The following is a 56,758-nucleotide window of genomic DNA, read 5'->3' on the forward strand; positions in this document are numbered from 1 at the left end:
ACGCCGACGCCCTCCACGACGATCACGGGGGCGGGCGGCAGCGGGCGGGGCGGTCCGAAGCGGCGGGTCCGCCAGTCGTAGGGGGAGTAGCGCGCGGTCTCGCCGCGGCCGAGCGGCTCGATCACCTGGCTCAGCAGCCGTCCGGTCCAGTCGAACAGTTCGGTGTGGCTGGCGATGTCGTCGAGCCGCAGCACCGGAGCGCCGTCCAGCGCCTCGGCCAGCCGCATGGCGAACGTCGACTTCCCCGAGCCGGCGTGCCCGTCGACACCGACGAGCCGGACCGGGCCGCACGAGGGGGCGAGCCGGCGGATGCGGGAGGCGAGATCGTGAATGGCTGGTTCCTGGGGGCGGGGAAGGGGAGAGGGGAGGGCTTACCGGAGCACTCTAGGCCCTCGGGCGGACGAGCCCCGGGCGGACGAGCCCCGGACGGACCGGTCCTCGGCCGGGCGGGCCCACCGCGGGTGCCGCCATTGGTCGAGTCCCATGTTGGTCGGGCGCGGTACGGCCGGGGTGCTGGCAGGATCCGCCCGGCTGCGTCCATAGTTGGCGCACACCCGCTCCACCCGGCGGACGTACGCCGTCCGGCCGGCCGTGCTTTGGTCCTGTCCCGACTCCGACACCTGGGGGTCCTCCACCCATGAGCAGAGCCGAACTGCCGTCCCGCAGATCCCTTCTGGCCGCGGCCGTCGTCACCGCCGTCGCCGGGAGCGCGGGCCCGGCGTCCGCCGGCACCCCGACGGCCGGCACCCCGGCCGGACGCACCACCGCCACCGACACCGCCGCCCGCCCCGTCGACAACCGGTCCTGGACCTCGTACACCGACTGGCGCGGCGGCACCGCCGTCGGGACCCGTGCCGTCGCCGGTGTCCGCGCCGGCCTTCTGATCGCGAGGCCCGCCGGCACCACGGACTACACCGATCCGCACACCGGCCGCACGGCCGCCTGGGAGTACGCGACCTGGACCTCGCCCGTGCACCGTCTCAGGGTTCCGGCGACGGAGGTCATCGCCTCCTGGAACGCGCACACCCCCGCGGGCACCTGGCTCCAGACCGAGCTGAAGGGCACGTACTCCGACGGCACGGACACCCCCTGGTACGTCATGGGCCGCTGGGCCGCCGGTGACCAGGACATCCGGCGCACCTCGGTGGACGACCAGAGCGACGGGAAGAGCACCGTCTGGACGGACACGCTCTCCGTGGACGACGCGGCCTCGGGCCTGCGCGTCGTCTCGTACCGGCTGCGACTGACCCTCCACCGCCGCCCCGGCACCCGGCTCACCCCGACCGTGTGGCGGCTCGGCGCGATGGGCTCCGACATCCCCGACCGGTTCACCGTCCCCGCCTCCGAGCCCGGCCTCGCCGAGGAGCTGACCGTCCCGCGCTACTCGCAGGAGATCCACAAGGGCCAGTACCCGGAGTACGACAACGGCGGCGAGGCCTGGTGCAGCCCCACCTCCTCGCAGATGATCATCGAGTACTGGGGCGGCAGGCTCACCGAGGAGCAGCTCTCCTGGGTCGACCCGTCCTACGCCGACCCGCAGATCTGCCACGCGGCCCGCCACACGTTCGATCACCAGTACGAGGGCTGCGGCAACTGGCCCTTCAACGCCGCCTACGCGGCCACCTTCGACGGCCTGGCGGGCGTGGTCACCCGCCTCGGCTCCCTCACCGACCTGGAGACGCTGATCGCCGCGGGCATCCCGGCCATCACGTCGCAGTCGTTCCTGGCGGAGGAGCTGACCGGGGCGGGGTACGGCACCTCCGGGCACCTGATGACGGTGATCGGCTTCACCGCCGACGGCGATGTGATCGCCAACGACCCCGCCTCGGACGACAACGCGTCCGTACGCCGGGTCTACCGGCGGCGCGAGTGGGAGAACATCTGGCTGCGGACCAAGCGGTACAACGCCTCCGGGAAGGTGGTGTCCGGCACCGGAGGTGTCTGCTACCTCTACTTCCCGGCCCGGCCGACCCCGCGGCAGCGCAAGGCGCTCGCGGCGGTGGGCGTGCGCTGAGCCGGCCCCGCCGACGGCCCCGGGCGACCGGGGCCGTCGGCCGTCTGTGACCGACGTCTCGGCCGCGAAAGCCGCTCACGGTGGCAAGGTGGACGTCAGTCGCAGGGGGAGTCCACCGCACCACGGAGATCAGCGAGAAGCCATGACCGCGAACGCAGCCACCGTCACCCGCGCCCGTACCGGCGGCCCCCGGGAGGACGGCCCGAAGATCCTCGAACACGCCATGGGATGGACCCTCGTCGTGGTCCTCGCGATGTTCGTGACCCAGCTGGGACTGCTGTAAGCCGAGGTCACGGGGCTACCGGCCCAAGTCCTCCGGATGACCTGACATACTGCGGCGGGATGTCCCACCGCCCGCAGGAAGACCTGGGTCGAAATTGAACATCAGCCGGCAGTCCGCCGTACGCCCCGCGGCACGCGGTACCGAGCGTTCGTCCGCACGTCGCGCCGAACTCATCGCCATCGGGCGGAGGCTGTTCGCGGACACGTCGTACGACGCGCTCTCGATGGACGACATCGCGCGCCAGGCGCAGGTCGCCAAGGGGCTGATCTACTACTACTTCCACTCCAAGCGCGGCTACTACCTGGCGATCATCGAGGACTCGGTGGCCGGCCTGGTCACCTTCGCCGCGGGCGGGGCCGGACTGCCGCCCGCGGAGCGGGTGCACCGCACCATCGACAGCTATCTGCGGTACGCCGAGCACAACCAGGCCGCCTACCGCGCGATCGTCAGCGGCGGCGTCGGCTTCGACACCGAGGTGCACGCCATCCGGGACGGGGTGCGCGAGGCCATCGTCGCGACCATCGCCGAGGGCGCCTACGGCCGTACGGACATCGCGCCGGTGGCGCGGATGGGGCTGCTGGCCTGGGTGTGCAGCGTGGAGGGCGCCGCGCTCACCTGGATCGACCGCGGTGAACTGTCCCGCGAGACCATGAGCGAGCTGCTGGTGAAGACGCTCGGCGGAACCATGCGCGCCATCGAGGAGCTGGACCCCGCCCACCCGGCCCCGGCGCCCGCCCGCCGCGACGCCTGAGACGGGCTCCGGCCCTTGATCGGTTCCCCGTTCTCGGTGTCACCTTTCGGGTGAATATTCCGTTCGGCAAGGGCGCGGAAACTTTTTGAAGTGAGCGGTCGTTAACTGGTGACTTGCTGCGGCCGATCGGGCATACTCGCAGCGCACAGCCGCTGGTCAGCAGCTTCCGAGACCCGGGAGTGCGAGCATCGGCCAGGCACCGATACGACCCCGGCGGAGCCGCCCCCACCCAAGGCGCACGCCGATGTGCCCGAACAGGGAGGAGAGCGTCGCCATGCCCGACCGCGCCCCGCAGCCGGTGGACCGGCAACTGCCCACGGACGAGGCCCGGGACCTCATCTCGCTCGTCCGCGGCATCGCGCAGCGCGAGGTCGCCCCGCAGGCGGCCGAGGAGGAGGACGCGGGCCGCTTCCCCCGCGAACTGTTCACCCTGCTCTCCGGATCCGGCCTGCTCGGCCTGCCCTACGACTCCGAGCACGGCGGCGGAGACCAGCCGTACGAGGTCTACCTCCAGGTCCTCGAAGAGCTCGCCGCGGCCCGGCTCACCGTCGGCCTCGGCGTCAGCGTGCACACCCTGGCCTCCTACGCGCTCGCCGCCTTCGGCGCCAAGGAGCAGCGGGCCGAGCATCTGCCCGCGATGCTCGGCGGCGGCCTGCTCGGCGCCTACTGCCTCTCCGAGCCCGCCTCGGGCTCGGACGCGGCCTCGCTGCGCACCAGGGCGGTGCGCGACGGGGACGACTGGGTGATCACCGGCACCAAGGCATGGATCACCCACGGCGGCATCGCCGACTTCTACACCGTCATGGCCCGTACCGGCGAGGAGGGACCGCGCGGCATCACCGCGTTCCTGGTGCCCGGTGACGCCGAGGGGCTGAGCGCCGCCGCGCCGGAGAAGAAGATGGGGATGAAGGGCTCGCCCACCGCCCAGGTCCATCTCGACGGCGTCCGGGTCCCCGACGCGCGGCGCGTCGGCGAGGAGGGGCAGGGCTTCGCGATCGCCCTGTCGGCGCTGGACGGCGGCCGGCTCGGCATCGCCGCCTGCGCGATCGGCCTGGCCCAGGCGGCGCTGGACGAGGCGCTCGGCTACGCGGCCGAGCGGCGGCAGTTCGGCAAGCCGATCACCGACTTCCAGGGACTGCGCTTCATGCTCGCCGACATGGCCACGCAGATCGAGGCGGGGCGCGCGCTGTATCTGGCGGCGGCCCGGCTGCGCGACGCGGGGCGGCCGTTCGCCAAGCAGGCCGCCATGGCCAAACTGCACTGCACCGACACGGCGATGCGGGTCACCACCGACGCCGTGCAGATCCTCGGCGGCTACGGCTACACCGCGGACTTCCCCGCCGAGCGCTACATGCGCGAGGCCAAGGTCCTGCAGATCGTCGAGGGCACCAATCAGATCCAGCGCATGGTCATCGCCCGCCACCTCGCGGGTCCGGAGACCCGCTGAGCGGGTCGAACCCCCGCCAGGGCGCGGCGAGCCGGGTCCACTCCGGGTCCTGCCGCCCGGGCAGCGTGCGGCCCCGGTCCGCCCAGGTCCGCATCAGATCGCGGTAGATCGGCGGATCCGGGAGCCGGGGCGGCGCGGGTGCGACCGCCTCCGCGGGCGGCGGCACGAAGACGCGGCGCCGACGCCCGGTCGTCGAGTGCGTGGGGGTCGTCATACCCGGGCAACGCGGGAGCGACCGGACGGGTCACCGACCCCCGGAACAGGACGTGCGTTCGCGGCCGTCCCGCGCGGACGGGGGCGGCGGACCGCGCCGCCCCCGCACCGGTGCGTGCTCAGGCGGCGTGCCGCCGCATCGCCGGGACCCGGATCGGACGCGAGCCCGGACCGCCGACGTGCGAGAAGGGCTGGGTGCGCCAGTCGAGTCCCTGGGGGAGCGTCAGCAGCAGGGCCGTGTCCTGCTCCTGGGGAGTGACGGACTCGTCGGCCGGCCGCGCCTCGGCGGCCCGGCGGCCGGTGCCCGCGCAGACCGTGAGCCCGAACGGGTTCCACGGCGAGGCGCACAGCGCGTGCTCCGGCAGGGTGTCCTCGTCCGCGAGCAGGGCGATGGGCTGCGTGCAGTCCGGGCAGACGACCCGGTACATCTCGAAGGTGTCGTAGGCGTCGAGTTCCTCGTCCGCGACGTCGGGTTCGACGTACTCCGGATCGAGCTCGACGACCGGCTGCTGCCGCTTGGACGTGGTACGACCAAGGCGCTTAAGACTCTGCATGGGTTCTCCCCCTCGGGCTGGGCCGTGAAGGCACTGCGGCCTCGACCACAGCAAGCACTTCCCGTCCCCCCTCCGGGGTAATCACGGGGACATCACGGAGACCGCCCGAAAGGTGTGGTGTTCGTCACATGCCAGGTGTGGATGCCCCGTGCGGGGGCTTTGTCCCCCCGGACCGCGCGCGGCGGCCTCCGGCACATCACGAACCGGGCATGACCTGGGCGGCTCAGGTATCCGAGGAGATCAAGCGCACTGTAGGTTCTTGCGCCATGGAGGAGCTGGACCGACAGATCGTGCAGCTGCTCGTCAAGGACGGGCGGATGAGCTACACAGACCTGGGCAAGGCCACGGGCCTGTCCACGTCGGCCGTGCACCAGCGGGTGCGCCGGCTGGAACAGCGTGGCGTCATCCGCGGCTATGCCGCGGTCGTCGACCCGGAGGCCGTCGGCCTGCCCATGACCGCCTTCATCTCGGTCAAACCCTTCGACCCCAGCGCCCCCGACGACATCGCGGACCGCCTCGCCGGAGTCCCCGAGATCGAGGCATGCCACAGCGTCGCGGGCGACGAGAACTACATCCTCAAGGTGCGCGTGTCCACCCCGCACGAACTGGAGGAACTGCTCGCCCGCGTACGCTCACTGGCAGGCGTCTCCACCCGCACGACGGTGGTCCTCTCCACCCCGTACGAAGCCCGCCCGCCACGCATCTGAACCCCGCACCCGTTCCAGCCCGCTGGGCAGAAGTCAGCCCCTCCGGCGTTTGAGGAGCGGGGGCCGGGGGGGGGCAGGGCCCCCGGGGACGCGAACGGGAAGGGGCGGCGGGGGCGACCACAACGGCCGGACGGGAACGCGTCGGCTCCCGGAGACGGACCTGCGTACCGGGCGGACCGCACGACACGCGAAACTGTGGAACATGAGTGAACGCACCGCCCCACCCCACACCCTCCTGCTCCGCCGCGGCGAGGTCCACAGCCCCGCCGACCCCTTCGCGACCGCGATGGTCGTCGAGCGCGGCCAGGTCGCCTGGGTCGGCTCCGAAGGCGCCGCCGACGCCTTCGCGGACGGTGTCGACGAGGTGATCGACCTCGACGGCGCGCTGGTCACCCCCGCGTTCACCGACGCGCACGTCCACACCACGGCCACCGGCCTCGCCCTCACCGGCCTCGACCTGTCCGCCGCCCCCTCGCTGGAGGCCGCGCTGGCCCGCGTACGGGAGTTCGCCGCCGCCCGCCCGGACGACCGGGTCCTCCTCGGCCACGGCTGGGACGCCGCCCGCTGGCCCGGCGGCCGTCCCCCGACCCGCGCCGAGCTGGACGAGGCCACCGGCGGCCGTCCCCTCTACCTGAGCCGGATCGACGTCCACTCCGCGGTCGTCACCACGGCGCTCCTCGACCTCGTCCCGGTCGTGGTCACCCGCGAGGACCGCCCCCTCACCGGGGACGCCCACCACGCGGTGCGCGCCGCCGCCCTGGCCGCCGTCACGCCGGCCCAGCGCACCGAGGCCCAGCGGGCCGCCCTCGCCCACGCCGCCTCCCTCGGCATCGGCACGGTCCACGAGTGCGGGGGCCCGGAGATCTCCTCCGAGGACGACTTCACCGGACTGCTGCGGCTCGCCGCCGAGGAGAACGGTCCGCGCGTCGTCGGCTACTGGGCCGAACAGGACGTCGCCAAGGCGAAGGAGCTGGGCGCGATCGGCGCCGCGGGCGACCTGTTCGCCGACGGTGCCCTCGGCTCGCACACCGCGTGCCTGCACGAGCCGTACGCCGACGCCGGCCACACCGGCACCGCCCACCTGGACGCGGCGGCCGTCGCCGCCCACGTCGTCGCCTGCACCGAGGCGGGCCTCCAGGCCGGCTTCCACGCCATCGGCGACGCCGCCGTGAGCACCGTCGTCGACGGCATGCGGGCCGCCGCCGGCACACTCGGCCTCGCCCGCGTCCGCGCGGCCCGGCACCGCGTCGAGCACGCCGAGATGCTCACCCCCGAGACCGTCGCCGCCTTCGCCGAACTCGGCCTGACCGCCTCCGTCCAGCCGGCCTTCGACGCCCTGTGGGGCGGCGAGGACGGCATGTACGCACGGCGCCTGGGAGCGGAGCGGGCCCGCACCCTCAACCCCTTCGCGGCGCTGCTGCGCGCCGGCGTCCCGCTCGCCTTCGGCTCCGACAGCCCGGTCACCCCCCTCGACCCCTGGGGCACGGTCCGGGCCGCCGCCTTCCACCGCACACCGGAGCACCGCGTCTCCGTGCGCGCCGCGTTCACCGCGCACACGCGCGGCGGCTGGCGGGCGGTCGGACGCGACGACGCGGGCGTCCTGGTGCCCGGCGCGCCCGCCGACTACGCCCTCTGGCACACCGGTGAACTCGTCGTCCAGGCCCCCGACGACCGGGTGGCGCGCTGGTCCACCGACCCCCGCTCCGGCACCCCCGGCCTGCCCGACCTCGCCCCCGGCCGTGACCTGCCGGTCTGTCTGCGGACCGTGGTCGGCGGGCGCACGGTGTTCGTACGGCCGGGCGAGTGATCTACGAGGGCGGCGCGGTGACGATCATGCGCCGCGCCCTTCTCCCGCGACCTGCGCATCCTCCTCGCTGACCAGGCATGTGAACCACATTGCGCAGGTCGAACGACTGTTGACAGGCGGCCGCGGGGGGCCGGTAGGTTCGGCCGGGTCCACCACCGGACGCCCGACCGGAGAACGTCCGGCCACTCGTGTCGGAACCGCTGGGTCAGGGACGGTGTGCCGCACCGGGGCACCGTCACTGGGAGCCAGGCTCAGCGGCGGCGCGGTGCCGAGGGACGTTCCGGCCGGCCGAGGAGGTGCGACCTCGGGTGGGGCCCGGGCGCTCAGTAGACAACGGCTTCAGGCCGATCCGCAGCCGGCGGGTCCCGGGCCGGCCCGAAGGGCGCCGGGCCCCCATCCGCTGTCCCCCGCCCCCTCTTCAGTGCGCCCAAAAAGTATGTTCCTACCCGATCTTCGGTAAACAACACCACCATATGAACGTCCCGTCACGTCGGCGCGGGTCGTGCCCACTATGGTGGGACCCTGCGCACAGGACATGAAGGGGCAGCAGTGAACGACGGCGACGGGACCCTCGCGGCAGGATCCCAGGGGCGGAACTTCGGCCCGCTCGGCACGGCTCTGGTGATCATCCCGACCTACAACGAGGCGGAGAACATCAAGGCGATCGTCGGCCGGGTGCGCGAGGCCGTTCCCGAGGCGCACGTTCTCGTGGCCGACGACAACAGCCCCGACGGCACGGGCAAGCTCGCCGACGAACTGGCCGCCGGGGACGACCACGTCCAGGTGCTGCACCGCAAGGGCAAGGAGGGCCTGGGCGCGGCCTATCTCGCGGGTTTCCGCTGGGGCATGGAGCACGGCTACGGCGTACTGATCGAGATGGACGCCGACGGCTCCCACCAGCCCGAGGAACTGCCCCGTCTGCTGACCGCCCTCAAGGGTGCCGACCTGGTGCTCGGTTCGCGCTGGGTGCCCGGCGGCCGGGTGGTGAACTGGCCGAAGTCCCGTGAGGTCATCTCGCGCGGGGGCAGCCTCTACTCGCGCGTGGCGCTCGACCTGCCGCTGCGCGACATCACCGGCGGCTTCCGCGCCTTCCGCCGCGAGACGCTGGAGGGCCTCGGCCTCGAGGACGTGGCCTCCCAGGGGTACTGCTTCCAGGTCGACCTGGCCCGCCGCGCGGTGAAGGCCGGCTATCACGTCGTCGAGGTTCCCATCACGTTCGTCGAGCGCGAACTCGGCGACTCCAAGATGAGCCGCGACATCCTCGTCGAGGCGCTGTGGCGGGTCACGGCGTGGGGTGTGGGGGAGAGGGTCGGCAAGGTCCTCGGACGCGGCGACGACAAGCAGCGGGCCGAGCCGGACGTCAAGCAGCCCGAGCCGGACGACAAGCAGCAGCCCGAGCCGGACGTCAAGCGGTCCGAACCGTAGGCGTACGACTGCCTGTTCGTCCCGGTGATCCCGCTTATCCCGTGCTGAGCCGGGTCCAGGCACACTGGGAGCATGACGACTGGCGCTCAGACCCCGTCCCCCGCCCGGCCCCGGCGCTCCCGGCTGCGCACCTTCCTGCCGCTGGGTGTCGCCGCATGGCTCGTGCTGGAGATCTGGCTGCTCACCATGGTCGCCGGGGCGTCGAACGGACTGGTGGTCTTCCTGATCCTGGTGGCCGGCCTCGTCCTCGGCTCGGTCGTCATCAAGCGGGCCGGCCGACGGGCCTTCAAGAACCTGACCGAGACGCTGCAACAGCAGCAGGGCGGGATGCTGTCCGAGGCCCGGCCGAACAGCGAGGGCAACGGCCTGACGATGCTGGGCGGTCTGCTCCTGATCATCCCCGGCGTGATCTCGGACGCGGTGGGGCTGCTCCTGCTGGTGCCGCCGGTGCAGAAGGCCGTGAGCCGTTACGCCGAGCGCACCTTCGAGCGCAAGCTCCGCGAGGCCGCGCAGGGCTCTCTCGGGGACGCCTTCCAGCAGGCCCGTATGCGCCGGCCCGACGGCAAGGTCGTCCAGGGAGAGGTGGTCCGGGACGAACCCGGAAGCGCCCCGGAGGACACCTCGCGGGGACCGCGCCCGCCGCTCACCCGCTGAGGGCGGCCGGGCCGCCCTGCGCACACAGGACCGCGGGCGCCGTACGAGATGTACGGCGCCCGCGGTCCTGTGCCGCTGTGCGTTTGTGGCCTCGCGCAGGTCCCCGGCGGGATCAAGCCGACTTTCGGCTGTCCCTGGGGTGAACCGCGATGTTCATCGCACCGGAGCGCAGAACGGCGAGACGCTCCTCGAGGACCTCTTCGAGTTCCTCTCGGGTGCGCCGCTCCATCAGCATGTCCCAATGCGTACGCGCGGGCTTGGCCTTCTTCTCCTCGGGGCCGTCGCCGTCCACCAGGAGTGCCTGGGCACCGCAGACCTTGCACTCCCACTCCGGCGGGATCTCCGCCTCGACCGAGAAGGGCATCTCGAAGCGGTGCCCCTTCTCGCATGCGTACTCCACGGCCTGGCGCGGGGCCAGGTCGATGCCGCGGTCCGTCTCGTAGCTGGTCACCACGAGGCGCGTGCCGCGAAGAGCTCGCTCACTCATGAATCGTGCCTCCCGGGCTTGTCGCCCACAGGACAGGTGTCGCTGTCGTCGTCATCCGGTCAACGTCCGGGCGGCGGTAAAGATTCCCGTCCGGAGGTCCGATCCGGGTCATGCGTCGCCGTCGTAGCCGCAGCCTTGTCAACCAGTGCAGTACCCCCCGACGTCCGGTTTGTCACACCTATAAGGAGATGCGACTCAGCGTTCGGCATCTTTGACGCGCAGTAACGGTACGCCTGGCAGGCCAAACGCGTACACTACAGCCCTTTCGCGCCCAGTGCTAAATCCGTTCGGGAACCGGGTTGCCCGCTTCGGTGATCGCCCGCCGCACCGGCACCCGCGCGAGCAGCACGAATCCCAGGACGAAGAAGCCCACCAGGGAGATGATCGCGTCCCGGTAGCTGCCCGTCAGCTGGTAGGTGAGACCGAACAACAGCGGCCCGAGCCAGCTCGTCCCGCGGTCGCTCACCTCGTACGCGGAGAAGTACTCGGCCTCCTTGCCGGGCGGTACGAGATGGGAGAAGAGCGAGCGGGACAGCGCCTGGCTGCCGCCGAGGACCAGGCCGATTCCGGCCGCCAGCACGAAGAACCACACGGGGGCCCCGGCGGGCAGGAAGTACCCGGCGGCCAGGGTCAGGGTCCAGGCGACCAGGGAGCCGAGGATCGCGCGCTTCGCGCCGTACCGCCGGGCCAGCCGGCCCAGCGCCAGCGCACCCGCCACCGCCAGCACCTGGACCAGCAGCACGGCCGTGATGAGCGTCGACTGTCCGAGCCCCAGTTCCTTCGAGCCGTACACCGAGGCCTGGGTGATCACCGTCTGGATGCCGTCGTTGTAGACCAGGTACGCCAGCAGGAACGCCAGCGTCAGCGGGTGCCGGCGCATGTCGCGGACGGTCGCCGCGAGCTGCCGGAAGCCCGGCAGGGCAGCCTCCCGCGCGGGAGCACGGCGGTCGCGCAGCCGGCGCAGCGGCACCAGCGCGAAGGCGCCCCACCACAGACCGGCCGACGCCAGACAGATGCGCACCGCCATGCCCTCGGAGACGCCGAAGCTCTCGTGACCGGTGTAGAGGACGAGGTTCAGAACGAGGACCAGGGACCCGGCCGCGTAGCCGAAGGCCCACCCGCGCGAGGAGACCGCGTCGCGCTCCTCGGGCGGGGCGATCTGCGGGAGGTAGGAGTTGTAGAGCATCATCGCGACCGACTGCGCCGCGTTCGCCACCACCAGCAGCAGACCGCCGAGCAGATAGCGCTCGCCGCCCAGGAAGAACATGCCCGTCGTCGCCGCGGCCCCGGTGTAAGCGGCGGCCGCGAGCAGCGGCTTCCTGCGGCCGGTGCGGTCGGCGGCGGCACCCACCAGCGGCATCACCAGCACGGCCACGATCACCGACAGGGAGACCGCGTAGGCGAAGAAGGAGCCCGCGCGCACCGGTATGCCCAGCGGGTGGACGAACCCGTCCGCGTCCGCCGCGGCCTCGGCGACCGACGTCAGATAGGGGCCGAGGAACACGGTGAGCACGCTCGTGGAGTACACGGAGCACGCCCAGTCGTAGAAGTACCAGCCGCGCTGCTCGCGCCGCCGGCCGGCGGCCCCGTCCCCCGCCGCTGACCGCACGGTGTCGGTGTCCACCCGTGCCCTCGCTTCCCCGTGAGCGCGCGGAGGCGGTCGGCCGCGGGGTCTCAGACCCAGACGCCGCGGTCCTCCATGACCTTGCGCAGTGTGTCGATGTGATCGGTCATGATGCCATCCACCCCGAGGTCCAGGAGCCGGTGCATCCGCTCCGCCTCGTTGACCGTCCACACGTGCACCTGAAGCCCGTACGCGTGGGCGGCCCGTACGAACCGGTGGTCGACCACCTGGATGCCCGACTGCTGTTCGGGAACCTGGGCGGCGACGGCCGACCGGCGCACCGCGGCCGGCAGTCCCCAGGACCGCAGCCGCAGGTTCAGCACGCCCCGGGTGCCGTAGGAGGTGGCCAGCCGCGGGCCGGCCAGCCGCTGGGCGCGCACCGCGCGGGCCTCGGAGAACGAGCCGAGGCAGATCCGGTCCCAGGAGTCTGTGCGCCCGATGAGGCCCAGGAACGGCAGGAGGGCGGCTTCGGCCTTCACGTCGACGTTCCAGCGCACCTCGGGGAAGGTATCCAGGAGCTCCTCGAACAGGGGAACCGGTTCCGCGCCCGCCACGCGCGCGTGCGCCACGTCCCGCCACGGCAGATCGGCGATCCGGCCCGCGCCGTCCGTCACCCGGTCGAGGGTCGCGTCGTGGAAGGCGACGAGCCGGCCGTCGCGCGTGGCGTGGACGTCGGTCTCGATGTACCGGTAGCCCGCCTCGACGGCGCACCGGAACTGCCGGACGGTGTTCTCCAGGCCGTCCGCCGCCCCGCCCCGGTGGGCGAAGGCGATCGGGCCGGGACGGTCGAGGTAGGGGTGGCGTATCCGCGGGGTCACGGACGCAGTATCGCCCGCCGTGGTCGACCGGCGGCAACGACCGTGCTGCCGTCGGATGTCGAGGGGACGGCGAAGGCGCGCAGGAACAGCTGGGCGAGCGGGCCGATCGTCACCGCGTACAGCAGGGTGCCGACGCCCACCGTGCCGCCGAGGAGGAAGCCCGTGACGACCACGGTGATCTCGATGGCGGTGCGGACCAGGCGGACCGACACCCCGGTGCGCCGGTTCAGTCCCGTCATCAGTCCGTCGCGCGGGCCCGGGCCGAAGCGCGCCGCGATGTACAGTCCGGTCGCCGCGCCGTTGAGCACGATGCCCGCCGCCATCAGCGGCACGCGTACGGCCATGGCGTGCGCGTCGGGGACCACGGCCAGGGTCGCGTCCATCGCCGCGCCGATCACCAGCACGTTGGAGACGGTGCCCAGTCCCGGCCGCTGACGCAGCGGGATCCACAGCAGCAGCACCGCCGCGCCCACGAGGGTCAGCACCACGCCCATCGACAGCCCCGTCCGCTCGGACAGGCCCTGGTGCAGCACGTTCCACGGTTCGAGGCCGAGCCCCGACCGCACCAGCAGTGCCGAGCTCGCGCCGTACAGCGCCAGCCCCGCGTACAGCTGGAACAGCCGCCGTGCGAGATGCCCGTGCCGGGAGGAGTACCTGGCCAAAACGTGCCCCCTGTGGTGGAAGTGGACCGACGCATGACACCCTGTGGCTTGGTCGATGATGTCATCCATGGCCAATCCGGGAAAGGTGGACTGATTCTCATGGTGCAGTGGACCTCCGCAGTGGGTGCGGCGCAGCTCGCCCGGCTGCTCAACTCCCAGCAGGACCGCCCGGCCGGCCCCGGGACCCGCCGCCCGCCCGCCTACCGCGCGCTCGCCGACGGCATCCGCCTGCTGGTGCTGGAAGGACGCGTCCCGGTGGCCGCGCGGCTGCCCGCCGAACGGGAACTGGCCCTCGCCCTCTCCGTCAGCCGCACCACCGTCGCCGCCGCCTACGAGGCGCTGCGCACCGAGGGGTTCCTGGAGTCACGGCGCGGCGCGGGCAGCTGGACCGCGGTCCCGGCCGGCAACCCGGTGCCCGCGCGTGGACTCGAACCGCTGCCGCCCGAGGCCCTCGGCTCGATGATCGACCTCGGCTGTGCCGCGCTGCCCGCGCCCGAGCCCTGGCTCACCCGGGCCGTCCAGGGCGCGCTGGAGGAGCTTCCGCCGTACGCGCACACCCATGGCGACTATCCCGCCGGGCTGCCCGCGCTGCGCTCGATGATCGCGGACCGCTACACCGCGCGCGGCATCCCGACCATGCCCGAGCAGATCATGGTGACGACCGGCGCCATGGGCGCCATCGACGCCATCTGCCACCTCTTCGGGGGCCGCGGCGAGCGCATCGCCGTCGAGTCGCCGTCCTACGCCAACATCCTCCAGCTGATGCGGGAGGCCGGCGCCCGGCTCGTCCCCGTCGCCATGGCCGAGGGCCTGACCGGCTGGGACCTGGACCGCTGGCGCCAGGTGCTGCGCGAGGCGGCACCCCGGATCGCGTACGTCGTCGCCGACTTCCACAACCCGACCGGCGCGCTCGCCGACGAGGACCAGCGACGCCGCCTGGTGGACGCGGCGCGTTCCGCGGGCACGGTGCTGGTCGCCGACGAGACGATGAGCGAGCTGTGGCTCGACCCGGACGTGGAGATGCCGCGCCCGGTGTGCGCCTTCGACCCGGCCGGGTCCACGGTGATCACGGTCGGCTCGGCGAGCAAGGCATTCTGGGCCGGCATGCGCATCGGCTGGGTGCGCGCGGCGCCCGACGTCATCCGCAGCCTCGTCGCCGCACGCGCGTACGCCGATCTGGGCACGCCCGTGCTGGAACAGCTGGCCGTGAACTGGCTCTTCGGCACCGGTGGCTGGGAACAGGCGGTGGAGGTACGGCGTGCCCAGGCCCGGCGGAACCGGGACGAGCTGGTGACCGCGGTACGGCGGGAGCTGCCCGACTGGGAGTTCGAGGTACCGCGCGGCGGCCTCACCCTGTGGGTGCGCACCGGCGGCCTCTCGGGCTCCCGCCTCGCCGAGGCGGGCGAACGGGTGGGCGTCCGGGTCCCGTCCGGCCCCCGCTTCGGCGTCGACGGAGCCTTCGAGGGCTACGTACGCCTCCCCTTCACGGTGGGCGGCGCGGTGGCGGAGGAGGCGGCGGTACGCCTCTCCGCAGCGGCCCGGATCGTGGAAACAGGCGGCACATCCGGCACGGAACCCCCCCGCACGTTCGTGGCGTGACCGGGGGGTGCCGGTGCCGGTGCCGGTGCAACCGCGGGTGTTTCGGAACGGCTTTGCAGGGGCGCTCAGCGCGGGTGCCGTTTCAGCTGCGGGCAATCGTGCCGCTTTGGCGGCACGGGTGGGCGCAGCGGCACGCGCCGCACGACCCTCCGGCAACCCGCTAGGAGGACGATTCCGCGACCGCAGTCTCCTCGGGTGCAGGCTCCTCGACAACCGTGTCAGCGGCAACCTTCTCCACCGACACCTTGTCGAGGCGCACGGCCTCCAGCCGCTCCGGTTCCTCATCCGCAGGCGTCGTCCGCGGCGGCAGCAGATCCAGCACCGCCTGCCGCTCCGCCTCACTGGTCGCGTCGTCGTACGGATCCGGCGTCGCCGGAACCTGAAGACGGTGGACCGGCCCCGAACCCAGCCGGGCGTAGCCACGCCCCGGCGGCACCTGGTCGACCGGCGTGGTGTGCGGCGGCGCCCCCAGAACGGCCCTCAGCTCCTCCGCCGTCGCGGGCCCGAGGACGACACGCGCGCGCGTGTGCTGCCGTACCGGCTCGCTGAGGCCCTCCAGACCGTCGAGCTGCTCGGCGACGACCACGGTGACGTTCGCCGGGCGGCCGTGCCGCAGCGGAACCTGGAGCAGCGACTGGGGATCCTCGCGGCCGTCCGCGGCGGCCAGGTGCGTGAACGCGCTCGGCCGGTCCAGCAGCAGCCACAGGGGACGCCTGGTGTCCTCGGGCGGCGGGTCGCCCGCCTGGTGCGCGCGGTTGGCCGCGATCAGCCGGCGCTCCGTCTCGTGCGCGGCCCACTCCAGGCTGGTCAGCGCCCCCGTCAGCCCGCACTCCACGGCGAGCACGCCGTCCCGGCCGGTCAGGCAGGCGTACTCGCCGGTACCACCGCCGTCGACGATCACCACGTCGCCGTGGTGCAGGGCCTGCAGGGCGATCGAGCGCAGCAGTGTCGAGGTGCCGCTGCCCGGCTGGCCGGCCACGAGCAGATGGGGCTCGGTGGAACGGATGCCGGTGCGCCAGACGACGGGCGGGACATCGCGCCGCTCCTCGCCGTGGGTGCCGTGGGTGAGCGGCAGCGTCCGCTGCACCCCGGTGGGATCGGTGAAGCCGAGGACCGTCTCGCCGGGGGCCGTGACGAAGGGCTGGGCGGCGATGTCGGTGGGCAGGGGCGCGAGGACGCGGACCGTGAGCTGGTTGGCCTCCTCGTCCCACGCGAAATGGTATTCGCGGCCACGCCCCGATTTCGCGCCGAGCAGATGCTCGATCCGCGCCCGGGACTCCGGCTCGCCGTCGGTGAAGTAGGCGGGGTAGCCGATCACCAGGTGCGCGATCCGGCCGGTGGAGTCGAACGCGTACTCGGAGAAGACCTTCCCCCAGTCGCCGCCGTGGGCGTAGAGCGGTTCGGGGTCCTCGGCGGCGGAGAAGTACGGCACCAAGGCCTCGTAGAGCGACTTCAGGCGCTGGATCTGTGACGTGTCGGGCCCGGCGGGCGCTGACGGGGCGCGGTCCCGGCCCTGCCAGGCCGCCGCCGCCATCAGGGTGACGACGGCGAGCAGCGGGCCGTACGGCGCGAGCGCCACGGCCAGCAGGACCGAGGTCACCAGGAAGAGCAGCGCGCCGCGCCGGTCCTTGGGTGTGTCGGCCCACCTGCGCCGCCCGGCCGAGGCCAGCCGGCGCAGACCGCGCGTGATGGTGATCAGCGGGTGGAGGACGTCCGTGGCGCCGTCGGCCGCCGTTCTGGCCAGCTCCCGGCTCCGGGCGAGCTGTGCGCCGCCGTTGCTCAGGATGCGGGGGAGTGGGCGCCGGGCCACTGCTGTCTCCAGAGGGTGCGTACGGGCGGGCGGTGCGGGATCGGGCGGCTCAGAATTTGAATCCGCCCAGGAGGCCGGCCAGGCTTTCGCCGCCCGCCTTGATACTGGGTGCGATGGCCGTGCTGGCCAGATAGAAGCCGAAGAGCATCGCCACCAGGGCGTGCGACGCCTTCAGTCCGTCCTTGCGGAAGAAGATGAAGACGACGACGCCGAGCAGCACCACGCACGAGATCGAGATGATCATGTGAGTTCTCCTGGTTCGCGAGGGAAAGTCACCATGAGTACTTCCAGGCTCACAGAATGTATCTATACGATAAAAGGTGCAACTGGGTCGATTCTCGGCTTTTGACCCGGATGGGTCTGCCGTGATCATTACCTCGGGCGCAACGGCTCATGTGCCCGGTGAGCCAGTACCCTGGCGATTCACCCGTACGGCTCTGCACCGCTCGCAGACGTACGTCCTGTCCCCGATGCGTGAAGCACGTGCAGTGAGAGGCGGTCCGGCGATGACTGAAGCCCCCGACCCCGAGGTCGTGGAGCTGGCGACCAAGATCTTCGACCTGGCCCGGCGCGGCCGGACCGAGGAGCTCGTGGCCTACGTCGACGCGGGCGTGCCGGCCGACCTCACCAACGACCGGGGCGACTCCCTCGTGATGCTCGCCGCGTACCACGGTCACGCCGAGGCGGTACGCGCGCTGCTGGAGCGCGGCGCCGACGCCGACCGCGTCAACGACCGGGGTCAGACGCCACTCGCGGGAGCGGTCTTCAAGGGCGAGACCGAGGTGATCCAGGCCCTTCTGAAAGGTGGCGCTGACCCGTCCGCGGGCACTCCCTCGGCCGTCGACACGGCCCGGATGTTCGCCCGCACGGAACTGCTCGAGTTGTTCGGCGAGCGCTGAGCGACCCGCTCTGACCAGCGACGACACGGAAAACGGGGGAGGCGGTACAGGACCGCCGAAATTTCGGTCGCGGTAGATGTGACCGCCGGGTCATCATGACGACGTGATTCACGGACGCGATGGCTGGGCAGGTGTTGCCGCACCGCGCGGGCCGTGATGCGGTCCGCATGGGCCACCGACGAGAGGCAGAGAGAAATGGTCTACAGCAAGCAGGAAACGGCGGGCGCCCCGACGTGTTGTCACGCGGCCAGGTAATGCACGTCCCCGGTTGCGTCGACGCTTGATGTGAGGCTGTTTCCCATGTTCGATCCGGTCATAGCGCCCAGCGGTACGCTGCTCGGCCTGCTCCAGCGGGGCCGTGGAGACGGCACGCTGCACGCGCTCACCGCCCCGCGCTCCGAAGCGCTCGCGGCGCTGAACCACTGTGTGCTGCGCGACCCGCGCCACGACTGGCAGGTGGAGAACCGCTCCCTCTACTACGCCCGCCTCTACCTCGATCTGCACGGCGAACTGGACGCGATCGAGGCCCACCTCTTCGACCCCGAGGACGTCCTCGACACCGACGAGTCCCGCACCGGACTCGCCCTCGCGGTCCTCGGGCACCTCGCCTCCTACGGCAGGCGGGACGCCCTCGACCTGCTGCGCAGGTACGCCGCCCACGGCACCAACTGGGCCTGGGCCCTGGACGAGCTGGCCCTGAGGGACGACGACGCGGGCCTGCGCGCCCTGGCCGCCCCGGTCCTCGCGCGGTTCACCACCGACGCCGAGGGCGAGGCGGAACTCGCCGCCACCGTCCGCGACGCCTTCGAACCACGGCCCTGGCGATTGTGGGCCGACGACCCCCGCGAGGCCGTCGCCACGCGCGTGCGCGCCGCCCAGGAGGCCGGGTCCTTCGACCGCTGGCAGCGGCAGATGCGCCCCACCGGGCCCCGGCCCGGCTGGAGCGTGCAGGCGGTGTTCGAGTGGGCCCAGCAAGGCGTCGAGCGCGGCGCCGCGCTCCATGTCCCGGCCGCCCGCTGCCTCACCGCCGTGGCGGGCCCCGAGGACCGGCCCGAGATCGTCCGGGCCGCCCAGGACGGCACCGAGGGAGCCCGGTGCACCGCCCTGCGGTATCTCGCCGACGGCAACGATCCCGACGCCCTCGGCCTGATCGAGGGTGCCGTGACCACCGGCTCGACGGCCGTCGTGGAGGCCGCCGTCGACGCCTTCGAACGCATGCGCAGTCTCGCCGCCGTCGACCGGGCGCGCGGCTGGGCCCGTCGGCCCGACCCGCTCGGCGCCGCCGCCGGCCGGGTCCTCGCCTGCCGGGGCGGCCTCCAGGACCGGGACCTGGTCCTCGCGGCGCTGCGGGAGGCGGTACGGGGCGAGGGCCCCGACGCGCCCACCCTGTGGACCCTCGTCGACGGCGCCGGACGCCTCGGCATCGCCTGCGCCGCCCCCGTGCTCCGCCACATCTACCGCGAGACCGCCTCGTCCCACCTGCGGGGCCGGGCCGCCCGCGCCCTCGCCGCGACCGACCCCTCCTACGGCACCGGCTTCGCCGTCGAGTGCCTGTGGGACTGCGAGGAGTCCACCCGCGAGGTCGCCGCCCGGCACGCCGAGACCGGGGACACCCGGGTCGTCGAACGTCTGCGCAGGCTCGCCGCGGACCCGGCCGAGGAGGCCGAGGTGCAGACCGCCGTACGCAGCAGGATCGGTCCCGAGGAGACCGCCGTGTGATCCCCTCCGCCCGCGCGGTGTGAACGACGGGTGACCCGTGGGTCAGGTGTGCGCGGATGCCGCCTGACCTGCGCGGGTGAGGGAGGCAACGCTCACGGCGCGTTCCCCGCGAGGAAAGATCCACGTTGACGTGACCACGTCCGGCGCGGCGACAACACCGGTATGCGTGTCGTCATCGTCACCGAGTCCTTTCCCCCGATGTGAACGGCGTGGCCCACTGCGCGCTCCAGACCGCCCGGCACCTCGTCGACCGCGGCCACACCCCCCTCGTCGTCGCCCCCGCCGTCGCGGGCGACGAACCCGGCGACGGGGCGCCCTGCCCCGTCGTCCGCGTCCCCTCCCTCCCGCTCCCCGGCTATCCCCAGGTCCGTGTCGCCCTCCCCAGCCGGCGCCTGGCCACCGCGATCGCCGAGCACCGGGCCGACGTCGTCCATCTGGCCGGCCCCTTCGTCCTCGGCGTGCGCGGCATGGCGGCCGCCGCCCGCCTGGGCCTGCCCACCGTCGCCGTCCACCAGACCGACCTCGCCGGATACGCCCGTACGTACATGGGCGCCGGCGAGGCGGCCGCCTGGCGGCGCATCCGCTCCGTGCACACGGCCGCCGACGTCACCCTGGCCCCGTCCGGCGCCGCCCTGCGCGACCTGGAGGCACACGGCGTACCCCGGGTCCGGCTGTGGCCGCGCGGTGTGGACGCCGTCCGCTTCCGGCCCGGCCTCCGCGACGAGGCACTGCGCCGCACCCTCGCCCCGGACGGCGGGCTCGTCGTCGGCTACGTCGGCCGGCTCGCCCCGGAGAAGCGGGTCGAGCTGCTGGCCGGGGTCTGCGCGCTGCCCGGGGTGCGGGTCGTGGTGGTCGGCGACGGGCCCAGCCGGCCGGCACTGGAGCGGGCGCTGCCCGGCGCGGTCTTCCTCGGCCGCCGCACCGGCGAGGACCTCGCGCGGATCTTCGCCTCACTGGACGTCTTCGCGCACACGGGACCGTTCGAGACCTTCTGCCAGACCGTGCAGGAGGCGATGGCGAGCGGCGTGCCCGTGATCGCACCCGCCGTGGGCGGCCCGCTGGACCTGGTCGCGCACGGCCGCACCGGACTCCTCGTCCCCCCGCGCGACGCCGCCGCCGTACGCGACGCGGTGTGGTCCATGGCCGCCGATCCCGTCCTGCGGGCCGCGTACGGGGCGGCCGGGCGCGCGGCGGTCGAGGGCCGCACCTGGGCGGCCGTCGGCGACCAGCTGATCGGCCACTACACCGATGTGCTCGCCGGACGCAGGACGGCGGTGGCGGCATGAGCGCGTCGCTGCGGATCGTGCGGCCGGCGAACTTCGTGGCGCCCGCGTCCGGAGGACTGCGCACCGCGCTGCGGGAACTCGGCAAGGGCTACCTGGAGGCGGGACACCGGCCCGTGCTCATCGTCCCCGGCGAACGGGAGAGCGACCACGACACCGAGCAGGGGCGGGTGATCACCCTCCCGGGCCCGCTGCTGCCCGGCACCGGCGGCTACCGCGTCCTCACCGGCAAACGGCGGATCACCGCCCTGCTCCAGGACCTGGCCCCCGACCGGCTCGAGGTGTCCGACCGTACGACCCCGCGCTGGACCGGACGGTGGGCCCGGCGGGCGGGGGAGTGACCCCCGTACGGCCGGCCGCGTTCCGGGGACTCTCATGAGACCGCTGCGGTTCGTGGCCCTCGGGGACTCGCTGACCGAGGACCGGACCGGACCGGACCGGACCGGACCGGCGGCGGACGGCGCGGCTGGGCCGCGCTGCTCGCGCCGTCGCTGTGTGCCGGGCCCGTGCGGTTCACCAACCTCGCGGTGAGCGGGGCACAGACGCGCGACGTGCTCGAACGGCGGCTGCCGGCCGCGCTGGAGCTGCGGCCCGGCCTCGTCCCCGTCGTCGTCGGCGTCAACGACACCCTGCGCCGCACCTTCGGCATCCATGACGTGACGGCCCGGCTGGACGACGTGTACGCGGCCTGCACCGGGCAGGGCGCCGTACTGCTCACCGTGTGCCTGCCCGATCCGGGCGGGATGCCGGGACTGCCGGGCGCGCCGGCCCGCCCGGCAGTCCCGGCGGCCCGGCGGCAACGGGCGGTGAACACCGTGGTCCACGTCCTGTCCGACCGGTACGGCGCGGCGCACCTGCACGCCTGCGAGGGGGACTGGATCACCGACCGGGCGATGCGGAGCGCGGACCGGCTGCGTCCCGGTGAGCCGGGACACCGTCAACTGGCCGTGTGTTTGCATGCGTTACTGGCGGAACGCGGTGTCGCCACCGGGCCCGAGCCGGACTCCCCGGCGCCCACCGCGTGGGCGAGCCTGTGGTGGCCGGCCACGGCCGGCACCGGCTGGGTGGCCCGCCGGTGCACCGACCTCCTGCCGCAACTGCTCTCGCCGGCCGCCGACGAGATGCGCCACCACGCGCGGGGCACCGGCGCCCGCCTCGACCTGCGTGCCTCCGCCGCCGTCTCGGCAGCCCTGGCCGCACTGCCGGCGGGGGAACGACGCCCGGGCACCGCCTGACCTGTCCGGACACGGGGCGTACCTGCCCTCCCGCGCGGGGGAGGGCCGTGGCGCCGACGCCTCCTGCCCCCGCACGCGACCCGGGTGTCATCCGCCGGAGAGGCGTCGACGGGGCCGTACGGCGACGAAGCGGACCGGGGTGCCGGGGGGTGCCTGGGCGGCGGCCGGGAGGTCGGCCGGGTGGACGACCGCGATCACCGGGTAGCCCCCGGTGGTCGGATGGTCGGCCAGGAAGACCACCGGCGTCCCGTCGGGCGGCACCTGCACCGCGCCCAGCACCATGCCCTCGCTGGGGAGTTCGTCCTGCCTCGCCCGTTCCAGGGCCGGTCCGGTCGTGCGCAGCCCGATGCGGTTGCTCGCCGGCGACACGTGGTACGTGCGGGACGTGAGGAGCCGTACCGCGGCCGGGGTGAACCAGTCGTCGCGCGGGCCCGGCGTCACCCGCAGCACGAGCTCGCCGGGGGGCGCCGGCTGCGGGGCCACGTCCACGCGCGCGTGGGGCCCCCCAGGCGTTCCCAGGGGGAGCACGGCACCGTCCGTGAGGGGCGCCGGGCCGAGACCGGAGAGCAGGTCGGTGGAGCGGCTGCCGAGCACCGGTTCGACGGCGATCCCACCGGAGACGGCCACATAGGCGCGTACACCGGAGACCGTCGCACCGACGTCCAGCACGGAACCGGCACGCATGCGGACCGGCGCGCCCCAGGCGGCCGGCCGGCCGTCCACGGTGATCGGGCAGGGGGCCCCGGTGACCGCCACGGTGACCGTCGAACGAGGCCGCAGGGAGCAGCCGTCGAGGGTCGTCTCCAGGACGGCCGCGTCCGGAGGGTTGCCGACCAGCCGGTTGGCGAGCGCCGCCGCGGGCCCGTCCAGTGCCCCGGAACGGGGGACGCCGAGATGGGCGTGTCCAGGACGGCCCCGGTCCTGCACGGTGGTAAGGGCTCCCGCGCGGACGACGGCGAGCGCACGGTCCGTCATACCGCGGCCCCCGTCACCGGGACGAAACGCACCCGCGTGCCGGGGGAGAGCAGCGCCGCCGGCACGCGCGCGTGGTCCCACAGCACGAGGTCGGTCGTACCGATCAGCTGCCAGCCGCCCGGCGAGGACCGCGGATACACGCCCGTGTACGGGCCCGCCAGCGCCACGGAGCCGGCCGGGACGGCGGTGCGCGGAGTGGGCCGGCGGGGCACGTCGTAGCGCTCCGGCAGACCGGTGAGATAGCCGAACCCGGGCGCGAATCCGCAGAACGCCACACGGAATTCGGTGCCCGCGTGGACACGGGCCACCTCCCGCGCGGGGACACCCCAGTGCGCGGCGACGTCCGCGAGGTCCGGGCCGTCGTAGCGCACCGGGATCTCGACCGTCTCCCGCGCGCGCGGCGGCACGGGCGGCAGCTCACGCGAGGTCAGCTCGGCGGCCAGCCGGGCCGGATCGGACAGGCCGTCGAGCAGCACCGTGCGCGCCGCCGGGACGATCTCACCGACCGGCAACGAGCCCTCCGCGCGGCGCCGCAGCAGCTCCGCGTGGAGCGCCTGGGCCTCGCCGCCCGAGGAGACCTCGACGAGCAGGGCGTCCTCGCCGACGGGCAGCACCCTCATACGAAGGCCTCCACCCGCACCCCGGACGCCTCCAGCGCGTCGCGCACCCGTCGCGCCAGATCCACCGCGCCGGGCGTGTCACCGTGCAGGCACAGGGAACGCGCCCGCACCTCGATACGCCGTCCCGAGTGCGCGTCGACCTTCCCGTGGCGGGCCAGGTCCACCGAGCGGGTCACCACGGAGTCAGGGTCGGTGACCACGGCGCCCTCCTGGCGGCGTGGCACCAGCGTGCCCCCGTCGGTGTACGCCCGGTCGGCGAACGCCTCCGTGACCACCGGCAGACCCGCCTTCCGGGCCAGTTCCAGCAGCCGGGAGCCGGGCAGGCCGAGCACGGGCAGCGTGGCGTCCGCCAGGAGCACCCCGTCGACGACCGCGCCGGCCTGCTCCTCGTCGCGCACCACCCGGTTGTACAGCGCCCCGTGCGGTTTGACGTACGCCACGCGGGCGCCTGCCGCGCGGGCGAACACCTCCAGTGCGCCGATCTGGTAGGCGACCTCGGCCGCCAGTTCGGCGGGCGGCACGTCCATCGCGCGCCGCCCGAACCCGGCCAGGTCCCGGTAGGAGACCTGGGCGCCGATCCGCACCCCGCGCCCGGCGGCGAGCTCGCACACCCGGCGCATGGTGGACGCGTCCCCGGCGTGGAAACCGCACGCCACGTTGGCGCTGGTCACCACGGACAGCAGCCGCTCGTCGTCGGTGAGCCGCCAGCGGCCGAACCCCTCGCCGAGGTCGGCGTTCAGATCGATCGACGTCATGGGTACTTCGTTTCTCCTGTCTCGTGCCGCACAGGTCGGTCAGACCACGCGGAACTGCTCGTCGCGGGCGTCGCTGAGGAACATCTGCCCCGGTGCGTGCGTGATGGCGAACGGCGGACGGGAGGTCATGACCGCGGCCTGCGGGGTCACCCCGCAGGCCCAGAACACCGGGATGTCGTCCGGCTCGAGGTCCACCGGGTCGCCGAAGTCCGGGCGGCCGAGGTCGTCGACGCCCAGTCCGGAGGGATCACCGCAGTGCACGGGCCCGCCGTGCACCGCCGGCAGCAGACTGCTCTCCCGGATCGCGGCGGAGAGGTGCTCGGGCGGCACCGGCCGCATGGACACCACCATCGGCCCGCGCAGCCGCCCCGCCGGACGGCACTGCCAACTCGTCACATACATGGGAACGTTGCGGCCCTGCTCGACGTGCCGGACCGGAACGCCCGCCGCCGTCAGCGCCCACTCGAACGTGAAGCTGCAGCCGATCAGGAACGACACCAGGTCACCGCGCCAGTGCGCCCGCACGTCCGTCGGCTCGTCCACCAGCTCGCCGTGCTCCCACACGCGGTAGCGCGGCAGATCGGTGCGCAGGTCCGCGTCCGGGGCGAGGACGGTGGCCGTGGATCCGGCGTCGGTGACGTCCAGGACCGGACAGGGCTTGGGGTTGCGCTGGCAGAACAGCAGCATGTCGTACGCCCAGTCGGCGGGCACCGAGATCAGATTGGCCTGGGTGTGCCCCGCGGCCACACCGGCGGTGGGGCCCGCCAGCCCCTCCCGGAAGCGGGCGCGCGCCGTGCGCGGGCTCCACACGCGCGCGTGCTCGTCGGCCAGTGTCACAGGGCGGTCGTCCACCACGGTCGGCGGACGGTCGTCGGTGTGGTTCACTCCAGTTCCTTCCCGCGCGTCTCAGGCAGCCCCAGCAGCGCCAGCGCCGCGATGCCGTAGCCGACCGCGCCGAAGACCAGCGCCCCGCCCACGCCCCAGCCGTCGGCCAGGAAGCCGACCGTCGTGGGGAAGACGGCACCCACGGCGCGTCCGGTGTTGTACGTGAAGCCCTGTCCCGTACCGCGCACCGCCGTCGGGTACAGCTCGCTCAGGTAGGAGCCGAAGCCGCTGAAGATCGCCGACATGCAGAACCCGAGCGGGAAGCCGAGCACGAGGATCACGGTGTCGGCGCCGTTCGGGATGTTCGTGTACGCCAGGACGCAGATCGCGGACAGCAGCGCGAACAGCCAGATGTTGCGCCGGCGGCCCAGCCGGTCGGTGAGGTGGCCGCCGGTCAGATAGCCGATGAAGGCGCCCGAGATCAGGAACGTCAGATAGCCGCCGGTGCCGACGACCGACAGGTCGCGCTCCGTCTTCAGATAGGTCGGCACCCAGGTGGCGAGGGTGTAGTAGCCACCCTGGACGCCGGTGGAGAGCAGCACGGCGAAGAGCGTGGTGCGCAGCAGACCCGGTGCTCCCGGCCGGCCCGGCCGGAAGATCGTCGCGAACGAGCCCTTCCGCGCGCTCTTCTCCCGCGCGGCGGTTGCCTCGGGAGCGTCCCGCACACTGCGCCGCACCCACACCACGAGCAGCGCCGGCAGCGCGCCGGTCCAGAACATCACGCGCCAGGCCAGGTCGTCGTCCACCAGCGAGAAGACCGCCGTGTACACGATCACGGCCAGCGCCCAGCCCACGGCCCAGGAGCTCTGGACCGCGCCGAGGGTGCGGCCCCGGTGCCGGGCGCTCGCGTACTCGGCGACCAGGATCGCGCCGACCGCCCACTCACCGCCGAAGCCGAGGCCCTGCAGGGCGCGGAACACCAGCAGCGTCTCGTAGTCGGGCGCGAAGCCGCAGGCCACGGTGAACACCGCGTACGTGATCACGGTCAGCAGCAGCGCCTTGACCCGGCCGATGCGGTCGGCCAGCACGCCGGCGAGGGCGCCGCCGACCGCGGAGACCACCAGGGTGACGGTGGTGAGCAGGCCGGTCTGACCGCTGTCCAGACCGAAGTACGCCGACAGCGCGACCATCGTCAGCGGCAGCGTGAAGTAGTCGTACGAGTCCAGGGCATAGCCGCCGAACGCGCCGCCGAAGGCGCGCCGGCCGCGCGGTCCCAGTGCGCGCAGCCATCCGAACGCCCCGTCGTCGGGGGCGTGTTCGGGCGGTGCGGGGCATGGGGTGTCGGTCAGGGCCCGCGGTGGAGGGGGCGTGCTCATGGGCACCTCGCAGAGGGAGGACGAAGGGTGCGGGAAAGGGTGAGCCGTGCCACTGCCCAGCAAGGTAGAGGATCGTTGAACGATCCTTCAATACCCATGTTGTCTCGTACTTCCGCGTGCGATTGAATTCCGGCATGGCAGAGCAGATGGGCGGACTGGCCGACGACCGTGCCCTGTTGGGCCGTACCAGCACCGCCGAGCGGGTCGCGGACATCCTCAGGAGCCGTATCGCCGAGGGCTACTTCCCGCCCGGCACGCGGCTGTCGGAGGACAGCATCGGCGGCGCGCTCGGCGTCTCCCGCAACACGCTGCGCGAGGCGTTCCGGCTGCTCACGCACGAGCGGCTGCTCGTCCACGAGCTGAACCGGGGCGTGTTCGTCCGGGTGCTGACCGTCGAGGACGTCGAGGACATCTACCGCACCCGCCGGCTCGTCGAGTGCGCCGTCGTGCGCGGGCTCGGCGACCCGCCCTACGTGCTCGGCGCGCTCACCGAGGTGGTGGAACAGGGGCGTGCGGCGGCGCGTGAAGGTGACTGGAAAGGTGTGGGTACGGCCAACATCCACTTCCACCGGGAACTGGTGGCTCTCGCCGCCAGCGAGCGCACGGACGAGCTGATGCGCAGCGTCTTCGCCGAACTGAGGCTCGCCTTCCACGTCGTGGACGAGCCCCGGCAATTGCACGAACCGTACATCGCCCGCAATGTCGGCATTCTTCAGGCCTTGAAGGACGGGGACCGCGACAGGGCCGAGGCGCTGCTGGCGGCCTACCTCGAAGTCTCGCTGGAGCGGGTCGTCGAGGTGTACCGGCGGCGCGTCGGCGAGGACGGCCAGGACGGCCGGCCGGTGGTGTGACGACCGTCGCGCCGGGGCGCAACACGGTCGTTTGGGTTGTTGTCAGACCTAGGACCTAGTCTGTGCACCGTGACTTCGCCTGCATCGACGGACAGCGTTCCGCCCCAGCTCAGCGCGGGGCCGCGGCCCGCGCCGGGCCCGGCCGCCGACGAAGGGCTGGCGCGGCGGCTGCGCGCGCTCGCGTGCACCGCGCCGCTGCACGACCTCGACGCGCGCAAGGCCAACCTCGCCGGCGAGTACTCGGTGTACGGCATGGCCGAGATCGCCCTCGCGGGCATCGACCTCGTCACCCTGAACATGGACTTCGACACGGGTGCCGACCACGACCAGATAGTCGCCCGGCTCATCCCGCGCATCGCCGCCCAGGCACCGCGCCGCCCCGCCGCCGAGCACGAGCGGGTGGCCCGCTGGGTCCTGGAGAACCTGATCAACGTCGGCAGCGTCGACCGCGGCTTCCGCGCGGTGTACGGCGTGTTCGGCGCGGACGGCACCTATGTGCGCCGCGACTACGACTTCAAGCTGATCGAGGAGGTCCCCGGCCCCGGCGGCACGGTGTACCTGCGGACCACCGACGAGGCGGTCAACGTCCTGGTCGGAGCCCTGGACACCGATGTCACCAGCGCGCAGATCGCCGCCGAGGTCAAACTGGAGGTGCTGATCAGCCGGGGCAGGCTCGCCGATGCCCAGCTCGCCGCCGAGCAGGCCCGCTACCGGACCGTGCAGTACTCCGAGACCCTGCGCCGGGCCCTGGACGCCACCCGCCGCAACGTCCGCGCGGTGGACTGGCTGAGCGCCGTGCCCGACATGATCGCCGAGGCCCTCGACCACGTGGCGGACCGCTACCGCCACGAGAACGCGATCCTCACCAACATCCGCAAGGCCCGCGACGAGACCGAGGAACCCGAGCACAAGCGCCGGGCGGCCGAGCTGGTGGACATCGTCAAGGACTGCATCCGGCGCCACACCCAGCTGCAGTCCCGGCTGCTGGAGGCCGGCCCGCTGTTCCGCGCCGAACAGGACCGGCAGGCCTTCGCCACCCCCACGTCGGCCTCGGGCACCGACCTCTACGGCCACCTCCTCGCGCCCCTGCTGCCGCTGCCCGTGGAGCGGGCGGCCCGGGTCACCGACGCCTTCTTCGCCCACGGCACCGGACTGCGCACCCCGGTCTCCGTCCGGGTCGCCGACCTCGTCGAGATCCTGCTGACACCGCCCGTGGAGCGGGAACACCTCGGCGCCGAGATGCCCGAGCCCGACCTGATCGCCACGCCCGACGACAGCCGCTTCAGCGAGGAGCAGCTGGCGGCCGCCACGGAGCTGCTGGACCTGCCGGCCGACGCACCGCGCCGGCTCTCCGGACTGCTCGCCGACGCCCGCCGTCAGGACCCCGAACTGCCCTACCTGGTCGCCCTGCTGGCCATCCACGCCGCCAGCCCCCCGGTCGGCACCGCCTACCGCCAGGGCGAACCGAAGCTGCTGTTCGCCGTGGACGACGGAACCGACCTCGACGACCCCGAGTTCGGCGGCGCCGACCTCATCGTCGGCACGGCCCTGCTGGACGCGGCGGGGATGGCCGCGGACCGGTCGGAGGCGGCATGACGGAGCAGGCAGTCCGTACCGAGGTGTCCCAGAACAAGGAGTCCCGACCGTGACCGAGCACGTCGAGTGGAGTGAGCCGGAGGCCGTGGCCGCACCGGCGAGCGCCGCCGTCACACCCGCCGACGCCGCCGACGCCGCGCGGCTCGTCGCCTTCGGCCTGCAGCCCAAGCTCCAGCCCGCCCGCGACCAGGAGTACGCCGACCTGCTGCGCCGCTACCGCGAGGACCCGCCGTTCGCGCGGCTCGCCGACGCCGTGGCCACCGGCCTCGGACTGATCGTGCTGGAGGTGTCCCCGCGCGCCGGCATGGCCGTCACCGCCGCCGAGGACTCCGTCTTCGCCGTCCGCATGGGCGACTACGCGCGCCGCACCTCCGCCGACGGCAGCGACAGGTTCCTGCACGGGCTCGCCCACCTCGCCGTCGCCGCCATGGCCTTCCCGCGCCCCGAGGACCTCGCCGACGACGGCTACATCGGGCGCGTCACGGTCAACGGTGTCGACACCTTCGTCCGCCAGGCCTGCCACCGCCTGGAGGAGCGGGCCGCGGAGCAGGGCGAGAACACCGATCCGGCCAGCGACGCCCCCGGCCTGGAAGCCGCGTGGCGGATCTGGGCCAGACGCAGCTCGACCGGCGCCACCAAGGACGCACGCCGGCTCGCGGGATCGACCACCGGCATCGTCGCCAAGGCCGTCGGTTTCCTCACCGACTCCGGCTTCCTGCAGCGCACAGGCGACGACAACGGCGGCACGTACCGCACCACGGCCCGCTACCAGCTCCAGGTCCGCGACATGGCGGGCGGCGCCGCCATGGCCGAGCTGTTGGAGCTGGGCGTCGTCCCGGTCACCGACGGGACGCCCACCCTGCTGCCGCCCGAGGACGGCGACGACCTGGAGCTGGTCGCCGACGCCGGCCTGCCGTTCCACTCCGCCTGACCCCCCGTCTCACGAAGCCTCACGAGAGTCCGCCATGTACGAGCTGTCCCGGGTCCGCCTCTACTCCATCGGGCCGGCCGGTGCGCGCTACGCCGACACCGTGCTCGACCTGCGCGGTGTCGGCGGGACCGTGCCCGACCCCGCGCCGACGCAGGCGGAGTTCTTCCAGGAGGAGCCCGTCGGCCCGCCGCGCCGGCCGGCGCCCGCCGGGGTGCTCTTCCTGGAGAACGGCGGCGGCAAGTCGGTCCTGCTGAAGCTGATCTTCTCCGTGATGCTCCCGGGTCACCGCAACACCCTCGGCGGCGCCAGCTCCGGTGTGCTGCGCAAGTTCCTGCTCGCCGACGACTGCGGCCATGTGGCACTGGAGTGGCAGCACGTGCAGACCGGCGAGTGCGTCGTCGTCGGCAAGGCCAGCGAGTGGCGGGGCCGCCAGGTCTCCAACGACCCCAGGAAGTTCGCCGAGGCCTGGTACTCCTTCCGGCCCGGCCCCGGTCTCAGCCTGGACAACCTCCCGGTCGCCGAGTCCACGGCCGTACGGCCGCCCGTCGAGGGCCAGTCGGGCGCGCGGGGACGGCGCCGCACCATGAAGGGCTTCCGGGACGCCCTCACGGAGGCCGGCAAGAACTACCCGCACCTGGAGGTGCACTGGGAGGAGATCCACGAGCGCTGGACCGAACACCTCGGCGAGCTGGGACTCGACCCGGAACTCTTCCGCTACCAGCGGGAGATGAACGCCGACGAGGGTGAGGCAGCCGGTCTCTTCGCGGTCAAGAAGGACTCCGACTTCACCGATCTGCTGCTGCGCGCCGTCACCGACACCCGGGACACCGACGGACTCGCCGACCTGGTCGGCGGCTTCGGCAACAAGCTGGGCCGGCGCGCCGAACTGATCGCCGAACGCGACTTCACCGCCGGGTCCGTCGACCTGCTCGGCCGGATCGTCGAGGCCGCCGAGGCCCGCACCCGCGCGCGGGAGATCCACACCGCCGCCGAGCGCCGCACCCGCACCCTGGCCCGCAGGCTCTCCGCGCGCGGCGCCCGGGAACGCGTCCGCGCGGCCGACCTGGCCGGGCGGGTCACCGCCGCCGCGTACGCCGTGACCCACGCCGAGTCGGCACGCGAGCACAGTGCGCTGATCTCCGCCGAGCTCGCCTACCGGCACGCCTCCCTGGCGCTCGCCGCCGCCGAGAAGTCCGCCGCCGCCCAGAAACGCGAACTCGCCGAAGCGCGCACCCTGTACTCGGCCTGGCAGGCCGCCGAGGTCGTGCTGCGCCACCGCGCCGCCGCCGACCGCGTCGCCAGGGTGTCCGCCGCCATCCAGGAGGCCGAGCGGGACGCGGCCCCCGCGCTGGCCGCGCGCGCCAAGGCCGCCGTCGACCTGGTACGCGCCCTGCACGCGGCCGCGCGGAACGCCGAGAACCTCGCCAACGAGGAGGAGGAGCGGTCCGCCGCCCTTCAGGAGGTCAGCGACGGCGCCTACCGCGACTCCACCGCCGCCGCCACCGAGGCACAGCGGGCCCGCAGTGAGGTAGGGCACCTGCGGCAGCGGCTCACCGAGGTCGAGCAGGAGACCGCCGAGGCCGTGCGGGCCGGCTGGCTCGACGACAGCGCTCCCGACGCCGACCCCGCCAGGGCCGCCCTCGCTGCCAGCGACGCCGAGAAGACGGCGGTCGCCGCCTGGGACACCGCCCGCGAGGCGGCCCGCCGGGCCACCGAGCACGCGCGGGAGGCGGCCGCCGCCGAGAGCCGCGCGGAACTCACCGCGGCCCGCGCGGCGGACGCGGCCACGGCGGCCGAGCGCGCCCACGAGGGCGAGCGCCGCACGGCCGAGGCCCTCGCCGCCGAGCAACGGCTGGCGGAACTGCTGAGCCTGCCGGGAGCCACCGGCAGGCAGCGGGCGGATGTGTCGGGCCGGCGCACGGACGCCGACCGCGCGGTGGGCGATCCCGACACCGGATCCTCCCCCGGTGAGGGCGCCCTGACCGCTGAGGAACTCGACCGCTTCGCCGACGAGCTGCGCGAACTGCTCGACGACGCCGTCTCCTCCGCCGAGCGGCAACTGTTCGACCTGCGGACCGCAGCCGCGGACGACGCCCGCATCCTCGGCGCCCTCGGCGACGGCGGGCTGCTGCCGCCCGGCCCGGACGTGCTGGCGACGGTCGAGTTCCTCGGTGAGCACGGCATCCCGGCCCTCCCGGGATGGCGCTACCTCGCCCAGGCCGTCGACCCGGCCGACCACGCGCGCGTGCTCGCCGCCCGCCCCGAACTGGTCGACGGCGTCGTCATCACCGACCCGGACTCCCACCTCCGCGCCCGCGAGGCACTGAGCGACGCCGCGCTGCTGCCCCGGTCCGCCGTAGCCGTCGGCACCGCCGCCGCCCTGCTCGCCCCCACCCCGGCGCCGGGCACGGACACCGGGGACGTCTTCCTCGTACCGCCGAACCCGGCCATGCACGACGAGCACGCCGCCGACGAGGAACGGCAGACCCTGCGCGCCCGGGCGACCGAGCGGGACGAGGAGATCCGCGCGCTCGCCGCCCGGCTCGGCAAGGACCGGGAGCTGGCCGCGCGGCTCGCCTCCTGGCGCACCGGCTGCCCCGCCGGGCGGCTCACGGAGCTGGCCGGTACGGCCCACGAGGCACGGGCGTTCGCCGAGGAGTCCGAGGCCGAGCTGGCCGAGGCGCGCACCGCGCGGGCGGAGGCCGAGGAGGCCGCCGCCGAGGCCGTCGGCGTCCGTGACGAGCGGCAGGAAGCCGCGCAGAAGGCCCGGCGTGCGGCCGACGCCCTCGCCGGACTCGCCTTCCGGCTGCGCGAACGGGCCGGCTGGCAGGTCAAACTGCGCGAACTCGCCGACGACGCGACCGAGGCGGAGGCCCGCGCCCAGACCTGCCTGGAACGGGCGCGCGCCGCCGACGAGGACCGGCGCGGCGCCCAGCGGGCCGCCGACGACGCCCGGCGCACCGCTCGTGCGCTGCGCGCCGAGCGCTCCGAGATCGCGGGCGCCCCCGACGACGTGCCCGAGGACGGCACCGGAGCGCCGCAGGCCTCCCTGCCCGCCCTGCGTGAGGCCTACCGCACCGCGTCCCAGGTGTACGAGAAGGTCGGCGTCGGCGCCGATCTGCGTGCCGAACAGGCCCGCGCGGAGAGCGACGAGAGCGCCGCCCGCGCCGAACTGGACCGGCTCAGCAACAAGGTCCGCACCCGCGCCGAGCAGTTGCTCCAGTCGCCCGACGGCTCCGACGGACCCAGCCGGCAGGCCGCCGCGGCCCGCGCCGAGGAGCTGGTGCAGCTCCTGGAGACCCGCATGTCCAGCGCGAGCGAGCAGCTCGGACGGCTGCGCGGCGAGGCCGAACGGCTCGCGCCCGAGGACGGCGAGGCGCACACCGGGCTCCCCGAGGAGCTGGTGCCGCGCGACGCCGAGCACGCACAGGCCCTCCTGCGCACCGCCACCACCGAACTCGCCTCCCGCAGCGAGGCCCTGAGCCAGGCCCGGGAGGCCCACGCCGAACTCCTCGACGCGCACCGCGCCGCCGAGGACGCGGCCGGCGGCTTCGACGAGATCGCCGCCATGCTCCGCGACCTGCTGCGCGAACACGCCCCCGAGGAGGAGCAGGAGCAGCCCGAGTCCTACCCGGGAAGCCTGGACGAGGCCCGGCAGTCCGCCGCCGAGTCCCGCCGCTCGCTGCGCGGCTGCGCCGCCGATCTGTCCGCCGCCGAGTCCGCCGTGCGCGAGGCGAGCGACATCCTCGTCCGGCACGCCAACTCCACGCGCTACGAGCAGGTCCGCACCCCCGCGCGCCAGCAGATCCGCGAACTGCCCGCCTCCGCGCTGCCCGAGCACGCCCATAAGTGGGCGGACGCCTTCGCACCCCGGCTGCGGGTCCTCACCGACGAGCTGGAGCAGCTGGAGCGCAACCGCGACTCGATCGTGGACCGGCTGCGGGGCCTGGTCGAGTCCGCCCTCGCCACCCTCCGCTCCGCCCAGCGGCTGTCCCGGCTGCCGGAGGGCCTCGGCGAGTGGTCCGGGCAGGAGTTCCTGCGCATCCGCTTCGAGGAACCCGACCAGGCCACCCTCACCGAGCGGCTCGGCGAGGTCGTCGACGAGGCGACCCGGGCGGCCGTCAGGAAGAACTCCGACCTGCGGCGCGACGGCATGTCCCTGCTGCTGCGCGGGGTCGCCGCCGCCCTCCAGCCGAAGGGCGTCGCCGTCGAGATCCTCAAGCCCGACGCGGTACTGCGCGCCGAACGTGTCCCCGTCGGCCAGATGGGCGACGTGTTCTCCGGCGGCCAGCTGCTCACCGCGGCCATCGCCCTGTACTGCACGATGGCCGCACTGCGCTCCAACGACCGCGGCCGGGACAAGCACCGCCACGCCGGCACGCTGTTCCTGGACAACCCCATCGGCCGCGCCAACGCCACCTACCTCCTGGAGCTCCAGCGCGCGGTCTCCGACGCGCTCGGCGTCCAGCTCCTGTACACCACCGGTCTGTTCGACACCACGGCGCTCGCGGAGTTCCCGCTGGTCATCCGGCTGCGCAACGACGCCGACCTGCGGGCCGGCCTGAAGTACATCAGCGTGGAGGAACACCTCCGGCCGGGACTTCCCCAGCAGGACCCGGCCGAGGAGGCACACAGCGAGATCACGGCGACCCGCATGTTCAAGCGGCCCGCGGCGGCGAACGGCTGATCAGACGGCGCCCCGGACGCGGCTCAGAAGCCGTAGCCCATGCGCCGGGACAGCTCGGCCGCCGCCGTCGCCGTCCGGCTGCCCAACTCGGGCAGCCGGTCCGCACGCAGCCGGTACACCGGCCCCGAGACACTGATCGCCGCCATCACCGTGCCGTCGTGCGAGCGGACCGGCGCCGCGACGGCCGCGAGCCCCAGCTCCAGCTCCTCGAGCGTGGCGGCGTACCCCCGCTCGATCACCGCCTCCAGCTCACCGCGCAGCTCCGACGTCTCGGTGATCGTGCGCTCCGTGAACCGGCGCAGCGGGCGGGCGAGGTGCCCCTCACGAACGGCGGGTGGCAGGTGGGCCAGGAACACCTTGCCGCCGGCGGTGGCATGCAGCGGGGTGCGCCTGCCGAGCCAGTTCTGCGCGGTGACCGACGCCGTACCCCGGGCCTGCATGATGTTGACGGCGGCGTCGTCGTCCAGCACCGCTATGTTCACCGTCTCGCCCAGCTCGTCGGCGAGCTCCCGGCAGACCGGGACGCCCTCCTGCGAGATGTCCAGCCGCACGGCGGCCGCCCCCGCGAGGCGCAGCACACCGGCACCCAGGTGGTACTTGCCGCGGTCCTTCGTCTGGGCCACAAGACCGCGGTTCTCCAGGACACCGAGCAGCCGGAAGGCCGTGGACTTGTGCACGCCCAGCTCGCCGGCGATCTCCGTGACACCCGCCTCGCCGTGCCTCGCCAGGATCTCCAGCACACTCACCGCACGGTCCACCGACTGCACGGCACTCGTCGTGCCCCTCCCGTTCCCCCCGGGCTGTTTCCGCTCGCCGGTCATGGCTCGGCTCTCACCATCTGTCGGTAACCGTTGCGCAGAGCGCCCTCCGGCGCGCCATGCGCGACTTCAGCGTACCGATGGCCCGTGCTCCGGCGAGCGAGTGGTCTCAGGGGTGCGACAGCTGCCCGGCTCCGCCCCGCCGGCGTATTCGAGCCTGCGTCCGCTGGGCGGCCCGCTGCTGACGGCGGGCGCGGCGCCGCTCGCGCCGCAGGGCCCGCGCGGTGCTGCTGGGCGCGGACACCACGCCATTGCGCTGGTTCCAGACCTGACGGGTCACCCAGACGTCCAGGACTCCCCAGGTCGCCAGGATCGTACTGACGACACTGCTGATGACCATGGGGAACGCCAGCCAGGACTCGGCCAGCGTGCACAGGAAGGCCACCATGGCCTGAATCAGCGTCACCGAGATGATGAGCACCGCGCGCACGGCCGCCGTCCGCACCGGGTCCGGCAACCGGCGCCGCCGGGCCGGCTCCTCGACCCACAGCGGCCGGTAGGAGGCCTTCTCGCTGAAGCCGCCGGGCTCGCCGGTACTCCCTCTGTCCTTCCGCGCCGCGGCGCCGCGTTCGCCGGCCGTCCCGCGCCCGGACGCGGCTGCGCCGGATCCGGGCGCCCCGGCATCCGACCGCGTCGTCACCTGCGCCGCCGCGCCCTCCTCAGGCGCCTCGCGCCGCTCCGCCGTGCCCATCAACGTGTCACTCCCCACCGCCAGCAGACCGCCCGCTCGTGTCCGAAGACCCGGCTCTCCAGTGGCTGCCCGGCTTGCGCCGTTCTACGCCGCCCAGGTGCGGGACACGGCTCTTGTGGCCGATTCCGCCCCCATTTCCCACAGAGAAGGACGAACGGCACGCCGTGAAGATTCCCGGTCGGGAAAGAAACCGGCCAACCGTCCTCTCCTGTCACGGAGATCGACCCCAGGAAGGTGCCCCGGATTCCGGGAGGCAATCTCCCGCAATGCCCGGACAACTCCCCATCTCCCGCCCCAGGTACGGAACTACAGCTTCCGGACGGCTCTTCGAGTTCACCCTGGCGCGGTAGTAGGCTCGCGCCGTTTGTTGACGCACATGTGTACCCCCGGCCGGTCGGGGGCCGAGCTGGGGGAGGCCATGCGCTTTCGCGGGAAGTCCATCCGCCGGAAGATCGTGGCGCTGCTTCTCGTGCCGCTGTTGTCCCTGACGACGATCTGGGCCTTCACCACGGTGCTCACGGGCCGCGAGGCAAGCCATCTCTTCGACGTGTCGTCGGTGATGGAGGAGGTCGGCTACCCGGTCGAGGACACCGTCCGCGTCCTCCAGCAGGAGCGCCGGCAGACCCTCGTCCACCTCGCCGACCCCCGCGCCTCCGACGGCCTCGCCGCACTCCGGCGCAGCCGCTCCGCCACCGACGACGCGGTCGCCGACGTCCGCAGGAGCGCGGCGGACACCGATGTGCGCGAGGCCATGCACGGGGACTCCGGCGAACTGAGCGCGGTACTGGACTCCTTCGAGGGCATCGAGTCCCTGCGCCGCAGCGTCGAGGACGGCACCGTCAACCGTTCCCAGGCCCTCGACCTCTACAACCGGCTGATCGACCCGTGCTACATCCTGCTGGCCAATCTGCACGTGGTCGACGACGTCGAGCTCGACAAGCAGTACCGCGCCCTGGTCAGTCTCGCCCGCGCCCGCGAACTGCTCTCCCGCGAGGACGCCCTGCTCGGCTCCGCCCTGATCGTCGGCGAACTGTCCCGTGCCGAAGTGCGGGACATCTCCGACCTCGTGGCCCAGCGCACCCTGATGTACGACGCCGGTCTGCCGCAGCTGCCCGCGTCCGAACGCGACCGCTACGAGACCTTCTGGAAGAACGCGGCGTCCGCCCCGCTGCGCGTTGGCGAAGAGGCGGCCGTCTCCTCCGGCACCGGGGAGCTCCGCGGGATCACGGCCAAGAGCTGGGACATCGCCGCCGGCAATGTGCTCTCCGAACTCGGCACCCTCAACGACCAGGCCGCCGACCGCTACCAGGACCGCGTCCGCCCCGTCGCCATGGGCGTCATCACCCAGGCCGTCATCGCCGGTGTCCTCGGACTGATCGCCCTTCTGGTCTCCCTCGTCCTCTCCGTGCGCGTGGGCCGCGGACTCGTCCGGGACCTCCGGAAGCTGCGCCTGGAGGCCCACGAGGCGTCCGGCGTGCGACTGCCCAGCGTCATGCGCCGCCTCTCGGCGGGCGAACAGGTCGACGTCGAGACCGAGGTCCCGCGCCTGGAGTACGACAAGAACGAGATGGGAGAGGTCGGCCAGGCCCTCAACACCCTCCAGCGCGCCGCGGTGGAGGCCGCCGTCAAGCAGGCCGAACTGCGCGCCGGTGTCTCCGAGGTGTTCGTCAACCTCGCCCGCCGCAGCCAGGTCCTGCTGCACAAGCAGCTCACCCTGCTGGACACCATGGAACGCCGGACCGAGGACACCGAGGAACTCGCCGACCTGTTCCGGCTGGACCACCTCACCACCCGTATGCGCCGGCACGCCGAGGGCCTGGTGATCCTCTCCGGCGCCGCGCCCTCCCGGCAGTGGCGCAAACCCGTCCAGCTCATGGACGTCGTACGCGCCTCCGTCGCCGAGGTCGAGGACTACGAACGCATCGAGGTCCGCCGGCTGCCGAGGGTCGCCGTCACCGGTCCGGCCGTCGCCGACCTCACCCACCTCGTGGCCGAACTGCTGGAGAACGCCACGGTGTTCTCCCCGCCGCACACCGCCGTCCAGGTCCTCGGCGAGCGCGTGGCCAACGGCTTCACCCTGGAGATCCACGACCGCGGGCTCGGCATGGCGGCCGACGCCCTCCTGGACGCCAACCTCAGACTCGCCGAGACCCCCGAGTTCGAACTCTCCGACACCGACCGGCTCGGACTGTTCGTGGTCAGCCGCCTCGCCCAGCGCCAGAACGTCCGGGTCTCCCTGCAGCCCTCCCCGTACGGCGGCACCACAGCGGTCGTCTTCATCCCCGACGCGCTGCTGACGGACGACGTCCCGGACACCAACGGCGTCGGCTTCCGCCTCGACCGCCCCCGGCGCTCCACGGACCACGAACCGGAGGAGAGCCGCCGCGCCGCCCTCTCCCAGGTGCCCGTGCAGCTGCCCCGGCTCCCCGCCTCGCTGCTGGACGGCCCGGTCGAACTGGAGGCCCCCGTCGACCTGGACGCGCTCGACGGCTTCCCCGGCGCCCTGGGCGACGAGGACAGCCGGCGCGGCGGCCTCTTCCGCCCCCGCCGCTCCCTCACCGGTACCCAGGAGGAGCGGCCCGGCCGCGAGCACCATCAGCAGACCCCCGACACGCCCGAGGGCGCGGACCCGGACGGGGACGACCGGAACGCCCCGGTCCCGTTGACCCGCAGGGGAGCGCCCAAGCTGGTCAGCTCCCACGGGCGCCCGGTCCGTGAGGCGCGCGTCCGTCCGGAGCGCACGGACGAGGAGGGCACGCCCACCGCGTCCACCCGGCCCGAACTGGAAGCAGCGTCTCCGCTGCCCGCCCGCCGCCGCGGTGAGGACCCCGCGGGGCGCCGGGGACCCGGCCGCCCGGGTGCGGAGGCACTGTCCCCGCTCCCCGCACGCCGCCGCACCGACCGGCTCTCCTCCGACGCCGAGCGCGAACAACCGGACGCGCAGTCACTGCCTCCGCTGCCCGCCCGCCGACGGGGCCTCGACCCCTCCCGTCCCAGGACCGGAACCGGAGACCGGAGCGACACTCCGGCGCCCTCCGGCCCCGTGCGCGACGACCGGCCGGAGCCGCCTGCCGGCCTTCCCCAGCGCACCCGCCGTCCCGCCATCGCGGCGAGCGGCCCCGACGACTCCTCACCGGCCACGGAAGGCGAGGACACCGACGCCGTACGACCCGACGGCGGATCGCTGCCCCGGCGTGTACGGCAGGCCAGCCTCGCCCCGCAGCTCAAGCGCAGTGCCGAACCTCGGAACGAGGACAGGGCCCGGCCCGTTGAACGGGATGCCGACGAAGTCCGCAGCCGCATGGCCTCGCTCCAGCGCGGCTGGCAGCGCGGCCGCGAGGAGAACGCCGTCGGCGACGAGGCCGACAGCGGCACAGCACCACGACGAACGAACAAGGGGGACGGTCGATGACCGCACCGAGGGCCACCGGCCACACCACGACCGACAAGAGGGAGCTGAACTGGCTCCTCGACGACCTGGTGGACCGCGTCGCCAGCATCCGCAAGGCGATCGTGCTCTCCGGCGACGGCCTGCCCACGGGCGCGTCGAAGGACCTCACCCGTGAGGACAGCGAGCATCTGGCCGCCGTCGCCTCCGGCTTCCACAGCCTCGCCAAGGGCGTGGGCCGCCACTTCGAGGCCGGTGACGTCCGGCAGACCGTCGTCGAACTCGACGAGGCGTTCCTCTTCGTCACCGCCGCAGGCGACGGCAGCTGCCTCGCCGTCCTCGCGGACGCCGACTCGGACGTCGGGCAGGTCGCCTACGAGATGACGCTCCTCGTGAAGCGGGTCGGTGTGCATCTGGGCGCCGCTCCGCGCACCGATCTGCCCTCGGGCGGGTAGTGGGATGACATGAGCGCTGACGGGCAGAGCAGGAGCCACTGGTTCGACGACGAGGCCGGACCGGTCGTCCGTCCGTACGCCATGACGCGGGGCCGCACCACCAGTGCGGCCCAGCACCGCCTCGACCTGATCGCGGTGGTCGTCACGGAGCCGCACGCGGACGATCCGGAGGACGATCCCACGCTCTCCCCGGAGCACGTGGACATCGTCGAACTGTGCCGCGACACCTCGCAGACGGTCGCCGAACTCTCCGCCGAACTCGATCTGCCGATCGGAGTGGTCCGGGTCCTCGTCGGAGACCTCGTGGAATCGGAATTGGTCCATGTGAACCGGCCAGTACCCCCGGCCGAGCTGCCGGACGAGAGTATTCTGCGCGACGTGATCAACGGCCTCCGGGCGCTGTGACCGGCGCGGAAGCGGGATACTGACGTGACAGGCTGGCAGTTCTGGGTCGACCGAGGCGGCACCTTCACCGACATCGTCGCGAGGCGCCCCGACGGCCGGCTGCTGACGCGCAAGGTGCTGTCCGACAACCCGGCTCCGGAGCACACCCTGCACCACGGGGGCCGGGGGACACGCGGCACCGACGCGGCGGTCGTGGGCGTCCGCGAACTGCTGGCCGGATCCGACGACCCCGTCGACGCCGTACGCATGGGGACCACCGTCGCCACCAACGCCCTCCTCGAGCGCAAGGGCGAACGGACCCTGCTGGTCGTCACCCGCGGCTTCCGCGACGCGCTGCGCATCGCCTACCAGAACCGCCCGCACATCTTCGCCCGCCGCATCGACCTGCCCGAGCTGCTGCACGAGCGGGTCGTCGAGGTGGACGAACGCATCGCCGCCGACGGCACCGTCCTGCGCGCCCCCGACCTGGACGCCCTCACCGGACCGCTGCGGCAGGCGTACGACGACGGCATCCGGGCCGTCGCCGTGGTCTGCGTGCACAGCCATCTGCACCCTGCCCACGAACAAGCGGTCGGGGAACTCGCCGCCCGCATCGGCTTCCCGCAGATCTCGCTGTCCAGCGAGGTCAGTCCCCTGATGAAGCTCGTCCCGCGCGGCGACACCGCCGTCGTGGACGCCTACCTCTCGCCCGTGCTGCGCCGCTACGTCCGCCATGTCGCCGGCGAACTCGACGGCGTGCGGCTGATGTTCATGCAGTCCAACGGCGGCCTCACCGAAGCAGGCCAGTTCCGCGGCAAGGACGCCGTCCTGTCCGGGCCGGCCGGCGGCATCGTCGGCATGGCCCGCATGTCGCAGCTCGCCGGCTTCGACCGCGTCATCGGCTTCGACATGGGCGGCACCTCCACCGACGTCTCGCACTTCGCGGGTGAGTACGAACGCGTCTTCACCACACAGATCGCCGGGGTCCGACTGCGCGCGCCCATGCTGGACATCCACACCGTCGCCGCCGGCGGCGGTTCGGTCCTCCACTTCGACGGCTCCCGCTACCGCGTGGGGCCGGACTCGGCGGGCGCGGACCCGGGACCCGCCTGCTACCGGCGCGGCGGCCCGCTCACGGTCACCGACGCCAACGTCATGCTCGGCCGTGTCCAGCCCGCCCACTTCCCCACGGTGTTCGGCCCGGACGGGGACCAGCCCCTCGACGCCGCGCTCGTCCGTGACCGCTTCACGGACCTCACCCGCGAGATCCACGAGCAGACCGGCGACGACCGCACCCCCGAGCAGGTCGCCGAGGGCTACCTGCGGGTCGCCGTCGCCAACATCGCCGGCGCCGTGAAGCGGATCTCCGTGCAAAAGGGCCACGACATCACCCGGTACGCCCTCACCACCTTCGGCGGAGCGGGCGGACAGCACGCGTGCATGGTCGCCGACTCCCTCGGCATCCGCACCGTCCTCGTCCCGCCCATGGCCGGCGTCCTCTCCGCGCTCGGCATCGGCCTGGCCGACATCACAGCCATGCGGGAACAGTCCGTCGAGGCACCCCTGGAACCGGCCTCCATGCCCGGCGTCCGCAAGACCGCCGACGACCTCGAAGCCGCAGCCCGCGCGGAACTCCTCGCCGAGGACGTCCCCGAGGAGCGCGTCGAGGTCACCCGCCGCGCCCAGCTCCGCTACGACGGCACCGACACCACCCTCACCGTCGAGCTGACCGAGCCCGGCACGATGCGGCACACCTTCGAAGAACGTCATCGCGCCACGTACTCCTTCACGCTCGACCGCCCGATCGTCGTCGAAGCCCTCTCCGTCGAAGCCACCGGCATCACCGAACCCCCCGATCTCTCCGCCCTCGCTCCCTACGAAGGCACCCCCGGGCACCGCGCCGAAACCCCACGGACCGTCCGCCTCCACACCGGCGGCGCCTGGCGCGACGTACCCCTCCACCGCCGCGAGGACCTTCCCCCCGGCGAAACCGTCACCGGACCCGCGATCATCACCGAGTCCGGCGCGACGACCGTCGTCGACGACGGCTGGCGGGCCGCGGCGACCGACGACGGGCATCTGGTCATGGAACGCGCCACGGTCACGCAGAGTTCCGAAGCGGACGCGGAAGTCGACCCGGTGCTGCTCGAGGTCTTCAACAACCTCTTCATGTCCATCGCCGAACAGATGGGCGCCCGTCTCGAGTCCACCGCCCAGTCCGTCAACATCAAGGAGCGCCTGGACTTCTCCTGCGCCCTCTTCGACCCCGACGGAAACCTGGTGGCCAACGCCCCACACATCCCCGTCCACCTGGGCTCCATGGGCACGAGCGTCAAGGAGGTCATCCGGCGGCGCGGTCCGGCCATGCGCCCCGGCGACACCTACGCCGTCAACGACCCGTACCACGGCGGCACCCACCTGCCCGACGTCACGGTCATCACCCCGGTCTTCGGCACCGGGCCCACCGACGGCACGGAGAGTGACCGGAAGGTCCTCTTCTACGTCGCCTCACGCGGCCACCACGCCGAGATCGGCGGCATCGCCCCGGGCTCCATGCCGGCCGACAGCCGCACCATCGACGAGGAGGGCGTCCTCTTCGACAACTGGCTGCTCACCGAGAACGGCCGCTTCCGCGAGGACGAGACCCTCCACCTCCTCACCGAGGCCCCCCACCCCTCCCGCAACCCGAGGACCAACCTCGCCGACCTGCGCGCCCAGATCGCCGCCAACCACAAGGGCGTCGACGAGGTCGGCCGCATGATCGACAACTTCGGCCTCGACGTCGTCCAGGCCTACATGAAGCACGTCCAGGACAACGCCGAAGAGGCGGTGCGCCGCGTCGTCGACGCCCTCGACGACGGCGCGTACGCCTACGAGACCGACTCGGGCGCCGTCATCCGCGTACGCGTCCGCGTGGACCGCGACAGCCGCCGCGCGACCATCGACTTCACCGGTACGTCCGCCCAGCTGTCCACCAACTTCAACGCCCCCTTCTCGGTCGTCAACGCGGCCGTCCTGTACGTCTTCCGCACCCTGGTCGCCGACGACATCCCGCTCAACGACGGCTGCCTGCGCCCGCTGGACATCATCGTGCCGCCGGGCTCCATGCTGGCCCCCGAGCCACCGGCAGCCGTCGTCGCGGGCAACGTGGAGACCTCCCAGGCCATCACCGGCGCCCTGTACGCGGCCCTCGGCGTCCAGGCGGAGGGCTCCGGCACCATGAACAACGTCACCTTCGGCAACGCCCGCCACCAGTACTACGAGACCGTCGCCTCCGGCTCGGGCGCCGGAGACGGCTTTCCCGGCGCCTCCGTCGTACAGACCCACATGACCAACTCCCGGCTCACCGATCCCGAGATCCTGGAGTGGCGACTTCCCGTCCGCCTGGAGGAGTTCGCGGTGCGCCGCGGCAGCGGCGGCGCCGGACGGTGGCGCGGCGGGGACGGGGCCGTGCGCCGGATCCGCTTCCTGGAGCCGATGACGGTCTCCACACTGTCCCAGCACCGCAGGGTGCCCCCGTACGGCATGGCGGGCGGTGCCCCCGGTGCACCGGGCGCCAACCGGGTCGAGCGAGCGGACGGCACGGTCGTCCCGCTCGCCGGCAGCGACTCGGCGGACGTCGGCGCCGACGACGTACTCGTCATCGAAACCCCCGGCGGCGGGGGATACGGCCCGCCGCCCGAACCCCATCAAGCAGGAGAAGAGATCGATGATCTTCGGGCGTTCTGAGCGCGGCAAGCCCCCGGTCGAGCCCGTCACGCTCAAGATCCTGGTGGCCGGCGGCTTCGGCGTGGGCAAGACCACGCTCGTCGGCGCGGTCAGCGAGATCAGGCCGCTGCGCACCGAGGAACTCCTCACCGAGGCCGGGCGCCCGGTCGACGACACCTCCGGTGTGGAAGCGAAGAACACCACCACCGTGGCCATGGACTTCGGCCGCATCACGCTCCGCGAGGACCTGGTGCTGTACCTCTTCGGCACGCCCGGCCAGGAGCGGTTCTGGTTCATGTGGGACGAGCTGTCCGAGGGTGCCCTCGGAGCCGTCGTCCTCGCCGACACCCGGCGCCTGGAGGACTGTTTCGCGGCCATCGACTACTTCGAGCGACGCGCCATCCCGTTCCTCGTCGGCGTCAACTGCTTCGAGGGAGCGTCGCGCTACCCGGCCGGCGACGTCCGCCGCGCCCTCGACCTCGACGACCACGTACCGCTGCTGATGTGCGACGCGCGGGACCGCGAGTCGGTCAAGGAGACCCTCATCAGTGTCGTCCAGCACGCCATGGCCCAGGCCGCACAGCGACGCCAGACGGTCACCACCTGATAGGCCGGCAGGTCCGCGGCCCGTGCTCCCGCCGACCGGAGTACGGGCCGAGGCGCGGAGAACGACGCGCCACGCGCGCGTGGTCAGCCGTCGCCCTCGTCCATCCAGCCGAAGCTCTTCTCCACCGCCTTGCGCCAGTTGCGGTACTCCCGGTCCCGCACCGGCGCCTCCATGGCCGGCGTCCACTCGGCGTCCTTCCGCCAGTGCGACTTCAGCTCGTCCAGGCCGTTCCACACGCCCGTGGCGAGCCCCGCCGCGTAGGCGGCGCCCAGACAGGTCGTCTCGGAGACCCGGGGCCGGATCACCGGCACGTCGAGCACATCCGCCTGGTGCTGCATCAACAGGTTGTTCTTCGTCATGCCTCCGTCGACCTTCAAGGTGGTGACCCGCACCCCGGAGTCCTGGTACATGGCGTCCACGACCTCGCGCGTCTGCCAGCTCGTCGCCTTGATCACCGCACGCGCGAGGTGCGCCTTCGTCACGTACCGGGTGAGTCCCGTGACCACACCGCGTGCGTCGGAGCGCCAGTACGGCGCGAAGAGGCCGGAGAACGCGGGCACGACGTAGGCGCCGCCGTTGTCCTCCACGCTCGCCGCCAGCGGCTCGATCTCGTCGACGGTACGGATGATGCCGAACTGGTCGCGGAACCACTGCACCAGCGCGCCCGTGATGGCGATCGATCCCTCCAGACAGTAGACGGGCGCATCGGCGCCGATCTTGTAGCCCATCGTCGTGAGCAGCCCGCTCTTCGACGGCACCGGCCGGCTGCCGGTGTTGAGCAGCAGGAAGCTGCCCGTGCCGTAGGTGTTCTTCGCCGAGCCCACGTCGTAGCAGGCTTGCCCGAAGACCGCCGCCTGCTGGTCGCCCAGCGCGGAGGCGACGGGCACGCCGGAGAGCTGGCCCACGGCGGTGCCGTAGACCTCGGCGGAGGACCTGATCTCCGGCAGCATCGCCTCGGGCAGGTCCATCGCGGCGAGGATGGACGCGTCCCACCGCAGCGTCTCCAGGTTCATCAGCATGGTCCGCCCGGCGTTGGTCATATCGGTGACGTGCCGTCCACCGTCGGTGCCGCCGGTGAGGTTCCAGATCAGCCAGGAGCCGATGGTGCCGAACGCGATCTCGCCGTTCTCCGCGCGGGCCCTGAGCCCGGGCACGTTGTCGAGCAGCCAGGCTGCCTTCGGCCCGGAGAAGTAGCTGGCCGGCGGCAGCCCGGTCTGCTCGCGGAAACGGTCCTGCCCGTCCGGACCGCCGAGTCGGTCGCAGAGCGCGGCGGTCCGGGTGTCCTGCCACACGATCGCGTTGTGCACGGGCTTGCCCGTGGCCCGGTCCCACAGGACCGTCGTCTCCCGCTGGTTGGTGATGCCGAGCGCGCTCAACTGCTCGGCGCGCAGACCGGCCTTGGCGAGTGCCCGGCGACCACGGCCTGCACCTTGGACCAGATCTCGGTGGCGTCGCGCTCCACCCAGCCCGGCTTCGGGAAGATCTGCCGGTGCTCGCGCTGGTCGACGGCGACGATTGGGCCGTTCCGGTCGAAGACGATGCACCGGCTGGAGGTGGTGCCCTGGTCGATCGCGGCGACGAACTTGTCCGTCATCACGTCCCCTTCGTCGTACGTGCGGAGGTTCGTTCAGAACGCTGCCTTGAAGACCAGCCCGGACAGCGCCCCGCCGGTGAGCGGTCCCACGATCGGGACCCACGCGTAGCCCCAGTCCGAGGTGTCCTTGTTGGGAATCGGGAGCAGCGCGTGCACGACGCGCGGCCCGAGGTCACGGGCAGGGTTGATGGCGTATCCGGTGGGGCCGCCGAGCGACAGGTCGATGCCGACCACCAGGAACGAGACGATCAGGATCGCCGTGCCCGACTCGCCGAGCCCCTTGGTGAGCCCGAACGCCAGGATCGGCAGCACCAGGCCCATGGTCGCGATGACCTCGGTGACGAAATTGGCGACGGGGTTGCGGATCGCGGGGGCCGTGGAGAAGATCCCGGGCGTCGGCTGGGCGATGTCCTCCTCGGCGTTGGCCTGGAACTGCGCGTAGTAGACCAGCCAGCACAGCACGGCGCCCAGCATCGCGCCGACCGTTGCTCATGGCGGCGCCTGGGCCCCGGCCCGGGACGATCCGCCCCGGACCTCGCGTGCAGGGTGCGTTTCCCATGGCGACTCCAGCCGGAGGCGGGGAGGATCCGCGCCCCGCCCGGCGCCCGTGACGAGCGTGCCGTCGCAGCCGAATCGCCCGTGGGGGAGCCCTGCCGCAGGAGAACCCGGCGGTGACGTGCCGGAATGCGCCGAGATGTACGGCGATGTCGACTGACACCGGGGAGTGTTCACCGGCACTCAGGGGGCGTCAAGGCCGCCGACCGCAACGGTTATCGGCCACCTGGCCGGAAGCGCCGCCTCCGCCGCGGCGCGGACACTCGGCGGTCGGGGAACGGGTCCTTCCCCGGAGGAGCCGACTCCTGATAGATGCAGGAGACATGACACGACTCTCCCGCGCGGTACGCGGTCTGGTCACCGCCGTCGCCGCCCTGCTCGCCACGACCGCCGCCTCCGCCACCGCCCAGGCGAAACCCGAACCCAAGGCGCCCCGCGACTTCGTGGCACTGGACAGCGTGGACCCGACGATCATCCAGGAGATCCGTTACTTCACCCCGCACAACTTCGTCGGCGAGCCCATCGACGGCTACCGGCAGCCGCTGTGCATCCTCACCCGCCCCGCCGCCGAGGCCCTCCACACGGCGCAACAGCGACTGCTGCGCCAGGGCTACTCCCTGAAGGTGTACGACTGTTACCGGCCACAGCGCGCGGTGGACCACTTCGTGCGCTGGGCCGAGGACCTCGACGACCAGAGGATGAAGGCCGAGTTCTACCCGAACGTCGACAAGACCCGACTGTTCGCCGACGGCTACATCGCGGAGAAATCCGGCCACAGCCGTGGCTCGACCGTCGACCTCACCATCGTGGAAATCCCCACGAAACCGACCAGGCCCTACCGCCCCGGGCAGCCCCTCACCCCCTGCTTCGCCCCCGAGGACGAGCGGTTCCCCGACACCTCCGTCGATATGGGTACCGGCTACGACTGCTTCGACACCCTCAGCCACACCCTCGACCCGCGCGTCCAGGGCGAGCAGCGCGCCAACCGGCTGCTCCTCAAGGACACCCTGGAGGACCTCGGCTACGTGAACCTCGCCGAGGAGTGGTGGCACTACACCTTCAAGCCGGAGACCCACCCGGACACCTACTTCGACTTCCCGGTGTCCCGAAGGTCACTCACCGGCCACAACTGACCGGCCCCCGGAGACGCCCCCACCGTGATCGGATACGGTCCGCGCGTGTCCGAAACTCATGCCATGGCTCCCAACTCCGCGCCGGACTCGCACTGTTCGAGCTGCGGCACGGCCTTCGGAGAGGGCGTCTCCGGCTGGCCCCGCACCTGCCCGTCCTGCGGCACCGTCGCCTACCGCAACCCGCTGCCGGTCGCGGTCGCCCTCCAGCCCGTGTACGACACACAGGGCACCGGCCTCGTCGTCATCACCCGCACCATCGCACCCGCGCGCGGGCGTACGGCCCTGCCCGGCGGCTACATCGACGACCGGGAGGACTGGCGCCAGGCCGTCGTCCGTGAACTCGAGGAAGAGACCGGCATCAGCGCGGCGAGCCGTGACGTACGGCTCGCCGACGCCATGAGCTCACCCGACGGACACCTGCTGCTGTTCGGACTCCTCCCGGAACGCCCCGCGGAAGACCTGCCGCCCTTCACCGCCACCGACGAGACCGAGGACCGCCACCTTCTGCGCCGCCCGGAGGAACTCGCCTTCCCCCTGCACACCCTGGCCGCACGGGCCTGGTTCGAGGGCCGCTACATCTGACCCCCGCCGGCGCCCACCCCGCGGACGCGCACCGGGCAGGACGGCCCGACCCCGCCGTCCTCGCCCTCCCGCTCCACGACGACCCGCGGACCCGACCACCGAACCATGTAACGCTCGATCTCCGGCTCCTCCCACCCCTCGCCGGCGTCCGGCACCGCCAGCCCGCTCCCGGTCCGCCCCCGGGCCGGTGCCCACACCTCCAGCTCCGGACCGCCGTCCTCCCCCAGCACCGGAAGAACGGCGCCTCCGCGCGCGAACACCGGTATCCGTCCCAGCGGCGCGTCGACCCACACCCGGGCCGGCCCGTCGTACGCCCGTCCCGTCGCCGTGTCGTACCACCGCCCGCGCGGCAGCCGGACCGCCCGCCGCTCCACACCCGGCGCGAGCACCGGCGCCACCAGCAGACAGTCACCGAGCAGAAAGGCGTCCTCGCAGTCGCGCAACGCGCGCTCCTCGGGCGCCGACCACCACAACGGCCGCACGTACGGCGCTCCGGTACGCCGGGCCAGATGAGCCAGCGTCATGAAGTACGGCAGCAGCCGCCGGCGTTCGACGAGCGCCACGCGCGCGTGCTCGAGAACGTCCGCGCCGAACTCCCACGGCTCACCCCGGCCCGCCCGCACCCCGGCACGGGTGCGGAAGAACGGAAGATAGGCCCCCAACTGGAGCCCGCGCAGATACAGCTCGGGCGACGCCTCCCCGTCGAAGCCGCCGACGTCCGGGCCCGCGTGGGGAACACCGCACAGGCCCAGCCCCAGCACCACCGACAACGCCGCCCGCAACCCGGGCCACCCCGTCCTCACCCCGCCCGACCACACCCCGCCGTGACGCTGCATACCGGCCCACCCGGAACGCGAGAGCACGAACGGCCGCTCGGAGGGCGCCCGCTCCCGCAGTCCCTCGTACGCCGCCCGGGCCATGCACAGCCCGTACACGTTGTGCGCCTCACGATGGTCACCGCCGCGCCCGTCCAGCGCGTGACGCGCCGACCGCGGCAGCGTCGGCTCGCCGAAGGCCGCGAAGGACGTCGGCTCGTCCATGCTGTGCCAGACGCCCGCGAACCCCTGCGCCAGCCGCTCCGTGTACAAGCCACCCCACCACGCACGCACGCGCGCGTGCGTGAAGTCCGGAAAGACCACCTCCCCGGCCCATCCGACCCCTTCCACGACCTCCCCGGAGGCGTCCCGCACGAACGCGTCCCGCCCCACCCCCTCGTCGTACACGGGGGTGCCGGGCGCCGCGCCGACCGCCGGACCGACGACCGACACCAGCCTGATCCCCTCACGCCGCAGCTCGTCCGCGAGAACCGGCAGCTTGGGGAACCGCTCCTGGTCCACCGTGAACACCCGACGGGCATCGAAGTGATCGACGCCGAGGTGCACGGCGTCGAGCGGCAGCCCGTGCTCCCGGTACCCCGCGACGATCCGCCGCACCTCCTCCTCGCCACCGGAAGACCCCCGCGCGTGATGGTGACCGAGCGCCCACGCGGGCGGCAGCGCCGGCGCACCGGTGAGCGAGGCCCAGGCGAGCAGCACCCGCGCGGGAGCACCCACCATCACCCAGCAGCGCAGCGGGCCACCGTCCACGCGCAGCTCACTCGTCCCGGCCCGGTCGTGCCCCGAACCGGCACCCTCCTCGCCCTCCCGCAGCGTCACGGTGCCGTCCCACGCGTTGTCGTAGAACACCAGATGCGTGCCCGCGTCGGCCACCACCATCTGCACCGGCATCGTGACGGACAGCGGATCGTCGCCAGGGCCGACGGCACGACCGGGCGCGGCGTTCCACAACCTGTACGCGCCGTCCCGCAGCCGGAGACCCGACGCACGCCCCCCGAGCCCGAAGAAACGCGCGTCGGCCGGCACCTCGGACCGCTGCATCCAGCGCGCGGCACCACCGCCCACCGGCTCCCACCACCGCGGCGGCAGATCGCGCCGCAGCATCACACCCCCCGGGGTGAGCACCTCCACCGCGCCGTGCCGCGAGACCACCACCGTCACCCGCTCGGCCACCACCCGCCAGCCACCGTCCTTGTCCGGCTCCAGCGCGGCCCGCGGATCCGGATCGGGACAGCGGCCGGCCAGCGCGTACGAAGGCTCCGGAGCAGCCCCGTCCCAGCCCCAGAAGACCGCCCCGTTCACCGCCACGAAGATCCGCAGCTCCGAGCGGCCGAACCTGATCAGCCCGCCACCGAGCCCCGGTTCCACCTCCCGCACGGTCCCGGGCACCCGCGCCCGCACCGGCTCCCGCGGCGGCAGCCCGGTGGCGTCGGCACGCCGCCTGCGCCACGCTGCCCGTACGGTACGCAACCCCTGAGCCGCCCCCACCGAACCGACCGATTTCACCGAACGCACCAGGTCACGACCGTCCATGCTGATCACCCTGCCATTGACCGCGCCCCTCATGTGTGTCGTTCAACTGCCGTTCACCCGTGATCGGAGCACATCTCCACGACACGGACTATGTGGGGGACGCCCTGGTGCGGAAGTCGATCACATGGCATCGTCCCTGTCAGCCGCGTCACGCGCACACCCCAGCCCGTGCGCGGAGGACGCACACGACGCGCACAGTCCGGGAGCCGCCCCATGTCGACCGTGAACCCCCAGCCGCTCTGGCAGCCGAGCCGGGACCAGATCGCCCAGGCACGGATCACCACGTTCCAGACGTGGGCCGCCGAACACCACGGCGCTCCCGCCGACGGCGGCTACGCGGCGCTCCACCGCTGGTCCGTGGACGAGCTGGACACCTTCTGGAAAGCGGTCACGGAGTGGTTCGACGTCCGTTTCTCGACCCCCTACGCGCGCGTGCTGGGCGACCGCTCGATGCCCGGCGCCCAGTGGTTCCCCGGAGCCACGCTGAACTACGCCGAGCACGCGCTGCGCGCCACCGCCTCCCGCGCGGACGAAGCCGCGCTGCTGCACGTCGACGAAACCCATGACCCCCGCCCCGTCACCTGGGCCGAGCTGCGCCGCCAGGTCGGCTCCCTGGCGGCCGAACTGCGCTCCCTCGGCGTGCGCCCCGGAGACCGCGTCAGCGGTTACCTCCCGAATATCCCGCAGGCCGTCGTCGCCCTCCTCGCCACGGCGGCCGTGGGCGGCGTGTGGACCTCCTGCGCACCCGACTTCGGCGCCCGCAGCGTCCTCGACCGCTTCCAGCAGGTCGAACCCGTCGTCCTGTTCGCCGTCGACGGCTACCGCTACGGCGGCAAGGAACACGACCGCCGCGACGTCGTCGCCGAACTCCGCCGCGAACTGCCCACCCTGCGCGCCGTCGTGCACATCCCCCTGCTCGGCACCGAGGCCCCCGACGGAGCCCTGGACTGGTCCGCCCTCACCGCCGCGGACACCGAACCGGTCTTCGAACAGGTGCCCTTCGACCACCCGCTGTGGGTGCTCTACTCCTCCGGCACCACCGGACTGCCCAAGGCGATCGTCCAGTCCCAGGGCGGCATCCTCGTCGAACATCTCAAGCAGCTCGGACTCCACTGCGACCTGGGCCCCGAGGACCGCTTCTTCTGGTACACCTCCACTGGCTGGATGATGTGGAACTTCCTCGTCTCCGGCCTCCTGACCGGAACGACGATCGTCCTGTACGACGGCAGCCCCGGCTTCCCGGACACGGGCGCCCAGTGGCGCATCGCCGAACGCACCGGCGCCACCCTCTACGGCACCTCCGCCGCCTACGTGATGGCCTGCCGCAAGGCCGGCGTGCACCCCTCGCGCGACTTCGACCTCTCCGCGGTGAAGTGCGTCGCGACCACCGGCTCACCCCTGCCCCCCGACGGATTCCGCTGGCTGCACGACGAGTTCGCCGAGAACGGGGCCGACCTGTGGATCGCCTCCGTCAGCGGCGGCACGGACGTCTGCTCCTGCTTCGCCGGAGCCGTACCGACCCTCCCCGTCCGCATCGGCGAGCTCCAGGCCCCCGGCCTGGGCACGGACCTGCAGTCCTGGGACCCCAGCGGCAAGCCCCTGACCGACGAGGTCGGCGAACTCGTGGTCACCAACCCGATGCCCTCCATGCCGATCCACTTCTGGAACGACCCCGACGGCACCCGCTACCACGACAGCTACTTCGACACCTACCCCGGCGTCTGGCGGCACGGCGACTGGATCACCATCACCTCCCGCGGTTCCGTCGTCATCCACGGCCGCTCCGACTCCACGCTCAACCGCCAGGGCGTCCGCATGGGCTCCGCCGACATCTACGAAGCCGTGGAACGCCTCCCCGAGATCAGGGAATCCCTCGTCATCGGCATCGAACAGCCCGACGGCGGCTACTGGATGCCCCTGTTCGTCCACCTGGCACCCGGAGCCACCCTCGACGACGACCTGCGCGGCCGCATCAAGAAGACCATCCGCGAGCAACTGTCACCGCGTCACGTCCCCGACGAGATCATCGAGGTACCCGGCGTCCCGCACACCCTCACCGGCAAACGCATCGAGGTCCCGGTCAAGCGACTCCTCCAGGGCACCCCGCTGGAAAAGGCGGTCAACCCGGGCTCCATCGACAACCTCGGCCTGCTCGCCTTCTACGAGGAACTCGCCCGCAAGCGCGCCTGACCGTCCCGGTGACAAGGCCGTCTCCCCCTCGGCCCACGCCGTTGTCAGTGCCGCCGATTACTGTGAGTGAGCATTGATCGACCGTGCACAGGGGGAGACATGACCTACACCGATCACCGAACCTTGCGACGCGTCCTGCGCCGCGAAGTCGCGGGCACCATCGGCCTGCTGGCTGACGAGCACGACTTCCGCGCCATGCGGCGCTACGACAGCTTCGTCTTCGACGACCACACCACCTACCTCAAACACATGGAAGCCGTCCTCAGGACGCGCGCGCTGCAAGGCAGCCACACCACGGTGGCCCTCTTCGACCCCGAGGACTACGCCGAGTACTGCGCGGAAACGGGCCTCGACCCCGACAGCCGTACCAGCCGCACACGGTTCACGGCCGCACTCGCCTCCACCGGCCCCACGGTCCCCTACGACGGCCGCCCACTGGCCGACCTCCTGCCCACCCTCGTCGACGAGGCCGTACGCCACGCCACCTGGGAGTACGCGACCACGCTCCTCGCCCGCCTCGGCACCTGCGCCTCGTGCGGCGAGGACCTGGGCCGCGCCGCCTTCATCCGCGCCTCGCACCTCCTCGTCCGCATCCTCGACACGGCCCCACCCGGCGAGCGGCACCTCGTGTGCAGCGTCTCCGGAGCACCCGAAACGCTCGTCGCCGTCCTGCACGCCGACGACATCGCCGGCCGCTTGGAACTCGACGAGTCCGAAGCCCTCGAATTCACCACTGTCCTGGCCGTCGGCCTCGCCACCGAGAGCCCCGGCGGACTGGTCATGCGGACCAGCAAACCCGGCAGCCCCGACCGTGTCCACGGCTGGCGACTGCGCGCCTACGGCCTCGACCCTCTCACCGCCGGCGAGGTCTTCGACGCCTACTGCACCGACGCAGAGTCCGGAGACCTCATCTCCCCGGAGTCCAACGTCGACTACTGCGAGCCGCCCGACCTCGGCGAGGGACCGGGCCCGGCCCACCGCCACTGAGCCGGAAACGCCCGAGGGGCACCCCACCTCCAGGTGGAGCGCCCCCGGGGACACCCGTCGCCGACCGGCCCGGTCCGGCTACTCGCCCGACAGCACCGCCTGAGCGGCGGCACGGGCATCCGCGGCACTGTCCGCCGCCCGGGCCGCCGCGGCGGCCCGCTCACACTGCGCCAGCGTGAACTTCGCCAGCGACGCCCGTACGTACGGAATGGACGCCGCCCCCATGGAGAGAGAGGTGACACCCAGACCGGTCAGCACACACGCGAGCAGCGGGTCGGAGGCGGCCTCACCGCAGACACCACAGCTCTTGCCCTCGGCCTTCGCCGCCTCGGCGGACAGCGCCACCAGGTCGAGCAGCGCGGGCTGCCACGGATCCTGCAGCCGGGAGACCGCACCCACCTGACGGTCCGCGGCGAACGTGTACTGCGCGAGGTCGTTCGTGCCCAGCGACAGGAACTCCACCTCCTGCAGCACCGAGCGCGCCCGCAACGCGGCCGACGGAATCTCGACCATCGCGCCGAACTTCGCCCGCAGCCCCGCCTCCCGGCAGGCGTCCGCGAAAGCCTTGGCATCGGCTCGGTCCGCCACCATCGGGGCCATGACCTCGAGGTGGACGGGCAGCCCGTCGGCGGCCTTGGCCAGCGCCGTCAGCTGCGTACGCAGTACCTCGGGGTGGTCGAGCAGCGTCCGCAGACCGCGCACGCCCAGCGCCGGGTTCGGCTCGTCCGCCGGAGTCAGGAAGTCCAGCGGCTTGTCCGCGCCCGCGTCCAGCACCCGCACCACGACACGGCCCTCGGGGAACGCCTCGAGCACCTGACGGTAGGCCGCGACCTGCTTCTCCTCGGAAGGAGCCTTCTTGTCGTCGTCCAGGAACAGGAACTCGGTACGGAAGAGGCCGACGCCCTCGGCGCCCGCCTCGACGGCGGCCGGCACATCCGCCGGACCACCGATGTTGGCCAGCAGCGGCATCTTGTGACCGTCGGCGGTCGCACCGGGCCCGGTCGACGCCGCCAGCGCCGCCTTGCGCTCGGCCGCCGCCGCCTCGAGCCGAGCCTTCTTCTCGTCACTCGGGTCCACGAAGATCTCGCCGGTGCTGCCGTCGACCGCTATCAGCGTGCCCTCGGCGAGTTCACCGGCACCGGGCAGGGCGACCACGGCCGGGACACCGAGAGCGCGGGCCAGGATCGCGCTGTGGCTGGTCGGGCCACCCTCCTCGGTCACGAAGCCGAGCACCAGCGTCGGGTCGAGCAGCGCCGTGTCCGCCGGCGCGAGATCACGGGCCACGAGGACGTACGGCTCGTCGCTGTCCGGCACACCCGGCATCGGCACCCCGAGCAGCCGCGCGACGATACGGTTCCGCACGTCGTCGAGGTCGGCCACGCGGCCCGCCAGATACTCACCGGCATTCGCGAGCAGCTCGCGGTACGCGGCGAACGCGTCGTACACCGCACGCTCAGCGGTGCTGCCGACGGCGATGCGTCGCTCCACGTCGGCCATCAGCTCGGGGTCCTGAGCCATCATGGCCTGCGCCTCGAGCACCGCCTGGGCCTCGCCCCCGGCGAGGTTGCCGCGCGCCATCAGATCGGCCGCGACCGCCTCCACGGCCTTGCGGGCGCGCCCTTGCTCGCGCTCCGCCTCCTCCGCCGGGATCTGCTTGGCCGGCGGCTCGAGCACCGCTGTACCCATGTGCCGTACCTCGCCGATCGCCACACCGTGGCTGACACCGACGCCTCGCAGCGTTGTCTCCATCTCACCCGTCTCCGGTAGAGCGGCGGGCTCCGCCGCCGCGTTGGCTGTCCTGGTGGCCGTCACGTGACGGCGCCGTGTCACTTCCAGAGGAAGAGGGTGTCGCCGGCCTTCACATCACCGTCGTCACGAAGCTCGGAGAGAGCGTCCGCCGTGGCCTCCAGGGCAACGACCGGGCACACCGGGGACTTGCCGGCGGCCTCGACGGCGGCCGGGTTCCAGCGCACGATGCTCTGCCCGCGCGTCACGGTGTCCCCCTTGTTGACGAGCAGCTCGAAACCCTCGCCGTTGAGCTGCACGGTGTCGATGCCGAGGTGCGTGAGCACGCCGTGTCCGTTCTCGTCGACGACGACGAACGCGTGCGGGTGCAGGGAGACGATCACACCGTCGACGGGGGATACGGCCTCGGAGGGCTCCCGCGCGGGGTCGATCGCCGTACCTGGGCCGACCATGGCCCCGGAGAAGACCGGGTCGGGCACGGACGCCAGTCCAATGGCCCGCCCTGCAAGCGGGGACGTCACGGTGGTCATGGGAAGCCTCCCAGGCGTGGAGATCTGTACGTACGCCGCCGTCACTGCCTGCCTCCGGCGCGCTGTTCAGCAGCGTATGTCATGTGACGTACCGGTTCCGGGGGACAGGTCCGGATCAGTGGTCTAGACGAGAGGACTAGACCACCCACTCTAGTCGATTTGCACGTGGTCCGCGACCCCGTGTAGAGTCGTACTCCTGCTCGGGAATGAGCGGCGCGAACAGATGCCCCTGACTCGACAGCAATCCAACTTGTCAGATCCTAACTTTGGATCACTTTCTGCGTGTCCGCAGGAGCGTGGTCAGAGGGCCGGAAAAACACTGATAGAGTCGGAAACGCAAGACCGAAGGGAAGCGCCCGGAGGAAAGCCCGCGAGGGTGAGTACAAAGGAAGCGTCCGTTCCTTGAGAACTCAA

The 56,758-nt window shown here is 72.8% G+C and carries 42 protein-coding genes and 5 pseudogenes (1 of these 47 cut by a window edge); 27 read left to right on the forward strand and 20 right to left on the reverse strand.

The annotated features are described in order from the left end of the window. Positions 1-332 carry the 5' portion of a hypothetical protein gene (locus ACIA6T_RS22630; protein ID WP_399448298.1) on the reverse strand. The gene continues 289 nt to the left of window position 1, outside the view, so the window shows 332 of its 621 coding nt (coding positions 1-332); the start codon lies at positions 330-332; its stop codon lies off the left edge, out of view. Between the two features lie 305 nt (positions 333-637). Here ACIA6T_RS22630 and ACIA6T_RS22635 point away from each other — a divergent pair, with 305 nt between their 5' ends. From ACIA6T_RS22635 to ACIA6T_RS22650, 4 genes are all read left to right on the forward strand, one after another. Next, positions 638-2,014 (forward strand): peptidase C39 family protein, encoded by a 1,377-nt coding sequence (locus ACIA6T_RS22635; protein WP_399448257.1) that lies wholly within the window; start codon positions 638-640, stop codon positions 2,012-2,014. Between the two features lie 142 nt (positions 2,015-2,156). Beyond that, positions 2,157-2,297 carry an SCO1431 family membrane protein gene (locus ACIA6T_RS22640; RefSeq protein ID WP_399448258.1) on the forward strand — a complete coding sequence of 47 codons (141 nt, stop codon included), beginning with the start codon at positions 2,157-2,159 and terminating at the stop codon, positions 2,295-2,297. Between the two features lie 94 nt (positions 2,298-2,391). Continuing rightward, on the forward strand, positions 2,392-3,048 hold the full coding sequence (locus ACIA6T_RS22645) for a TetR/AcrR family transcriptional regulator (RefSeq protein ID WP_385051644.1): 657 nt from the start codon (positions 2,392-2,394) through the stop codon (positions 3,046-3,048). A gap of 274 nt (positions 3,049-3,322) precedes the next feature. Beyond that, positions 3,323-4,495 carry an acyl-CoA dehydrogenase family protein gene (locus ACIA6T_RS22650; protein ID WP_399448299.1) on the forward strand — a complete coding sequence of 391 codons (1,173 nt, stop codon included), beginning with the start codon at positions 3,323-3,325 and terminating at the stop codon, positions 4,493-4,495. 332 nt (positions 4,496-4,827) lie between these two features. Here the strand turns inward: ACIA6T_RS22650 and ACIA6T_RS22655 are convergent, their stop codons facing one another. Beyond that, positions 4,828-5,262, reverse strand: a complete 435-nt coding sequence (locus ACIA6T_RS22655; RefSeq protein WP_399448260.1) for a hypothetical protein — start codon at positions 5,260-5,262, stop codon at positions 4,828-4,830. Positions 5,263-5,528: 266 nt separating this feature from the next. Between ACIA6T_RS22655 and ACIA6T_RS22660 the strand changes: the two genes are divergently transcribed. The 4 genes from ACIA6T_RS22660 to fxsA all read left to right on the forward strand — a co-directional run bounded on the left by ACIA6T_RS22660 (position 5,529) and on the right by fxsA (position 9,855). Then, on the forward strand, positions 5,529-5,969 hold the full coding sequence (locus ACIA6T_RS22660) for an Lrp/AsnC family transcriptional regulator (protein ID WP_030867874.1): 441 nt from the start codon (positions 5,529-5,531) through the stop codon (positions 5,967-5,969). A 202-nt stretch (positions 5,970-6,171) separates the two neighbouring features. Continuing rightward, entirely contained in the window at positions 6,172-7,776 is a 1,605-nt protein-coding gene (locus ACIA6T_RS22665; protein WP_399448261.1) for an amidohydrolase, read from the forward strand. Between the two features lie 549 nt (positions 7,777-8,325). Beyond that, positions 8,326-9,201 carry a polyprenol monophosphomannose synthase gene (locus ACIA6T_RS22670; RefSeq protein ID WP_399448262.1) on the forward strand — a complete coding sequence of 292 codons (876 nt, stop codon included), beginning with the start codon at positions 8,326-8,328 and terminating at the stop codon, positions 9,199-9,201. Positions 9,202-9,273: 72 nt separating this feature from the next. Continuing rightward, the gene (gene fxsA, locus ACIA6T_RS22675; RefSeq protein ID WP_399448263.1) at positions 9,274-9,855 is read left to right on the forward strand and encodes an FxsA family membrane protein; all 582 of its coding nucleotides are present in this window, start codon (positions 9,274-9,276) and stop codon (positions 9,853-9,855) included. Between the two features lie 112 nt (positions 9,856-9,967). On the opposite strand, the gene ACIA6T_RS22680 is transcribed toward fxsA, so the two are convergent. The 4 genes from ACIA6T_RS22680 to ACIA6T_RS22695 form a co-directional block, all read right to left on the reverse strand. Continuing rightward, on the reverse strand, positions 9,968-10,342 hold the full coding sequence (locus ACIA6T_RS22680; protein ID WP_003977404.1) for an RNA polymerase-binding protein RbpA: 375 nt from the start codon (positions 10,340-10,342) through the stop codon (positions 9,968-9,970). Between the two features lie 277 nt (positions 10,343-10,619). Further along, a complete protein-coding gene (locus tag ACIA6T_RS22685) occupies positions 10,620-11,966 on the reverse strand; it encodes an MFS transporter (RefSeq protein WP_399448264.1) in 1,347 nt (448 codons plus the stop codon). 50 nt (positions 11,967-12,016) lie between these two features. Then, positions 12,017-12,784, reverse strand: a complete 768-nt coding sequence (locus ACIA6T_RS22690; protein WP_399448265.1) for a glycerophosphodiester phosphodiesterase — start codon at positions 12,782-12,784, stop codon at positions 12,017-12,019. Then, a complete protein-coding gene (locus ACIA6T_RS22695; RefSeq protein WP_399448266.1) occupies positions 12,781-13,515 on the reverse strand; it encodes a YitT family protein in 735 nt (244 codons plus the stop codon). The genes ACIA6T_RS22690 and ACIA6T_RS22695 overlap by 4 nt, the downstream gene beginning before the upstream one ends. A 30-nt stretch (positions 13,516-13,545) precedes the next feature. On the opposite strand from ACIA6T_RS22695, the gene ACIA6T_RS22700 reads away from it, so the two are divergent. Continuing rightward, positions 13,546-15,045, forward strand: coding sequence for a PLP-dependent aminotransferase family protein (locus ACIA6T_RS22700; protein WP_399448267.1), 1,500 nt, complete (start codon positions 13,546-13,548; stop codon positions 15,043-15,045). A gap of 160 nt (positions 15,046-15,205) precedes the next feature. On the opposite strand, the gene ACIA6T_RS22705 is transcribed toward ACIA6T_RS22700, so the two are convergent. After that, complete coding sequence (locus tag ACIA6T_RS22705) at positions 15,206-16,855, reverse strand: hypothetical protein (RefSeq protein WP_399448268.1); 1,650 nt, start codon at positions 16,853-16,855, stop codon at positions 15,206-15,208. A gap of 49 nt (positions 16,856-16,904) precedes the next feature. After that, positions 16,905-17,099 (reverse strand): hypothetical protein, encoded by a 195-nt coding sequence (locus tag ACIA6T_RS22710; protein ID WP_030832645.1) that lies wholly within the window; start codon positions 17,097-17,099, stop codon positions 16,905-16,907. A 262-nt stretch (positions 17,100-17,361) separates the two neighbouring features. Between ACIA6T_RS22710 and ACIA6T_RS22715 the strand changes: the two genes are divergently transcribed. The 5 genes and pseudogenes from ACIA6T_RS22715 to ACIA6T_RS22735 all read left to right on the forward strand — a co-directional run bounded on the left by ACIA6T_RS22715 (position 17,362) and on the right by ACIA6T_RS22735 (position 21,991). Next, positions 17,362-17,754 carry an ankyrin repeat domain-containing protein gene (locus ACIA6T_RS22715; protein WP_399448269.1) on the forward strand — a complete coding sequence of 131 codons (393 nt, stop codon included), beginning with the start codon at positions 17,362-17,364 and terminating at the stop codon, positions 17,752-17,754. 300 nt (positions 17,755-18,054) lie between these two features. Further along, a complete protein-coding gene (locus ACIA6T_RS22720) occupies positions 18,055-19,473 on the forward strand; it encodes a HEAT repeat domain-containing protein (protein ID WP_399448270.1) in 1,419 nt (472 codons plus the stop codon). A 162-nt stretch (positions 19,474-19,635) separates the two neighbouring features. Then, positions 19,636-20,759 (forward strand): annotated as a pseudogene (locus tag ACIA6T_RS22725) (glycosyltransferase family 4 protein). After that, positions 20,756-21,088 (forward strand): annotated as a pseudogene (locus tag ACIA6T_RS22730) (glycosyltransferase); the annotation flags it as partial. The pseudogenes ACIA6T_RS22725 and ACIA6T_RS22730, both read left to right, overlap by 4 nt. 43 nt (positions 21,089-21,131) lie before the next feature. Next, a pseudogene (locus ACIA6T_RS22735) lies at positions 21,132-21,991 on the forward strand (GDSL-type esterase/lipase family protein). Positions 21,992-22,078: 87 nt separating this feature from the next. Here the strand turns inward: ACIA6T_RS22735 and ACIA6T_RS22740 are convergent. The 5 genes from ACIA6T_RS22740 to ACIA6T_RS22760 are packed head-to-tail and all read right to left on the reverse strand — an operon-like array spanning position 22,079 to position 26,542. Further along, positions 22,079-22,966 (reverse strand): biotin-dependent carboxyltransferase family protein, encoded by an 888-nt coding sequence (locus tag ACIA6T_RS22740; RefSeq protein WP_399448271.1) that lies wholly within the window; start codon positions 22,964-22,966, stop codon positions 22,079-22,081. Continuing rightward, on the reverse strand, positions 22,963-23,586 hold the full coding sequence (locus ACIA6T_RS22745; protein WP_399448272.1) for an allophanate hydrolase subunit 1: 624 nt from the start codon (positions 23,584-23,586) through the stop codon (positions 22,963-22,965). The genes ACIA6T_RS22740 and ACIA6T_RS22745 overlap by 4 nt, the downstream gene beginning before the upstream one ends. Further along, positions 23,583-24,341: a LamB/YcsF family protein gene (locus ACIA6T_RS22750; RefSeq protein WP_399448273.1), complete on the reverse strand. Its 759-nt coding sequence runs from the start codon at positions 24,339-24,341 to the stop codon at positions 23,583-23,585. Before ACIA6T_RS22750 ends, ACIA6T_RS22745 begins: the two co-directional genes overlap by 4 nt. Before the next feature lie 39 nt (positions 24,342-24,380). Then, the gene (locus tag ACIA6T_RS22755; protein WP_399448274.1) at positions 24,381-25,226 is read right to left on the reverse strand and encodes a putative hydro-lyase; all 846 of its coding nucleotides are present in this window, start codon (positions 25,224-25,226) and stop codon (positions 24,381-24,383) included. Beyond that, positions 25,223-26,542, reverse strand: coding sequence for an MFS transporter (locus ACIA6T_RS22760; protein ID WP_399448275.1), 1,320 nt, complete (start codon positions 26,540-26,542; stop codon positions 25,223-25,225). Before ACIA6T_RS22760 ends, ACIA6T_RS22755 begins: the two co-directional genes overlap by 4 nt. Before the next feature lie 134 nt (positions 26,543-26,676). On the opposite strand from ACIA6T_RS22760, the gene ACIA6T_RS22765 reads away from it, so the two are divergent. From ACIA6T_RS22765 to ACIA6T_RS22780, 4 genes are all read left to right on the forward strand, one after another. Continuing rightward, positions 26,677-27,393 carry a GntR family transcriptional regulator gene (locus ACIA6T_RS22765; RefSeq protein WP_399448276.1) on the forward strand — a complete coding sequence of 239 codons (717 nt, stop codon included), beginning with the start codon at positions 26,677-26,679 and terminating at the stop codon, positions 27,391-27,393. Positions 27,394-27,462: 69 nt separating this feature from the next. Then, complete coding sequence (locus ACIA6T_RS22770) at positions 27,463-28,989, forward strand: hypothetical protein (protein WP_399448277.1); 1,527 nt, start codon at positions 27,463-27,465, stop codon at positions 28,987-28,989. A gap of 49 nt (positions 28,990-29,038) precedes the next feature. Then, a complete protein-coding gene (locus tag ACIA6T_RS22775; protein ID WP_399448278.1) occupies positions 29,039-29,920 on the forward strand; it encodes a hypothetical protein in 882 nt (293 codons plus the stop codon). Positions 29,921-29,954: 34 nt separating this feature from the next. Continuing rightward, positions 29,955-34,607, forward strand: coding sequence for a hypothetical protein (locus ACIA6T_RS22780; protein WP_399448279.1), 4,653 nt, complete (start codon positions 29,955-29,957; stop codon positions 34,605-34,607). 23 nt (positions 34,608-34,630) lie between these two features. Here the strand turns inward: ACIA6T_RS22780 and ACIA6T_RS22785 are convergent, their stop codons facing one another. Together ACIA6T_RS22785 and ACIA6T_RS22790 are read right to left on the reverse strand one after the other, a co-directional pair. Next, complete coding sequence (locus ACIA6T_RS22785) at positions 34,631-35,428, reverse strand: IclR family transcriptional regulator (protein ID WP_399448280.1); 798 nt, start codon at positions 35,426-35,428, stop codon at positions 34,631-34,633. A gap of 106 nt (positions 35,429-35,534) precedes the next feature. Then, on the reverse strand, positions 35,535-36,116 hold the full coding sequence (locus tag ACIA6T_RS22790; RefSeq protein ID WP_399448281.1) for a hypothetical protein: 582 nt from the start codon (positions 36,114-36,116) through the stop codon (positions 35,535-35,537). Between the two features lie 418 nt (positions 36,117-36,534). Here ACIA6T_RS22790 and ACIA6T_RS22795 point away from each other — a divergent pair, with 418 nt between their 5' ends. From ACIA6T_RS22795 to ACIA6T_RS22815, 5 genes are read left to right on the forward strand one after another with little or no spacing between them, the layout of a single operon-like run. After that, a complete protein-coding gene (locus ACIA6T_RS22795) occupies positions 36,535-39,528 on the forward strand; it encodes a nitrate- and nitrite sensing domain-containing protein (RefSeq protein WP_399448282.1) in 2,994 nt (997 codons plus the stop codon). Then, positions 39,525-39,959, forward strand: a complete 435-nt coding sequence (locus ACIA6T_RS22800; RefSeq protein WP_399448283.1) for a roadblock/LC7 domain-containing protein — start codon at positions 39,525-39,527, stop codon at positions 39,957-39,959. Before ACIA6T_RS22795 ends, ACIA6T_RS22800 begins: the two co-directional genes overlap by 4 nt. A 9-nt stretch (positions 39,960-39,968) precedes the next feature. After that, on the forward strand, positions 39,969-40,364 hold the full coding sequence (locus ACIA6T_RS22805; protein ID WP_385057515.1) for a DUF742 domain-containing protein: 396 nt from the start codon (positions 39,969-39,971) through the stop codon (positions 40,362-40,364). Between the two features lie 24 nt (positions 40,365-40,388). After that, on the forward strand, positions 40,389-44,072 hold the full coding sequence (locus ACIA6T_RS22810; protein ID WP_399448284.1) for a hydantoinase B/oxoprolinase family protein: 3,684 nt from the start codon (positions 40,389-40,391) through the stop codon (positions 44,070-44,072). Beyond that, positions 44,053-44,658 (forward strand): GTP-binding protein, encoded by a 606-nt coding sequence (locus tag ACIA6T_RS22815; protein WP_399448285.1) that lies wholly within the window; start codon positions 44,053-44,055, stop codon positions 44,656-44,658. Before ACIA6T_RS22810 ends, ACIA6T_RS22815 begins: the two co-directional genes overlap by 20 nt. 83 nt (positions 44,659-44,741) lie before the next feature. On the opposite strand, the pseudogene glpK reads toward ACIA6T_RS22815, so the two are convergent. Both glpK and ACIA6T_RS22825 read right to left on the reverse strand, forming a co-directional pair. Then, positions 44,742-46,252 (reverse strand): annotated as a pseudogene (gene glpK, locus ACIA6T_RS22820) (glycerol kinase GlpK). 33 nt (positions 46,253-46,285) lie between these two features. After that, positions 46,286-46,735, reverse strand: a pseudogene (locus ACIA6T_RS22825) (MIP/aquaporin family protein); the annotation flags it as partial. A 395-nt stretch (positions 46,736-47,130) separates the two neighbouring features. On the opposite strand from ACIA6T_RS22825, the gene ACIA6T_RS22830 reads away from it, so the two are divergent. Beyond that, positions 47,131-47,940, forward strand: coding sequence for a M15 family metallopeptidase (locus ACIA6T_RS22830; protein WP_399448286.1), 810 nt, complete (start codon positions 47,131-47,133; stop codon positions 47,938-47,940). Positions 47,941-47,985: 45 nt separating this feature from the next. After that, positions 47,986-48,522: an NUDIX domain-containing protein gene (locus tag ACIA6T_RS22835; RefSeq protein ID WP_385057525.1), complete on the forward strand. Its 537-nt coding sequence runs from the start codon at positions 47,986-47,988 to the stop codon at positions 48,520-48,522. Here ACIA6T_RS22835 and ACIA6T_RS22840 read toward each other — a convergent pair. Next, positions 48,513-50,891 carry a glycoside hydrolase family 31 protein gene (locus ACIA6T_RS22840; protein ID WP_399448287.1) on the reverse strand — a complete coding sequence of 793 codons (2,379 nt, stop codon included), beginning with the start codon at positions 50,889-50,891 and terminating at the stop codon, positions 48,513-48,515. The two genes, ACIA6T_RS22835 and ACIA6T_RS22840, sit on opposite strands and share 10 nt — an antisense overlap. Before the next feature lie 213 nt (positions 50,892-51,104). On the opposite strand from ACIA6T_RS22840, the gene ACIA6T_RS22845 reads away from it, so the two are divergent. Together ACIA6T_RS22845 and ACIA6T_RS22850 are read left to right on the forward strand one after the other, a co-directional pair. Next, positions 51,105-53,081: an acetoacetate--CoA ligase gene (locus ACIA6T_RS22845; RefSeq protein WP_399448288.1), complete on the forward strand. Its 1,977-nt coding sequence runs from the start codon at positions 51,105-51,107 to the stop codon at positions 53,079-53,081. A gap of 99 nt (positions 53,082-53,180) precedes the next feature. Next, entirely contained in the window at positions 53,181-54,068 is an 888-nt protein-coding gene (locus tag ACIA6T_RS22850) for a hypothetical protein (protein WP_399448289.1), read from the forward strand. A gap of 78 nt (positions 54,069-54,146) precedes the next feature. Here the strand turns inward: ACIA6T_RS22850 and ptsP are convergent, their stop codons facing one another. Beyond that, positions 54,147-55,817, reverse strand: coding sequence for a phosphoenolpyruvate--protein phosphotransferase (gene ptsP / locus ACIA6T_RS22855; RefSeq protein ID WP_399448290.1), 1,671 nt, complete (start codon positions 55,815-55,817; stop codon positions 54,147-54,149). A 77-nt stretch (positions 55,818-55,894) separates the two neighbouring features. Then, entirely contained in the window at positions 55,895-56,344 is a 450-nt protein-coding gene (locus tag ACIA6T_RS22860; protein WP_030867976.1) for a PTS glucose transporter subunit IIA, read from the reverse strand. Positions 56,345-56,758: the final 414 nt, after the last annotated feature.

Origin of the sequence: Streptomyces sp. NPDC051740, assembly GCF_044453165.1 — a bacterium.
Lineage (GTDB): Bacteria > Actinomycetota > Actinomycetes > Streptomycetales > Streptomycetaceae > Streptomyces > Streptomyces atrovirens.

Excerpts from the sequence above, each read along its gene's own strand:
- ACIA6T_RS22660 (WP_030867874.1), top strand. The coding sequence starts at position 5,529 with ATGGAGGAGCTGGACCGACAGATCGTGCAGCTGCTCGTCAAGGACGGG.
- ACIA6T_RS22780 (WP_399448279.1), top strand. The coding sequence starts at position 29,955 with ATGTACGAGCTGTCCCGGGTCCGCCTCTACTCCATCGGGCCGGCCGGT.
- ACIA6T_RS22740 (WP_399448271.1), bottom strand. The coding sequence starts at position 22,966 with ATGACGGACCGTGCGCTCGCCGTCGTCCGCGCGGGAGCCCTTACCACC.
- ACIA6T_RS22720 (WP_399448270.1), top strand. The coding sequence starts at position 18,055 with ATGTTCGATCCGGTCATAGCGCCCAGCGGTACGCTGCTCGGCCTGCTC.
- ACIA6T_RS22695 (WP_399448266.1), bottom strand. The coding sequence starts at position 13,515 with ATGGATGACATCATCGACCAAGCCACAGGGTGTCATGCGTCGGTCCAC.
- ACIA6T_RS22840 (WP_399448287.1), bottom strand. The coding sequence starts at position 50,891 with ATGGACGGTCGTGACCTGGTGCGTTCGGTGAAATCGGTCGGTTCGGTG.
- ACIA6T_RS22655 (WP_399448260.1), bottom strand. The coding sequence starts at position 5,262 with ATGCAGAGTCTTAAGCGCCTTGGTCGTACCACGTCCAAGCGGCAGCAG.
- ACIA6T_RS22650 (WP_399448299.1), top strand. The coding sequence starts at position 3,323 with ATGCCCGACCGCGCCCCGCAGCCGGTGGACCGGCAACTGCCCACGGAC.
- ACIA6T_RS22800 (WP_399448283.1), top strand. The coding sequence starts at position 39,525 with ATGACCGCACCGAGGGCCACCGGCCACACCACGACCGACAAGAGGGAG.
- ACIA6T_RS22815 (WP_399448285.1), top strand. The coding sequence starts at position 44,053 with ATGATCTTCGGGCGTTCTGAGCGCGGCAAGCCCCCGGTCGAGCCCGTC.
- ACIA6T_RS22850 (WP_399448289.1), top strand. The coding sequence starts at position 53,181 with ATGACCTACACCGATCACCGAACCTTGCGACGCGTCCTGCGCCGCGAA.
- ptsP (WP_399448290.1), bottom strand. The coding sequence starts at position 55,817 with ATGGAGACAACGCTGCGAGGCGTCGGTGTCAGCCACGGTGTGGCGATC.
- ACIA6T_RS22635 (WP_399448257.1), top strand. The coding sequence starts at position 638 with ATGAGCAGAGCCGAACTGCCGTCCCGCAGATCCCTTCTGGCCGCGGCC.
- ACIA6T_RS22795 (WP_399448282.1), top strand. The coding sequence starts at position 36,535 with ATGCGCTTTCGCGGGAAGTCCATCCGCCGGAAGATCGTGGCGCTGCTT.
- ACIA6T_RS22665 (WP_399448261.1), top strand. The coding sequence starts at position 6,172 with ATGAGTGAACGCACCGCCCCACCCCACACCCTCCTGCTCCGCCGCGGC.
- ACIA6T_RS22640 (WP_399448258.1), top strand. The coding sequence starts at position 2,157 with ATGACCGCGAACGCAGCCACCGTCACCCGCGCCCGTACCGGCGGCCCC.
- ACIA6T_RS22760 (WP_399448275.1), bottom strand. The coding sequence starts at position 26,542 with ATGAGCACGCCCCCTCCACCGCGGGCCCTGACCGACACCCCATGCCCC.
- ACIA6T_RS22765 (WP_399448276.1), top strand. The coding sequence starts at position 26,677 with ATGGCAGAGCAGATGGGCGGACTGGCCGACGACCGTGCCCTGTTGGGC.
- ACIA6T_RS22845 (WP_399448288.1), top strand. The coding sequence starts at position 51,105 with ATGTCGACCGTGAACCCCCAGCCGCTCTGGCAGCCGAGCCGGGACCAG.
- ACIA6T_RS22710 (WP_030832645.1), bottom strand. The coding sequence starts at position 17,099 with ATGATCATCTCGATCTCGTGCGTGGTGCTGCTCGGCGTCGTCGTCTTC.
- ACIA6T_RS22785 (WP_399448280.1), bottom strand. The coding sequence starts at position 35,428 with ATGACCGGCGAGCGGAAACAGCCCGGGGGGAACGGGAGGGGCACGACG.
- ACIA6T_RS22700 (WP_399448267.1), top strand. The coding sequence starts at position 13,546 with ATGGTGCAGTGGACCTCCGCAGTGGGTGCGGCGCAGCTCGCCCGGCTG.
- ACIA6T_RS22750 (WP_399448273.1), bottom strand. The coding sequence starts at position 24,341 with ATGACGTCGATCGATCTGAACGCCGACCTCGGCGAGGGGTTCGGCCGC.
- ACIA6T_RS22680 (WP_003977404.1), bottom strand. The coding sequence starts at position 10,342 with ATGAGTGAGCGAGCTCTTCGCGGCACGCGCCTCGTGGTGACCAGCTAC.
- ACIA6T_RS22830 (WP_399448286.1), top strand. The coding sequence starts at position 47,131 with ATGACACGACTCTCCCGCGCGGTACGCGGTCTGGTCACCGCCGTCGCC.
- ACIA6T_RS22805 (WP_385057515.1), top strand. The coding sequence starts at position 39,969 with ATGAGCGCTGACGGGCAGAGCAGGAGCCACTGGTTCGACGACGAGGCC.
- ACIA6T_RS22790 (WP_399448281.1), bottom strand. The coding sequence starts at position 36,116 with ATGGGCACGGCGGAGCGGCGCGAGGCGCCTGAGGAGGGCGCGGCGGCG.
- ACIA6T_RS22745 (WP_399448272.1), bottom strand. The coding sequence starts at position 23,586 with ATGAGGGTGCTGCCCGTCGGCGAGGACGCCCTGCTCGTCGAGGTCTCC.
- ACIA6T_RS22715 (WP_399448269.1), top strand. The coding sequence starts at position 17,362 with ATGACTGAAGCCCCCGACCCCGAGGTCGTGGAGCTGGCGACCAAGATC.
- fxsA (WP_399448263.1), top strand. The coding sequence starts at position 9,274 with ATGACGACTGGCGCTCAGACCCCGTCCCCCGCCCGGCCCCGGCGCTCC.
- ACIA6T_RS22860 (WP_030867976.1), bottom strand. The coding sequence starts at position 56,344 with ATGACCACCGTGACGTCCCCGCTTGCAGGGCGGGCCATTGGACTGGCG.